Origin of the sequence: Maribacter aquimarinus (genome assembly GCF_047345505.1) — a bacterium.
Lineage (GTDB): Bacteria > Bacteroidota > Bacteroidia > Flavobacteriales > Flavobacteriaceae > Maribacter.
Genome location: NZ_JBLFEO010000033.1, coordinates 1 through 46,308, shown reverse-complemented (window position 1 = coordinate 46,308; position 46,308 = coordinate 1). Strand labels below are relative to the sequence as shown.

The window sequence follows — 46,308 nt, the reverse complement described above, 5'->3', positions numbered from 1 at the left end:
CAAAAACGTGCCCCGGGAACTCGTCAACTTCATCTATTACAAGATAAGCAAGGTGGTATCGATACTGCTGATGCCGGTAAGGATCAGATGGAAAATAGAAATTGCGGTGCCCGATCCGTTCCCCGGGCAACTGAATTTAAAGCTCAACTAAAAAACGGGGGATGGCTAACTTATTTCGGATATAGAATACGTTTCTAAACTGGTGGGAACACGCCGAACTTTGGACCTAACTAGTGAAAATTATACCAATTACTTGAAACACCGCCCAATTATACTTGATATCTTAGGATACCGTCCATTCAAAACATTCGAGCCTATCTTCAAAGAGGAAGCTGGAGCACTTGTCCGCAATGCCCTAAGGCCGAAAGATATTTTCCATTCCCTTTTGGATTTTCTGGAAGAACATCATAGTGAACGGCCGAAGTACTATGTCTTCGCAGAAGCAATAAGCGCTGCGCTTAACTCCTTTGAATCGGATCTTGTTGTAAAAACTGGAAAATTATTGACGGACGAACAAAAAGACCTGTTGGACGGTCTTATGTTGCTTCCATCGAACCCCGACGAAGTTAATCCGCAGAACCCATATTTAATTACCAAACTGAAAAAACAGGACCAGAGAATGGCTGTTAGTCACATTAGGGAAAGCCTAGAAGACTTTAAGATAATCAAAGAACTTCATAATGAACTAAAGGGAAGCATCGAGAACCTTGCTATTTCTAAGGAACTACTCAACTATTATGCCGTCTGGCTAATTAAGGCCGAGCATATACAATTCGATAGTATTAGTAGCAAACCATTAAAAAGGTTATATCTCATAGCTTTTATTGTATATCAATTCAGGTTGCGCCAAGACCTCTTTGTTGATACCTTTCTTCAATCTGTTCAAGGGTATCTGAACAAAACCGAGAAAATAGTATCCAAGGATTTTTTAAGTGGCGAAATGGTAGGGCCAAAAGCAGGCGGAAGGAATTTCTCAAAGCTCAGGAACATCATCTTTTCCTCCAAAGAAAGGATGATACAAGCCCAAGAAATCCTATACTCGGAAAGGTTGGCCGAAAATGAAAAAATCCAGCAGTTGATGGGAATAATACCGAACGGGGGAAAATCTTTTCAGGATGAACTCTTGGACGAATTGACAAAAATTGATTCGATCAATGTGAAAAGACTTAGAGAACATATGCTTTATGCCCAGCTTTCCAAAGGCTATAGAAAAATCCAGAACAAGGTAGGTGGTATCTTACAGGCTTTGGAATTCAATCCTTTAACATCCGATGATTCAATTATAGAGGCAATACTCGATTATAAGGGCAGAAATGGTAGGGTTAAGCCAAAATCCCCTATGGCTTTTGTTTCCGAGAAAGACCGCAAATGGGTCATTGCCGATTTGGAGGATGATCAAATGGGACTCTATAAGGTGTTTCTTTTCAAAGCGGTTTCCGACCATATAAAGGCCGGCTCACTCAACCTTGAACATTCCGACAAGTACAGGTCCATTGATGAATATCTTATACACCCCATGGTCTGGTCGGAAACAAGAAATGAAATTATTGAAAGGGCAAACCTATCGGATATTCAAGATTTCAATACTTTTTTAAAGTCCATCTCGGAGCGTCTGGATAGTCAATTTCAAAATGCCAATGAAAAGGCTGAAGAGAACAAAAATCTTAAAATCGGTCGAAATGGGAAACCAAAAGTCATTACTCCTAGAACAACAACGGATGAATCCGAAGGATGTGCTGCAATATTAGGAAAGGACTTATATGTGCCTCTAATCAAAATACTTTCCGATGTGAAGTACACCACGAAAATGTCAGACGCATTTACACATTATAGTAGAAAGACTTCAAAAAGAGGGATTTCGGATGATTTATTATTTGCCGCTCTAATGGGTCTTGGTTGTAATATAGGGGTGCGAAAAATGGGTAAGATTTCTAAAGGTATTGGTGCCGACAAGTTGGAATATGCCGTGAGATGGTACTTTAGCAAAGAAAATATAGAGGAGGCCAACCGACGTGTCCTATCCGTAACGGAGAGTTTGTCCCTCCCCAAAATTTTTCTAAGGGACAGCGACACTTTACATACTTCGAGCGATGGTCAAAAATTTGGGGTTTCAGTCCCATCGATGCATGCGAGGTATTCCTTTAAATATTTTGGGACAGGAAAAGGCGTATCCGCATATAGTTTTATCGATGAGAAGAGCAAGCTTTTTTATAATACGATAATAAGTACCTCGGAACGGGAAGCGGGGTATGTTCTGGACGGCCTGATGCATAATTCGGATATAGAGAGCGATATACACTCAACTGACACCCATGGGTATAGCGAGATTATATTTGGTATCTGTAATACCTTGGGAATTTTTTTCGCACCAAGAATCAAAAATTATAGTAACCAATTACTGTACACCTTTAGGACTAATCGAAGGAAACAGTATGAAAAAAAAGGGTATGTTCTCTTACCGTCAAAAGCAAAGCTTATAGACGATAAATTACTTGGCTCGCAATGGGATAATATATTGCGGCTCCTTTGTACGATTAAGCTAAGGGAATCAAAGGCCTCTGAAATATTGAAAAGGCTCAGTTCATATTCAAAACAGCACCCATTGTATAGGGCGTTGAAGGAGCTTGGGCGAATCTATAAAACCATATTTCTTCTAAGGTATCTTACCGAAACTTCTTTAAGGCAGGCTATAACGAAACAATTGAACAAGGTGGAATTGTCCCATGATTTTGCGAATGCTGTATTTTTTGCCCGGAATCAGGAGTTCAAGGTGGCCACTAAAGATGATCAACAAATTGCGTTATCTTGCAGACACTTGATACAAAATTCTATAATCCTTTGGAATTACCTATCAATCTCCGATAAATTGTCAAGGGTCAATGACAAATCAGAGTATGAAAACCTGCTAGATATAATAAGGAGTAGTTCCATTATGACTTGGCAGCATATAAATATGCTTGGCGAGTATGATTTTGCGATATCCAATAAAAAATCATCGTTTGACATGAAAAGAATTATGAAGTTCAAAGTTTAACCACAAATAGTTGAATTTCATATATTTACAGCTCCTAATCCGAATTTTGTCCCATTTTTGGTATAGAGCCTGTCCCGGGAGAAGTCTCTAAGGCCGTTGTGGGTCCAAAATGCCCTCTGGTGGCCTGCCGCTGTATTAAAGGTCACGAACACTGTTGTGGGATTTTGCTATTAACAACTGTTTCATAACTTTTCCGCCCTTGCGGAAATTCAGTTTTTCAATGGCTTAAAAATCCCCTAAATTTGTAGGGTTTTGTTGAAAACGACCCAAACGGATCTCTGGCAGTATTTGGAAACCACAAAAAAAACATCCGAAAAAGCGCTCTACGCGTATCAGAAGGAAGACCTAAAAAAGGTGTTCGCGTTCTTGGACAACAATCCGGGGAACCAAAATCTCTTGTACCAATTGCCCACGGGTGGTGGCAAAACGGTGGTGTTCAGTGAGATTGCCAAGCGCTACATTAAAAAGACCCAAAAAAAAGTGGTGGTGCTCACGCACCGTATAGAGCTGAGCCACCAGACCTCCAAAATGCTGCACGGTTTTGGCGTGAACAATAAGATCATAAACAGCGAGGTAAAGGAACTGGAGGATCAAGACGAGTTCATGTGCTTTGTGGCCATGGTGGAAACCTTGAACAATAGACTGCAGGAAGAAAAGGTGGCCATAAACAACATTGGGCTGGTCATCATAGACGAGGCCCACTACAACTCCTTTCGCAAGCTCTTCAAATATTTTGACGAGGCCACCATATTGGGGGTCACGGCCACTCCCTTGAGTTCCAACATAAAACTTCCCATGAAGGACAACTACAAACAGTTGATCGTTGGCGAGTCCATTTCGTCCCTGGTGAAGAACAAGTTTTTGGCCAAGGCCAACATGTACAGTTATGATGTGAGCCTGCAGACCCTGAAATTGGGCATTAACGGGGACTATACCGTGAAGTCCTCGGACGAGTTTTACGGCAACCACAGCATGCTGGGCAAATTGCTCACGGCCTACAACGACATTGCCAAGGGCACCAAGACCCTTATCTTCAACAACGGGATCAACACCTCCCGCTACGTTTACGAAACTTTTAAGAAGGCCGGTCTCAACATACGGCATTTGGACAACAAGAACACGGCCACGGAGCGCAGGGAGATATTGGACTGGTTCTCCAATACCCCGGATGCCATCCTTACCTCGGTGAGCATCCTTACCACAGGCTTCGATGAGCCCTCGGTGGAGACCATTATCCTAAACAGGGCCACACGCTCCCTGACCCTTTATTTTCAAATGATCGGAAGGGGCTCCAGGTACTTGCCCAACAAGGAAGAGTTCTCCGTGGTGGACATGGGCAACAACATTGCCCGTTTTGGCCTGTGGGACGCTCCGGTGGATTGGCAGGAAATCTTCCATTTCCCTGACTTTTATTTGGAGAACATCAAGAACGATGAGGAGATTGAAAAGGAGTTTGTGTACGAAATGCCGGCAGACCTACGGGCAAAATTTGCCAAGAGCAAGAACATAGATTTTGATATTAAGGCCGAGTACAAAAAGAGTTTTGCCAATGGCGAGAAATCCAAGTTGGTCCTGGAACGCAGCATAGAACAGCACGCTACCATCTGCGTGGAGAACGCAGAGGATGTCTTTGATGCCAGAATATTGGCCAAACAGCTCAAGGAAGAGATTTCCTATAGGGTAAAGCAGTATTCTTATTGCATCATGAACAACACCAAAAACTATAAGGAATGGCTGGAAGAGGACTATGAGCGCAAGCTTCGGAGCAGCATTTCCAGAAAATTTGCCCAGATGTTGTAAGGGCAAGAGCATCCCACCAACACACACTATGCCCGCGCCCTTGAAAAAACTGCTTGTCATAGGATACCACTGGCCCGAGCCCAACACCACTGCCGCCGGGCACCGGATGCTGCAATTGCTCCACGCCTTCAAGGAGCGCGATTTTGCCATTACCTTTGCCAGCACGGCACAGCGCACCCCGCACTCGGAAGACCTGGCCCAAGGCCTGGGCATAGTCCAAAGGGCCATTGTGTTGAACCACCCCAGTTTTGATGAATTTATTTGCGAGTTGGCGCCGGACGTGGTTCTTTTTGATCGTTTCATAACAGAGGAACAATTCGGGTGGCGGGTGGCCCAACAGCGCCCCAAGGCGCTTCGCATATTGAATACGGAAGATCTCCATTCTTTGCGGAAGTACCGGGAACATGCCCATGCCAAAGGTCTTGAAGCAACCGAGCGCGGATGGCTTGGGAGCGATATGGCCAAACGGGAGGTGGCCAGCATTTACCGTTGCGACCTTAGCCTGTTGGTCTCCACCTTTGAGCAGGAACTCTTGGAACGCCTGTGGCCGGGAATGGCCAACATCCTGTATCATTTGCCTTTTTTATTGGAGGCCCTTACCGACCAAACCACTGGAAACTGGAAAAAATGGGAAACGCGGCAGGATGTTATCTTTTTTGGAAACGGTAAGCATGCCCCCAACCTGGACGCCATAAAGTACTTGAAAAATGACATCTGGCCCAAGCTGCGCAAACGGCTTCCGGCAGCTTCCCTGCACATTTATGGAGCCTATCTGCCACAGCACATTTTGGAGATGCACCAACCGGCCACCCGGTTTTTGGTGCACGGCTGGGCGCCCGATCTGGCCAAGGTCCTGGGTGCGGCCCGGGTACATCTGGCCCCTTTGCGATTTGGTGCCGGCATCAAGGGCAAGCTTACGGAGGCCATGCGCTGTGGCACGCCCAGTGTCACCTCCAACATCGGGACAGAGGGCATGCACGGTAGCTTGCCCTGGTCGGGTGGCGTGGCGCAGGATACGGATGGTTTTGTGCAAAAAGCGACCGAGCTCTTCGAAAACAAAGCCCTTTGGCAACGGTGCCAACAAGGCGGCTTGGAAATTCTTAATGCCCTATACAACAGATCCCAGCTGCTACCGCCATTCTTTGATACCTTGGCCACCATGTTTGACCACCTGGAGCGGCATCGGGAGCAGAACGTGATTGGGCAGCTCTTGCAGCACCACAGCCTCCAGAGCACCAAATACCTCTCCAAATGGATCCAGGAGAAGGGGCGCCGTAAAGCGTCCGGTTCTGAAATGGGTCAAGAAAGATCCAAGTGACCGGTCCTTGGCGCAGAGATCAAAGCCATTTCCCGCAAGAAAATCCCCAGGGGTTCATGTTCAAGGATGGAAGCGCTGGCGCTGTAATATCTGTTTGAGATTGTTCTTTAGGTCCTCACCGGCATCATACACCATTTGTTCATTGGTGGGGAAGGGTACCCGTGCCAGCTGCAGCAAGGCCACAAGATCATTGTCCAGGGCCCGCTTATCGCCCTCGTAATTGGCATAACTGTGCTCAAACATAAACTCGCTGGTCAATGGGTATTGGTCCAATTGTTGTTGGCTCCTTAAATCCGTGAAGCTCACAATTCCGGTAACCTGCGCACTTTTGAATTGGGTAAATTGGTAGAAATCGCAACGAACGGTCTTAAAGCGATCGATCTTGATCTCATTGCCCAAACTGTCCTTGACAATGTTGCCGTTGGTGTCCCGGGCCAATTGGTACCCGTCCTTTATCTGGCGTTCCTTGCTCATTTGCCGCTCCCGTATCTGTTCGGGGGATATGGCGATATCATCAAAGGAGAGCGACATTAAGTAATCATAGTCCACATTGACCTTGTTGGTGTGGTAGGCCGTCCAGTGGTCATCAAGGCCATAGGTGCTCATGTTCAACAATTCGTCTTCCAACCGGGCGGGGATCACCTTATCGGTATTGTTCTGTATTTCGATCAACACATAACTGATGCCCTTGGCATGGGCTTGGGCCATGAGCTCGCGGGTGTTTTTAAAATTGGGGTGCAGCCCATCCAAATAGGTGAGGTCTTCGTAAGCGTTTCGGTAATCTGCCTTGCCACGGGCATTGGCCAGGGCCGCATTGGCATTGTCATAGAGGTAGTGCACCAAGTTGTCCTTGGCCGCCAAAAGGTCGTCATCATAGTTGTTGAACTGGAACCTGGCCTCACGGTTCTCATCGTTTATGTAGAGGGGCAGCAAGGAAGAGATCCGGTCTTGGAAACTGTTAAGGGAGGCAAGGCTTTGGTAGATCTTGTCAAAATGCGCCGGGTTGCCGTCCTTTTGCAAAAAAGCAATAGTTCCCAATTCCCGTTGGGTGTTCTTTTTAAAGGCAGATTCCAAGAGCACAATAAAGGGCTGGTTGCTTTTTTTGGTCTTGTTCTCGGCAATGTTCCGGATGGCCCTGTCCATGACGGCGCCATAGTTGCCGGTGTTCAGATCTTCCTGTGTACGCTTTACGCCACTACAGGCGGCCAGTATCACCAACGCACAAAAAAGGAACGCTTGTTTCATAATATACGAGTTTTTTGATCGGTTTTAGGGCCATCTCCTGAGTCCGTCGTGGCCATAGTCCTTATGGAACGGAAAAATAAGAGGAATAGTGTGCCGCCCTCTTAAAACATAGGGATGGCGCGGATTTCACTGGCACGGCCAAAGGGTTTTATACTCCGAGGCTTTCCTTGAAATTAAAATACAGTTTCTTATGAATGCCTGGCGGGCTTGCCCCAAGGTAGTTTCCTTTCAATGCTACCAGGCCACGCCCAATTGTTGATGACCGTTTGATAAAAAAAAGGGCGTGGGGCTTAAAAAATGGTATAAACCGCTTGCTATTTGTATTTTTGCAGCTCATTAAATCATTGAAATGCAACGAGACCATCGCATCTTTGAACTCATAGAGGAAGAACGCAATAGACAGTTGAACGGAATAGAGCTCATTGCCTCTGAAAACTTCACCAGCCCCCAGGTCATGGAGGCTTGTGGTTCCGTACTTACCAACAAGTATGCCGAGGGCTATCCCGGCAAGCGCTATTACGGCGGCTGTGAGGTGGTGGACAAGGTAGAGCAATTGGCCATAGACCGGGCCAAGGAACTCTTTGGTGCGGCCTATGCCAACGTACAGCCCCATTCGGGCTCCCAGGCCAATGCGTCCGTGTTCCACGCCTGTCTTAAACCGGGCGACACCATTTTAGGTTTCGATCTTAGCCATGGGGGGCATTTAACGCATGGCTCTCCCGTGAACTTTTCGGGAAGGCTTTATAATCCGGTATTCTACGGTGTGGAGCAGGACACTGGATTGTTGGATTATGACAAGATTCAGGAGATGGCCACCAAGGAACGGCCAAAGCTGATCATTGCCGGGGCTTCGGCCTATTCCCGTGATATGGACTTTGCCCGTTTCCGTGCCATTGCAGATAGTGTGGATGCACTTTTGCTGGCAGACATCTCGCACCCTTCCGGGCTTATTGCCAAGGGGCTGCTCAATGATCCCCTGCCGCACTGCCACATCGTTACCACCACCACCCACAAGACCTTGAGAGGCCCAAGGGGCGGACTCATTCTCATGGGTCAGGATTTTGAGAATCCTTTTGGCATCACCCTAAAAAATGGAAAATTGCGCAAGATGTCCGCCCTTTTGGACCTGGCGGTTTTTCCCGGGAACCAAGGTGGGCCTTTGGAGCATATCATTGCCGGAAAGGCCATTGCCTTTGGGGAGGCGCTTACCGATGACTTTGCCGTTTACATGCAAAATGTCAAGGACAACGCCGCTGCGATGGCCGCCGAATTGGTGAACAAAGGGTATCACATCATCTCGGGCGGCACGGACAACCACATGATGCTCATAGACCTGCGCAACAAGAACATTACGGGGAAGGACGCGGAAAAGGCCTTGGAAAAGGCAGATATTACCGCAAACAAAAACATGGTGCCTTTTGATGATAAGTCGCCCTTTGTTACCTCGGGCATCCGCTTTGGCACCGCCGCCATCACCACCCGCGGTCTCGGTACCGGTGACATGAAGGCCATAGTGGACTTCATCGATCGGATACTGACCAACCCTGAGGATGGCGAGGTGATTTCAAAAGTTAGGAAAGAGGTGCACGCAATGATGTCCACCAGGCCCATTTTTAAGGCCTAGCCCCAAATTAGGACAATTATGTTTAAGGAATAATTGACGGAAGTTTAAGTTTTGTCCGGTCAGAGGCAAAGGTCTATGTCCGCCACGGGAACAAATTTCCTTTCGGTAACGTCATATACCTGGGCTTCCAATTCAGATTCCAGATAAATTGCCCAGAACTTGTAGTAGTCCTCATCTACCTTCCCGTTTTGGTATGCCAAGTAGTCGGGGGTGTGGTTGTACGTCCTGTCCTGTAGGGTGTTCATATCCTCAAAAACGGGCACATGGATTTCAAAGGGGTTTTCCATAAAACCCTTGGTGAAGTAAATGAAATGCTTGGACAATTTGCCCAGGATATTGTTCAGTTCGTTTACAATACTGTGCTTGGAAAGTCTTTTAATGACAATGCGACTGTCATTCAAGATAAAATTCATCTCACTGATTACCAGTTCTTTGTTGTTTCTCTGGCCAAGCTTTCGGAAGGCCGTCTGAAAGGGCAGGGCGTCCTGGCAGGAGTGCCCCCAACGCTTGCCCTCAAAATGCTCCATCATGTCCGAGAGGCCAAAGGGACAGTTAATGTCTATGGTAAGGGTGGTTTCGCTCTCTTCCTTGGTATGTTGGTGCAGGGACACTTTACCAAAATAGTCGCGTTCAATGGCATTGATGAATTCCTTCAGAAATGAAAGGTTGTTGGTATCCGTCTCCAAACCACCCACCAAACGCTCCAATTTTCTATAATTTAAAGGCATACGTAATTTTTAATCTAAAGTAGTGGTTATTTGGGCAGCAGCGACCAAGGAAAACCTTAGAATATCCAAGGTTTTGGTGCTAAAATGCATTTAAACAGGGTTTATCACCAAAAAAGATGAAAAACTTTGGCCATCCCTGGGCATCTGAGCTCGGAACGGGCCCGGTTTTTACGCGATGTATTTGGTTCTTTGGCCCCACCATTTTTAAGCTCCCAAATTGGTTCTTCATATTTTACTATGATACACACCCCTAATCTTTGGGAAACCACATTCCCTATGGGGAAATCTACTTTTTATTGTTTAAACAAGCGTTACCTTCCCTCTGGCACCGCCAACTTTATAAGAACCCTCTCTTTTCTGCCTCGTGTATCAAGGCCAGGTCATTACCGTTTTTCACCCCAAACAATAGCTTGAGCTGTCGCTTTCTGGCTTCCACCGTGGAGTGCGACATGGAAATCTTTGGCGCAATGTCATTGGTCTTGACGCCCTTGGACAACAAAAACAACAGTTTTTCATCCTGGGCATCCAAGGTGATGTCCGTTCCCAGTTTTCGTCGCATGGCCGTCAAGGCGGCGGCCGTGTAGTAGGGGTCGTTGTTCATCACGGTATCCACCATGGTCCGGAGCGACAATTCGTCTATCTCGGATTTTACCATATACCCGTCTGGATTTACCTGTTTAAAAATGCTGTTGATACGGTAATTGTCACTAAAGGAGGACATGAACACCACTTTGGAAGTAGGCGTCTCTTTTCGCACTATGGCACCCAGCTCCATTCCCGTCTTGGCTTCTTCATCAGGGTCTTTGTCCAAACGAATGTCCAACAGCACAATGTCATAGGGGATGCCCTTGGCAGACATCTTTATTTTCTTGGCCGCCAGGTCAAAGTTCTTGGCCGTTTCCACCCGTACCCGGAAATTGGGGAAGTTGTGGTCTTCCAAAATGTACTTATATCCCGTGGTGGTCATCTCATGATCATCTACCGCCAATATCCGCACCACATTCATACAAAGTCAATAAATTTAAGTTAAAGGTAAAGGATGGGATGGTTTTAGGCCAAGATGATGGTTTCCGATAAGGGGATCAACACTTGGATCTGGGTACCGGCCTGTTCCCCGCTCTTTATCTCCCAGTTACCGCCCAGCTTCTTCACGCGCGAACCTATGTTCCGCAGGCCAATGCCCTTTTTCATCCGTTTGGTGTCAAATCCCTGGCCATCATCCTTAATGTCAACCATCAAGGTATCCTCTTGCCAGGCAAAGGTAAGAAAGAAATTAGAGCAGGCCGCATGTTTTATGGCATTTTGTAGGGATTCCTGTACAATTCTGTAAATGTTGATCTTAATTTCCCCCTTCAGTTCGTCCCATTCCAAATGCTCTTCGTACAAAAAATGGGTTTTCACGCTATGGTTGTCCTCCACGGACTTCAAATAAATGGCAATGGAATTGATGAAGTTGTTCATTTTGGTGTAGGCACTGTGGCTAAGCTCGTGCGATAGGGAACGGATTTCGTTTTCCACGTTCTTGAGCGCGCTTATGGCTTGCGCCCGTTCTTGTACCGCTCCGTTTCCATTGCTGTTGTTCAGTCCCGTGAGCACCATGCGGGCCCCCAACATTTTGCCCAGGATGCCGTCATGCAGCTCTTCCGATATGCGTTTCTGCTCCAGGCGTTTGGCCTCGTCCACCTTTTGTTTTTGGGACAGCATAAGGTTAAAGATTTCCTGGTTGTTGAGCTGCTGTTGTTCCTTGAACCGAAACTTTTGGTTCTTGATGCGTTGGCTGATCATCATGCTAATGGCGGCACCCAGGGAAATGAAGCCCACGGCCAGCCAGACCAATAACCGTTTCTCCTGTGCCAGCAGCTCGTTGTCTGCCTCCAACTGCTTGTTCTGGGCAATAAAATTGTCGGTTTCATAGCGTATGCGGGCAAACTTGTTCAGCAATTGGCGTTCGGTCCGTTGCAGGCTGTCGTTCAACTTTATGTACTGGGCCGCATATTCCGGGGCCTTGCGGCGATGGATTTGGGAGAGAAAGGCCAATACGTTCAACAAACCATAAAAATCACCGCCTTTTTTCGATAAATCCACCGCCATTTGCGATTGATGTATGGCCATACTGGTATCCTTTTGTATTAGGGCTAATTCGGACAAGGTGGAATGGGCTGATGCCAATGAAATGACGTTGCCAAGACTATCGTTGATTTTCACGGATTCCTCGATCATGGACAACACCTTGGCGGTGTCTCTCAGCTTAATCTTGCAATAGGCCAAATTGTTTAGGGCGATGCCGTAAAGTTCGGGATGGTTTTCTTTGATGTTGGGGTGTTGGGTAATCTCTTGGAAAAAGTTAATGGCCTTGGCATGATCTTTTTTCTGCCGATAGACCACCCCCATATTGTTGCTGTTCCGCAGCAGTTCCACGGTTTCCCCATCCAGCTTTTGCAGGTAGCCCCGGGCTCGTTCGTAATACCCAATGGCCCTATTGAATTGCCCCAGGTCCTTGGCCACGATGCCCAGACCATTGTAGCAGCGGTACAGGTGGCGGTACCCCTTTAGGGGTTCCAAGATCCTAATGGCGGCGAAGAGGTTGGCCTCGGAGCCCAGGTAGTCCTTGACCTTTTCCTGCCGGTTGGCCATCTGGATGAGCATCCGGGCCGAGAGCAGGGCCTCCCCTTGGGCCGAAAAGATGTTCTGGGCCTTGGAATAGAAGAGATAGGCACTGTCCTGTGCATGTGCCACAACGTGGTGGTCGCCCAAGTCCCAATAGCTATTGGCCAGGGCCAATGAATCCTTTAATTTCCGCGCCAAGTCCTGGGCGCCCCAGTTGGCCCTTCTGAACAGGTCGTTGCGCGCACCGCGGCTGAGCCGATAGGAAAGGGCACTTAGTTTTTGTAGGCGGATGCTGTCCGTTTTTAGGCCTTTGGCCAGCTCAAGTGCGCGTTCCAAATGGTCATAACGTTGGTGCTCGGAAACATGGCGTTGTTCGGCCAGGGCCATCCAATGGGTCACACTGTCCAAAGTGGGATCTCTGGTGGCGGCTCCGCCCCCAGGCTGGCCCTGTCCGGTGCCCAGGAAGGATACCAGCAAGGGGAACAAACAAACAGAAACAAGGACGTTTTTCACAAAGGGGGCAGGGGATTTCTTTCGTGGGGCCAAGATACAAAAAAGCCCCGAACCAAGGTTCGGGGCTTTTTTGTATCAGTGTTAAAAAAGTAGGGCTACGCGAGCCTGCCGTCCTTACCGCGCCGGAAATCCTCTGTTTGTGAGCAATTGCCACAGGCAATCAAGTTTTCCCAGTCGTTCAGGAAATCCACTTCTTGGGCGGCGTTGTTGATGGCGGTGGTGGCTAGGCCCAAGAGCATGATGGCCACGGCAATACTACTGACTACTTTTTTCATGGTATCTATATTTTATGGTTTACAAATAATGATACCACGAAGCTAAGGGCAGAGGGCCCTTGGGCGAAAAAAAGGGGAGGCAAGCAAGCAAACGGTAGGGATCTGTGAGAATTTGGCAAGCTTTTGGAAGAATTCTCAATTGAGGTGCAAAAGGGAACCCGCGGTCTTGAGTTCCTTGAGCTTTTGCAGCTTCTCCTTGTGGCTCCTGGAAAAGGGCAGGGGATCGCTCACGGATTTTAGGCCGCACATGGACCGCCCAAAATTGATCCGGGTAATGTAGTGGGTGTTCACGATATAACTTTGGTGAATGCGGATAAAGTTCTTGGGCAATTGCCCCTCAAAACTCTTGAGCGTCTTGTAGGCGTTTACCACCCGGCCGTCTTTCATGAAAAACTCCGTGGTGTTGTTGTCTGCCTTTAGGTACAGTATTTCCTTGGTGTCCAAATAATGGTAGTCCTTGTAGGATTTGAGACAGAGGGTCTCCACGGTCTCCGGTACCGGCACCGATTTCCGTATTTTGGAGATGCCCTTGCGGATGTCCAGCTCCTGGAAGGGGCGCAGCCAATAATCGAAAAATCCGTTTTTCAGGGCCTCATAAGCGTGCGCCTTGGTGGTGGAAACACCAATGATCTTGGGAAGGCCCACCAGGTACTGGTGCATTTCCAGCACCATTTTAAACAGTGCCTCGGTATCCGCGTCCAAATTCATGAACACCAATTGGGGCTCGTGTTTCAAAATGGCATTCAGCCCGTCGTTTACCGATCCGGTTTCTTGGGCACACCGTAGGCCCTGGTGCTCTTCCAAAAGGGTTTGCAAGGGCAGGGGTGTACCGGCATCGGTATTGATAATGACGTAGGAATACAACAAGGACACTAAAATTTATTCCAAGATACAACGCCCCTGATTTAGAATCACCTAGAAAAACCTTATAAAAACCAAGGAAACGCTGGTAAAATGACGTCAATGCCCCAAAAAGGTAGGGGTTTTCTCAATATTGAGCTACTTCTCTGAGACCAATATCATCTTTTTCCCATGAAAATGAAAAATCCGGTGCTACCACGAATGTTGTGGAAACGAAAATGTTATTGACCAGACTTGGGACCCTGGAACGTATTGCGTAAGACCAAAAATATGTTGGATTACCAAAGTCTCCATAATTTATGGAACTACAAATACAACATCCTAGGTCCTACGTCCTTCGATCCCAAGTCAAATGGTGAATCAAGGGTTTTTGATCTAAAAAAATATAATGGCAGAAGCAAAACTCCTTACCTACGGATTGCCGCTGCAAAGGGATGACGATGGCGCCCCGTAAAACCGTTCTGGTACTTGCATTTTACTCCTTTGGTCTGGCTTGATGGGCGCCAAGATCGGGTGCCAGGGTACGATCGCTTCCGGAACGGTCCAGGGGAACGGATTGTGCATAGGTCAAGGACCCCAGTCCAATGACGTCTGAAGCCACCCCCATCCGGAAGTCATTTTGTGCGGTGGAAAAGTAATCGGGCCGGGGATCAAAATGGATATTGTTAAACAAGGTGCCGTCATCAAAATTGAAGAGGCCGTTGCCCGCGAGCGCATCGTTGTCCCTTTGAACCCGTAGGGCGCAGTGCGAAAAATGGTGCTCAAAAGGGGCATTGCCCCACGTAAGCAAATTCAGTTCATTGGCATTGTTCCCGTCTATGATGCAATTCCGGAACCGGACCCGTAGCGGCCGTTCCAAAACCTCGGCTCCACTGGATCCCTGCCAAAAATTGGAGAGGCGCACTGCGGCATCGGTGCGGAAACCGCGGTTCCAAAAGTTGGCCATTGTGCAGTGCACAAAAAGGTAATTGCCCCCTAGGGAGCAGCGCAGGGAGGCATTTCCCGAATTCCCCAGCACCAGGTTCTCTGCCACCACGGAGGCGTTTAGCGCCCAGAGGTTATGTTTTGAGCTGTTGTAAATGGCGGTGTTTTTAAGGACCAGGTTGGGCTCGGGGGGTTGCTGTTCCCCTTCCACATAGAGGCCCACCGTGGCATTTTTAATGGTAAGGTGGTCCACGGTGTTGCCGCTACTGCCCTCCAAAAGGTACAGACCGCTCCATTGTCCGGGCTCGTCTTGGAAAGCCGGTTCCAGCCGGTCGCCTTCAAACACCACTTCGCCCTCCAATACCTCCGCGTCCTGGCTCAATTGTCCCCTAATGCTAATATTGGCGCCGTTGGCCACCACCAGTCCCGCATTCTTGTGAAAATGGACGCGGGCACCCCGTTCAATGATGAGGGTTTTCCCTGGGGGCACCAGGGCGTGCCCATAAATGACGTAGGGCTTTTCGTTGCCAAAAAAAAGATCTTGCTCCCCCAGGACAAAGCCTGGAAGGCGCCGCGTTTCCCGTTCCGGGCCAAGGGTAAGGTCTATCATTTCCTTTTCGCCATCGGCTTGGGTGGGCGGATACAGAAAAATAGCGTCCTGCACCAAGGTCACCAAGGGCACTTCCTGTAAAAACGGTCCCGTGTCGAACTGCAGCACATCCGTTTCCAAAAAGCGCGGTGCGTTGCCCGGGTTCTCCGTTGCCGTGGTCTCGATAAAGATAAAAAGGCTGTCCTTGGCATTGAGTACAACGTTGCGAAAGAGGTGGCCCGGAACCCCATCCACGTTGATGCGATACGCGCTCTGCGCCCCCTTTTGCAGTTGAATGATGGGAATGGAAACGGCATCCAGGGTGGTATTGTACACTTTTAACTGGTAGGTGGCACTGCCAATATTGCCAAATATGGTGTCCAAGAACACCGTGTCCCGTGAAAATGCCAGATGGCCGTTGCTGGGCGCGTACTCAAAGTCTTTACGGCAAGCCCCCAGGGCAAGGACAAGGAAAAAGACAAACACTATGTTGATCACATTACGGGACACGGCCAAAGCTTTGGGGCAGAACACTACGAAAAAATCTCCTGTACCTCTTTAGGGATACGTATGGGCTTCTGTGTATCTGCATTCAACAACACCCATTCAGTGGAAGAACGTACAAAAAGGGTATTTGTTTTGGCGTGATGGATGTGCACCACGCGGACGGAGATGGCCCCCCGGCTTTTTTCTATGTGGGTAACCAATCTCAGGGGGTCTCCCAAAACCGCTGCCGCCTTGTATTGAATATGGTGGGTCATGACCACCCAATGGGTGTTCTCCCGCAAGGCGGGGGGCGCGCACCGTAGCCAGTGTTCCTTGGAAATATCCTGGATCCACTGCACATAGCGCACATTGTTCACATGCTCCAGTTCGTCCAGGTCATCCTGGGCAACGATCAGTTCCTTGCTGTATGTCTTCATGGGCACCCGCAAAGGGCAGATTGATCCGAGGCTTGCCTCGAAATTAAAATTCAGTTTCTTATCAATGTCTCGTGGATTTGTCCCGAGGTGGTTTACTTATTTTTTCCGTAGGCGCACCTCAAACAATTTGTCCCATTCCTTTCCGGTGACAAAAAAGGTCTTTCGCCCAGGATGGTAGGCTATGCCGTTGAGCACGTTGTCCGTTTCGATCCAGTTGGGGGTCTTGGTCACCCACTCGCTGAGCCCACTGAAATTCACCACGGCCTCAATGGCGCCACTTTGGGCGTCTATGATCATGACGCTTGGTTTTTGGTACACATTCGCATAGAGTTTTCCGTTTACATATTCCAGTTCGTTGGCTTGGTTGAAAATGGAGGTGTTGGTCACGGTCTCTATGAACGTTTTTTCCGTTAAGGTCTCCGGGTCCAACAGCCAAATTCTTTCCGTTCCATCGCTCTTGTAGAGCACCTTGCCGTCATTGGCCAAGCCCCAACCTTCCTTGCTGGCGCCGTACTGGAAATTGTTTCGTTTTTCCAGGGTGCCCAGATCATAGACAAAACCCAAACCGCTGCGCCATGTGAGCTGGTAGATCTTGTTGTCCAGTATGGTGATGCCCTCGCCAAAGTATTGATCTGCCAGGTCTATCTGGGCATAGACCTCCCCGGTCCCAAAGTTGTACTTTCTCAAAAAAGAGCGGCCGTTCTTTCCCGTTCCCTCGTACAGGGTGTCCCCGTGAAATTCCAGTCCCTGGGTATAGGCGCGGTTGTCGTGCGGGAATTCGTTGACAATGTCGTAGGTGAAAATTTCCGGTGCGGCGTTGGAAAGGACCTTTATTTTTTTGGTCACCGTGGCCGTATCCCCTTCATAGGTAATGGTGGCCTTGAGGAGTTTGTTCCCCAGCTTGGTGGGCGATAGGGCAATGGCCCCATCGACCACGGGAAGCACCTTCCCGTCCATTCGGTATTCCACCTTTTCAATGTCCAGACCTTTGGCATTGTTTATGGAAACGCCCACTTGGTCGTTTTTGTTGAAAGCGGATTTGTTGGGGTCCAGGGTGATCTGGAACAGGGAGGAAGCCTTCTGATGGCCACTGCCGCATCCCGCAAGGGCGAGCATGGCTAGGCTCCAACATGCGTTTTTTATACTTCTCATGGTTTCGGTCACAGGTTTGTGATGAATTCACTTCCAATGCCCAAAAGTAAAAAAAGAGAACGGGCCCCATAAATTTTGGAGGAAAAAAGGAGGTACAAAGTTTTAAAAGATCGTATATTTGCATTCGGCAAGTCCTACACGACCAGCTCCTGTAGAATCCCCCAGGGTGGGAACGCAGCAAGGGTATACGGTCGTAGCGGTGCGATGTAGGTAGCTTGCCGTTTTTTTGTGCCCAAAAATGGGCGTTCTACCCGTCTCTTCCCAACCCAGGGCTTTGAAAGCAACACCTATTGCCTTAAATTGCACCCCTATGAAAGCAAAGGTAATTTTGATCACCGGAGGTTCTTCCGGCTTGGGCAAAGCCATGGGGCGGCTGCTCAGCCAAAAGGGGCACATCGTTTATGGAACCACCCGTAATTTGGCCAACCATCCCAATTTTTCAGATTTTACCTTGTTGGAAATGGATGTTAGAAATCCCCAAAGTGTGGTGGGGGCGGTAAACAAAATGGTGGAGGAAGCCGGCCGCGTGGATGTTCTGGTGAACAATGCCGGCGTGGGCATCACCGGACCCGTGGAAGAAACGCCGCACCAAGAGATGCTCAATGCGTTCGATACCAACTTCAACGGCCCCCTGCACCTGATCAAGGCCGTACTGCCGCACATGCGTAAACAGGGGGGCGGACTGGTCATAAACATTACCTCCATTGCCGGTTACATGGGCCTGCCCTTTCGGGGCATCTACTCTGCCACCAAGGGCGCCCTGGGCACCGTTACCGAGGCCCTGCGACTGGAGACCAAGGGATCGGGCATTGTGTTCACCACTTTGGCGCCCGGAGATTTTGCCACAAAAATAGCGGCCGGAAGGTACCACGCCCCTGCATCGGAGCAATCTCCCTACCATCCTGCTTACGGAAACATGCTAAAGGCCATAGATGCGCATGTGGACAGTGGGGGAGACCCGCTGGCCGTGGCCCAAAAAGTGGCGTACATCATACAGCGCAAGAACCCAAAGATACACTACACCGTGGGTGCGCCCTTACAACGGTTTTCCGTGGTGCTCAAGCGCCTCTTGCCGGGCAAACTCTTTGAGGCCATGTTGTTGAAACATTCCAAAGGATGAAATGAACACTCGTATTGAACTACCCCGATAAAATCAAGTCTTTTGTGATGGGCGCCTCGCCAGCAACTTGGTGATCGGGCGCAGGTAAGCGCTGTGATCGATTTTTTAGGGATTGGCAAGCGTAAACGTGTTGTTGAGATGTGGTCTGGGTCAGAAGGGATGGTAGATGTTGGCAAAGCCATTGACCACCAGGCCGTTGTTCACCACAATGCACTTGTTCATGGGCCACACCACGAGTTTCTCGGTAGTTTCCTTGTGGTTGGCGGCCCGGTACTGAGTGGTTTGGTCCATACCTTGCTCATTGAGAACGGCTTGCCACCTCCCGGGTTCGGTATTGAGGCAGATGCCAATGAACCTATGGTCTGGATGCTGCTGCCGCAACAGCCCTACCTGTTTAAAAAGTTCGCGGTAATGGTTCTTCTGCCCAGTGCTCCAAAAGTAATAAATGGCTTTGTGGTTCTTGGCCAGTGAAGCAATGGAAAGCGTGTCGCCGGAAGCGTCCACCAAGGCCACATCTGGCAAGGGATTGTTGGGCATGATGTTCTGGACGGCTTCGTACAGGCCATGGATTTCCTCGGCATGTTCATTGTTGTGGGAGACTTTTTCAAAAGCCGCGATGAACGCATCATTGTTCTCAGGAACATCGTGTTCCATTAAAAGATAGTTGATGGCCACATTTCTAAAAAGGTTGTCCCGGAGTTCCTTTTCCTTTACAAGGCTGTCTATGACGTGCAGCTTGTGTTTGTGAAAGTGCAGTTTGTTTCTAATGGCCTCGCCGTTACCACCGCAATCGGCCGCACAGCTCATGTAGGAGATGTTCCCAAAGTGCGATTTCATGAATTCATAGTAGGGCCTGAGGTACACCAAACGTTCGTTGTTGTAGTTTACGGTTTTTCTGTAGTCGTAAAAATCATTCGGCATTTTGTGCAGGGTGGATTCCTTTAATTTTCTCTTGTGCTCAAAGGGGTAAATTTCCTTGAACCGGTAAAAGGAGTAATCTATGCTGGACCTGAGCAATTCCTGGGCCTTCTCACTAAGGGGGGTTTCCACGAGCAGTTCGTTCAGGCTCTGGATCTTGTCCGATCTAAGGCGTTCCACTTCCCGCGAGAAATCCTCTGCCCCCAAATCGAAATGGGTGGTGTACATGGAGCGTTCCACCTCCTCATTGGCCAGAAAAAGCTCCAGAAGAAAATTGTTTACCTCCTCATTTTCACCGGAGAATACCAAGGATTCGTCAAAATCTGTGGTGTTGAGCCGTATTTGAAGGCTGTCTCCCTGTTCCAAAAAAACATACTGGTATTCCCTGGCGTGCTTAAAGTTGTACAGCCCATCTTCCAGGCTGTCCAGTTCAAAGGAGAAACGGTTCTGGCCATCGAGCATGGCAGAATCCAGAACGTGCCTGCCCTTTAGGAGCACTACATGATCGCTGGTGGGGTTTACGATTTCCCCGGCAAAACGCACGGAGCGGGACCCATCTTCCCGATTTGCACAGCCCAACAACAGACAGGACAATAAAAAAAGCTTACTTCCATTCATACGGACCAAGGCAGTGTATTGCAAATCCAAAAGTAGGCAACCCTGTACCCCAGTGCTGTTAATAGGTAGTTAAAAGTTGTGGGGGCCAAAGGTGCTTGGCTCCCATAGAGGGATGGGGCCGCTTTGCGCCGCATATGGCAAAAGGCGCCGCCGTATTGCTTTACGGGCCCTTTTCCTGGCCGCTCCCTGGCACGGACGCCTCGCTTTTCCCGGCCACTGCCGTTCCAGGAAAAGCGCTTTCCGCAGCAATTTGGTTTTTATCCTTGGATGTGTTGGTGGGTTTGTTCGTTTCGGGGGTTTATTTTAAGTATTTTTGCAGCGATTTTTAAACACCTATGTCATGTTGTCCGTATCCAATCTATCCGTCCAGTTCGGAAAAAGAGTCCTTTTTGATGAGGTAAATGTCACCTTTGCCCAAGGAAACTGTTATGGCATCATCGGTGCCAACGGTGCCGGCAAATCCACCTTTTTAAAGATCATTGCCGGCCAAATGGACCCCACTTCGGGACACGTGCACCTTGAGCCGGGAAAACGCATGTCCATTTTGGAACAAAACCATAACGCCCATGATGAACACACCGTTTTGGAAACCGTGGTCATGGGCAACAAGCCCCTTTACACCATTAAAAAGGAGATAGATGCGCTCTATGCCGATTATTCTGACGAGAATGCCGATCGGATAGGGGAGTTGCAGGTACAGTTTGAGGAAATGAACGGCTGGAACGCGGACAGTGATGCCGCCGCGCTGTTGTCCAACCTTGGTATTGACGAGGCCTTGCACCATACCCCTATGAAGGATATGGACAGTAAGCTCAAAGTGCGGGTCCTTTTGGCCCAAGCCCTATTTGGCAATCCGGACGTGCTCATCATGGACGAGCCCACCAATGACCTGGATTACGAGACCATTAACTGGCTGGAACATTTTTTGGCCGATTATGAGAACACCGTGATCGTTGTGTCCCATGACCGGCATTTCCTGGATACGGTATGTACCCATATTGGCGATATTGATTTTGGCAAGATCAACCTTTACTCCGGCAACTACACATTTTGGTACGAAAGCAGCCAGCTCGCGGCAAGGCAGCGGGCCCAACAGAACAAGAAGGCCGAAGAGAAGGCCAAGGAACTGCAAGAGTTCATTGCCCGTTTCAGCGCCAACGTGGCCAAGAGCAAGCAGGCCACATCCAGGAAGAAAATGTTGAACAAGCTTAAGGTAGATGACATTAAGCCCAGCAGCAGAAGGTACCCTGCCATTATCTTTGAGCGCGAACGTGAGGCCGGCGACCAAATCCTGAACATAGAAGGACTGGCGGCCAACACCGAAGATGGGGAAGTGCTCTTTAAAAACGTAAACATCAACTTGGCCAAGGGAGACAAGGTGGCCGTGATATCCAAGGACTCCCGGGCCACCACGGCCTTTTACGAAATCCTGAACGGCAACAGAAAGGCAGAAACGGGCCAATACCAATGGGGCGTTACCACGAACCAGTCTTATCTGCCGGCGGACAATGACCATTTTTTTAAGGAAAACATCAACTTGGTGGATTGGCTGCGCCAATGGGCCAAGACGGAGGAGGAGCGCGAAGAGGTCTTTTTGCGCGGATTTTTGGGAAAAATGTTGTTCAGTGGGGAAGAGGCGCTCAAAAAGTGCACGGTGCTCTCCGGCGGGGAGAAAGTGCGCTGCATGCTTAGCCGTATGATGATGCTACGGGCCAATGTGCTCATGTTGGATGAACCCACCAACCACTTGGACTTGGAGAGCATCACGGCATTCAACAACTCCCTCAAGAACTTCAAGGGAACGGTGTTGTTCACCACCCATGACCATGAATTTGCCCAGACCGTGGCCAACCGCATCATAGAGCTCACCCCAAGGGGAAGCATAGACCGCCACACCAGTTTTGATGAGTACATGTCCGATAAAGCACTTAAAGAACAGCGTTCCAAAATGTACGAAATGGCCGTTTAGGGCCATCGGGGCTCTAGATGGTGTTGAAAACAAAACAAAAAGCGCTGCCCCAATGGGCAGCGCTTTTTTGTTGCGCCATGGCGCCGTAGTGCACGGCAACCTCTTTAGGCATTAAAGTATTTGCTGTTCCAGATAACGGGATTAAAGTTCTTGCCCAGGGCAAACCCATAAAAGATCACCACGGCGGCAAGGCTCTTGAACATAAAAAAGAACAGCATTAAAAATTCTGCCGTGGAACTTTGCTTGCTAAAGAGCCCCTCTGGCACCATCAGGGTGGCCAGGTAGCTCAAAAGAACCACCACAATGCTCAGGTTGATGACACTCTTAAAGGGCCAAACCAAAATTTTACGAAAGGGATGTAGGTCATTGCCCCACTGGTGGATCAAATAGTAATATCCATTGCCCAAGGGCGCGAACAATAAAGGATCGTCCTTGTCTTCCAGCTTAAACAGTTTTGAGGGGGCCATTACCTTAAAACCGCCCAAGGTGGTATGGTGTTCTTTCTCCAGTGCCTTTATCTTGGAAATGGCCTCCTCGGGAATTTCGCCCTTAAAATATTTGGAATCCAGGAATCGCAAACGGTAGTCGATACAGGTGGATTTTATTTGATCCAGGTGATATATTCTGGAGGTGTCCAGGGCATCAAAATTAAACGCATTGCCGGTAATGTCGGATTTCCGGGCGATACGGTTCGCTATCGCGTCCCTTTTTTCACGCTCTTGGTTTAGGATCTGGTGCACCTCTTTGAGCACTTCCGCTTCCTGTAAGCCGTACCTGCTCCTAGCCCTCCCCAACTTCTTTTGAAGGTTTGTTTTCTCTAATTTCATTTTTCTTTTTTCAGCAATTCATTCAAATTTAAAGAAAATACGCTGCGCTAAAAATTCTGTTGAATCTTTTGAAATGTTAAATATGTGTTAAATAAAAAACAAAATAGAGAACCACTAAAAATTGTGGGGAATTGAATTGTATCTTACCGACGAAATATTGCATTTCATCGAGAACCCCAAGTTCCTAGTTAACCACTTATGAAAATGAAGAAATGGACAACCCCCATGTTCGTTGCACTCCTAATAGTGTGCGTATCCTGTTTTGGCCAAAATAGTGCCAACCATCCCAAGCCCCACCTCTATGCCGCGATGGCCGTGGCACCCCACCCCTCCATTTACCTAAACACGGCCATTTCGGTCCGGCACCAGTCCATGTCCCGGATGCTCGAAGGCTCAAAGTTGCAGGAAGTGTTGGGTTATGACGGGGAATTCACGGTCTTTGCACCGTCCAACAAGGCGTTGGATCGGCTGCCGAAAGAGGCCAAGGAGCGGTTGGAACAGCCGGAACACAAGCAGTACCTTCAAGCCATATTGGGAGGGCACATTGTGGCCGGCAGATTTACGGCCTCGAGTATATTAAGGGCACTTTCCCGGGGAAAGGGAAGGGCCTCTTTTACCACTTTGCAGGGAGCCAAAATAAGGGCCTATCTCAAAGGCTCGGACATTTACCTAACGGACGACTGGGGCAATACGGCCAAAATTATCACTGCGGATGCCGGCCAGTACAATGGAGTAATTCACGAAATAAACGGGGTGTTTCTTCCCCCAAGGCCTTGAATTACAATACTATGAATTCCATTTAATGGTGTGGCCCGCAAGGATTCCATTGGGTTTCGCCTCCCCTGGTGTTTGCCTGTTTCCATTCCCCAAGAATAAAAGGGTGCGCAGCTTTACGTGCCAAGGACATACCTTGCCGTGCGGCCAGGTCTTCACTGTTTGCCAAAAGGATCCCGGCAGCGTTTTGGTTCGGTGGGCCTATCTCAGTTGGGCCCCAAGTTCGCTTTCGTAGGTCTTCTGAATTTTGGACATGATACGGTCTATTTGTTTATCCGTTAGCGTGCCCTTTTGGTTTTGCAGGGTATAGGTAATGGCATACGACTTTTTCCCCTCGGGCAGGGTGTTGCCCCGGTACACGTCAAACAACTGCATCTGTTTCAGTAAACGCTTTTCTGATTTAAAAGCCAGGTCGTACAAGGTTTTATAGCTAATGTCCTCGTTGAGCAACAAGGCAAAGTCACGTTTTACCTCCGGATATTTGGGAATGTCCGTGTAAACAAAATGGCTCTCGGAAACCGCGGCCAAAAGCGTGTCCCAATGGAAAGCGGCAAAAAGGACTTCCTGTTTAATGTCAAAATGTTTGGCCAGCCCGGGGTGCACCACGCCCAATTCCACCAACGGTCTGTCCCTGTGCTTAAACTCCAGCCCTTCCGTATAATGGTCGCCCGATGGCCTGGGGTGTTCCCCGCAGTTTTGGATGCCCAACCTTTGCAGCACCGTGGCCACAATGGACTTGAGCTGAAAAAAGTTGGAGCGCTCTGCGGGAAGGTTCCAATTTGGCGCGTGGGCTTCCCCGCTGAGCAAAATGCTCAGATAGGACTTTTCCTGTCGTACACCATCCTTTTCACCGTAGGTCTTCCCAAATTCAAAAAGTTTAAGGTTAGGGTTTTGTCTGTTCATGTTATGTGCGGCCACCTCCAAAGCGCTGAAAACTGGAGTGCTGCGCAGCACGGCCAAATCGCCGCTCAGCGGGTTAAGCACCCTGACCGGAGCCATGTTCCCATTGCTCTGTTGCCAGGCCCCGTACTTTTCAGAAGACAGGCTGTTGGTCAATATTTCGTAGTAGCCTTTGGCCGCCAACAGGTTCCCCACAATGTCTTCCAGCCTATGGTTTTCCACGGGAGCGCTTGCGGCAATGGAGGCATTCAGCTTATTGCCGTGGGCTATGTTGTTGTACCCATATACCCTTAAGATCTCTTCAATGACATCGACCTGGCGCGTCACGTCAACCCGGTAAGAGGGCACCACCAGCCCCAGGCCTGCTTCCGTGACATTTTTCACTTTTATTTCCAAAGAGGTCAAGATGGATTTGATGGTGTCCCTTGGAATTTCCTCGCCAATGAGCTTCTTTATTTTTTTGAAGGCCAAAAAGACCTCAAAATCCTCTTTTTTCTTGAAATAGATATCCACAATGTCCGAGGTGATCTCCCCTCCGGCAATCTCCTTGATGAGCAATGCCGCGCGTTTTAGGCTATATTCCACCAAATTAATGTCTATGCCGCGCTCAAACCTAAAGGAGGCATCTGTGTTAAGCCCGTGCCTTTTGGCACTTTGGCGCACGGAGACAGGATCAAAATATGCGCTTTCCAAGAAGATTGCGGTGGTGTACTCGGTTACCCCGGAATGGATGCCGCCAAAGACCCCGGCAATGCACATGGGTTTCTCCGCATTGCAGATCATGAGATCGTCCTGGTGCAAGCTGCGCTCCACCCCGTCCAAGGTGGTGAACTTGGTGCCGGCCGGTAGGGTCTTCACGATCACCTTGCCCCCAACGATCTTGCTGGCATCAAAGGCATGCAGGGGCTGCCCCAATTCGTGCATCACATAGTTGGTGGCGTCCACAACGTTGTTTTTGGGCGTGATGCCAATGGCACGGAGCCGGTTCTTTAGCCAGTCCGGAGACGGTTGTATGATCAGGTTGCTAAGGGTAACCCCGCAATATCTGGGGGCAAGGGCGCTGTTGGCCACATCCACATCGATCTTCAGGGAACGGTTGTCCACGTTGAAATGGCTCGTGGAGGGGGTAATGAGCTCTTTATGTGTTTTCTGCTGCAGCAGGCCTGCCTTTAGGTCCCGCGCCACGCCAAAATGGCTCATGGCGTCTGCCCGGTTGGGAGTGAGGCCAATTTCAAACACTTCGTCCCGTTCCAGTTCAAACAGTTGGGAACAAGGGGTTCCTACGGGGATGGATGCATCCAGTACCATGATGCCATCGTGGCCGTCTCCCAGTCCCAGTTCATCTTCGGCACAGATCATGCCGTGGCTCTCCTCACCGCGTATCTTTCCTTTTTTAATGGTCCAGGCGTCACCGTCTTTGGTGTAGAGGGTGGTGCCCACCGTGGCCACCGGAACTTTCTGTCCTTTGGCCACATTGGGTGCGCCGCAGACAATTTGCAGGGGCTGGCCTTCCCCAATGTCCACTTGGGTCAATTTCAGTCGATCCGCATTGGGATGCTTTGCACACTCCAGCACATGGCCAACCACTACGCCCTTTAGACTGCCCTTTACCGATTCAAAGGGGGCAATGCCCTCTACCTCCAGACCCAGATCGGTTAACAGTTCGGCCGTTCGTTGCGCGTCCCAATCCATTTTTATAAACTGCTTGAGCCAGTTGTAGGAAATTTTCATGTGCCGGTTTTAAAGCCGGTAAAGATAAAACAATGCCCCAACACATTCAATAAACCCATGTTCCTTTTCCATAAATTTTTAAATCTCGATTATTCGTTGTTATTTCGGCCCAAACAAGTTTTCAGGATGCGCATTTTTTTCTTTCTTTTTCTCAGCTGTTTTCTATGTGCCTCCTGTGCACGGGAAGCTTCCAAAGCGCCGCTGAATGAAGGTATTTGGCAGGGACAGCTTACCCTGATGGAGGGCAGGCAATTGCCGTTTAACTTTAAGGTGCTCAATAACGACCAGGGCCGGCCCGTGATCGAAATTTACAATGCCGAGGAAGTGATTCTGGTGGAGGATGTGTGGGTGGAGAAGGACAGCATACGCCTGCAGCCCCCTGTTTTTGAAGGCTACATTGCCGGTAGGTTCACAGACAGTTCCATGGTGGGCACCTTTGTGAAGGAGAGCTTGGACCGTGAACTGCCCTTCAGGGCCACTTATGGCCAGGAAGAACGGTTTTCCGGGGCTGCGGTTGCCCGGCACCGGGTATCGGGCGTATGGGAAATGGACTTTGCCCAAGGCGGTCCGGATGCCTTTAAGGGCAAGGGCATCTTTAACCAGGACGGGAATGCCGTGACCGGCACCATACGCACCACCACGGGCGACTATCGGTTTCTGGATGGGGTCATGGACGGGGATTCCCTGCGCCTGTCCACCTTTGATGGTTCCCGGGCCTTTCTCTTTACCGCCAAGGCCACGGACAGTACCTTAAGGGGCCATTTCCATTCGGACAACCATTACAAACAACCCTTCTTTGCCACACGGAACCTTACCTACGAGTTGCCCAGTTCAGATTCCCTGACCTTTTTAAGGGAAGGCTATAAAGAGCTCTCGTTTAGGTTTCCCGATAGGGAGGGGAAACAGGTCTCCCTGAAGGATGAACGGTTCCGGGACAAAGTGGTCATTGTCCAGATCATGGGCACTTGGTGTCCCAATTGTTTGGACGAGACCCGGTTTTTGGTCGATTTTCTCAAGGAAAGCCCCAAGGAGGACCTGGCCATTGTGGGGTTGGCCTTTGAGTATTCCAAGACCGAGGAGAAGGCCTGGGCCAGCATTGATCGGTTGGTGGAAAGGGTAGGGGTGCCCTATCCCATTTTATTGGCCCAATTTGGAACTTCGGACAAGGAGAAGGCCCAGGAAAAATTGCCCATGCTCAACAGGGTCATTTCGTACCCCACCACCATCTATATTGATAAAAAGGGGGCCGTTAGGAAAATACACACCGGTTTCAATGGCCCGGCAACGGGGGTTAAATACGAGCAGTACAAAGAAGCGTTCCACACTTTTGTGGATAGTCTGCTCAAGGAGTGAGATCAGATAATGGTACTCTTTCCCAGGTCAATGTTCTTGTCGTTGATGTTGAAGTCGTCATTGAGTTCAATGATGTTGTCCGCAATGAAGTCCCCCACATAATTGGTGCCGTATTTACTGCTTCCCATAATGTCCGGGGTCACGATTTTTTTTGAGAAAGACTTTAAAACGGCGGCCACAACGGCCACGGATTCCTGTTTCAGTCCAAAATGTTCCAGGAGCATGGCCACGGAAAGGATGGAGGCCACCGGGTTGGCAATGTTCTTGTCCTTGGCCTCGGGATAGGAGCCGTGTATGGGCTCGAACATGGCATAATCGGTTCCAATGGATGCGGAGGGCAAAAGGCCAATGGAGCCGGCAATGACACTTCCCTGGTCAGAAAGGATATCACCGAACATATTGTCCGTAAGAATCACATCGAACTGTCCTGGATTCAGTATCATCTGAACTGCGGCATTGTCCACAAACATGCACTCCAATTGCACCTCGGGATAGCTTCGTGCTATTTGCAGTACCACCCTGCGCCAAAGCCTGGAGGTTTCCAAAACGTTGGCCTTGTCCACCAAGGTCAGTTTTTTTCGGCGCTTTTTGGCGGCCTTGAAGGCCAAATGGGCAATACGGCCGATTTCCTTTTCATTGTAGGAACAGGTGTCCGTTGCCGCGTTGTTTTCGGCATCCTTGGTTTTGGCGCCGTAGTAGATGCCGGCAGAGAGTTCGCGATAAATGACCAGGTCCGTATTTTTAACCAGGTTGCGGTCCAGGGGAGATTGTCTCACCAGGGCCGGAAATACCTTAACGGGCCTAATATTGGCAAAGAGCCCCAGTTCCTTTCTTAGCTTTAACAGCCCCTGTTCGGGCCACATTTCTGCTTCGGGGTCACTGTCAAACTCCGGGGATCCCAGGGCGCCAAAGAGGATGGCGTGGGAAGATTTGCAAAGGGCCAGGGTTTCGTCCGGTAAGGGGCTGCCCATTTGTTTCAGGGCCGTGGCCCCTATCAGGGCCTTTTTAAAGGAAAAGCTGTGGCCAAAGGTCTCTTCCACGGAGCGCAGGCATTTTATGGACTGGGCAATGACCTCTGGTCCAATGCCATCGCCCTCCAAAACGGTAATGTTCAAGTGCATGTTCTTCTATGTCAATTGACCTGGATGCCGCTGGCCTCCACGATCTCGTGGATGTGCTCATCGTTCACTTCCTTATGGGTATCGGCAAAATGGAGAAAGGAGTCGTACACGGCGTCCAATTGGGTCTTGGTAAGTTCGTAGCCCACAATCTTTGCCCGGTAGGCCAAGGCCGCCCTGCCACTTCGTGCCGTGAGGACTATGGAAGATTCCGTTACGCCCACATCGGCAGGGTCAATGATTTCATAGGTCTCCCTGTTTTTGATCACCCCGTCTTGGTGTATGCCAGAACTATGGGCAAAGGCATTGGCACCCACAATGGCCTTGTTGGGCTGTACCACCATTCCCATTTTGCTGGAGACCATTTTGCTGGTGTCAAAGAGCAATTTGCTGTTTATGGTGGTGTCCAGGTTCAAGGAGGGATGTTGGCGCATGATCATCACCACCTCTTCCAAGGACGTATTGCCGGCGCGTTCCCCTATGCCGTTTATGGTACATTCTATCTGTCTGGCCCCATTGATGGCGCCCGCAATGGAATTGGCGGTGGCCAGGCCCAGGTCATTGTGGCAGTGACAGGAGATCACGGCCTTGTCCACTCCCTTCACATGCTCTTTCAGATACTTTATTTTGGCCCCGTACTCTTCCGGGAGGCAGTAGCCCGTGGTGTCCGGAATGTTCAGCACGGTTGCCCCGGCGGCCACAACGGCCTCGCAGACCTTGGCCAAAAACTCATTTTCGGTTCTCCCGGCATCCTCGGCATAGAACTCCACATCTTCCACAAAGGTCTTGGCGTAGGAGACCGCGGCAACGGCACGCTCTATGATCGCGTCCCGGTTACTGTTGAACTTGTGTTTTATGTGCGACTCGGAGGTGCCTATGCCCGTGTGTATGCGGGGCTTTCTGGCGTGTTTCAGCGCCTCGGCCGCCACTTCGATATCTTTTTTAACCGCACGGGTAAGCCCGCAGACCGTGGCATTCTTGACCAATTTGGATATGGCCTCCACCGATTTGAAATCGCCCGGACTTGAAATGGGGAAGCCCGCTTCAATGATGTTCACCCCAAGTTGGTCCAAACGTTCTGCGATGACCAGTTTTTGTTCCCGGTCCAATTTACAGCCCGGAACCTGCTCGCCATCCCGTAGGGTCGTGTCAAAAATTTGTACTATATCTTTACTCATTATAATTGTGTAGTTTCGCTAGCATAACGAATATATGGCCAATAACACAGAATGTCCAATTTTTGTGATGTTTTTTACAACGTTAATGCACTTTTTACGGTGTTCAACACAATGATAACCAAACCTTTAAACGCTGCTTATTACGCTGACAAATGCGCATAAAGATGCTCTGTTCGTGCTCATAAAGTCCCTCTCCAAATCAGAGAAGCGCCAATTTAAGTTGTACGTGGGCCGGTTGGGCGTGAACACCGATGCCAAATTTCTGGCACTTTTCAACCATTTGGACAAGCTTAGGCACTATGATGAAAAAACCATTTTGAGCAGTGGTATCGTAAAAAAGGCCCAACTATCCAACCTTAAGGCGCACTTGTACAAGCAGATCTTGGTGAGCCTAAGGTTAAATCCGGTAAACCAGAACATTAGGGTGCAGATCAGGGAACAGCTGGATTTTGCCACCATTCTTTACCAAAAGGGTCTTTACAGGCAGAGCTTAAAGATATTGGACAAGGCCAAGTCCGTGGCCATGGACAACGAGGAAAAGAACATTGCCTATGAGATCGTGGAACTGGAAAAAATCATAGAGACCCAATACATAACCCGCAGCATAGGCGACCGCGCCAATGAACTTGCCGTACAGGCCAAGGAGCTCTCTGGCCAGAACGTGATGACCAGCAAGCTCTCCAACCTGTCCCTACAGTTGTACGGAATGATGTTAAAGGTGGGCTATGTGCGCAGCGATGCGGATTACCGGAGGGTAAAGGAGTATTTTGATGGGCACCTGCCAAAATACGATCTGGAGACCCTGGGATTCAGGGAAAAGCTATGGCTCTACAAGGCGCATCTCTGGTACAGTTTTTTAACCCAGGACTTTCTGTCATGCTACCGCTATGCCAGAAAATGGGTGGACCTTTTTGAGGACAACAAGGAAATGATCTACCTCAACCCCGTTTTTTATCTAAAGGGAAACCACTATTTGCTGGAGTCTTTGTTCTATGTGAAATACAGTTCCCAGTTCAAGGAGACGCTGGACACACTGGAGGCGGTGCTGAATGAGAAGGAATTTCCAAAGAACGACAACATTGCCTCCCTGGCCTTTCTTTACCTCAACGCCAATAAGCTGAACCTTCATTTTTTGGAGGGCACTTTTGAGAAGGGACTGTATTTGGTGCGCATTGTGGAATACGGCATCAACAAACACAAGGACCGCATAGACCAGCATCACGTCATGGTGCTGTACTACAAGATCGCCTGCCTTTATTTTGGCGTGGGAGACAACAAGGCGTGCATTGGCTACCTCAAGAAAATCATTGACAACAGAAAGCTTAAAATGCGCGAAGACCTGATGTGCTTTGCAAGGGTACTCAGTCTGGTGGCGCACTATGAGGCCGGGATGGACTACCATCTGGAAGTGCAGCTCAAGAGCACCTATAAATTTCTGTTGAAAATGAACGACATGCACGCGGTCCAGAAGGAAATGATCAAGTTCCTTAGAAATCTGGGGGGAATTTATCCGCATGAACTGCGCGCTGCCTTCCAGGACCTGCACACCGAGCTCAAGAAATATGAGGACCATCCCTACGAGAAGCGTGCCTTTTTATATCTGGACATCATTTCCTGGCTGGAAAGCCATTTGCAGAACAAGCCCGTTTCCCAGATCATCCGGGAAAAGGCGCTCACCTTAACCCGATGATACCCCATGCGTCTTAAAAACCCACACCTGGCCCATATTCTGGAGATCAATATTGCCATGGTCTTTATTGGCACCTCTGGAGCACTTGGGCGGTATGTAGAGCTGCCCGTGCCCATAATTATTGGGTCACGGGCCATTTTGGCCGTTGTTATCCTGTATGTTTTCTGTAGATGGATGGGCATTTCCCTGGCCGTAAAGCGCGAACATTATCCCGTGATGTTCATGAGTGGCGTGCTCATGGGGGGGCACTGGGTCACTTATTTTTATGCCTTGCAGTGGAGCAGTGTGGCCATAGGGATGCTCTCCATGTTCACCTACCCCGTGGTCACCGCATTCTTGGAACCCATCCTGTTAAAGACCACTTTTCAAAAAATCCACCTGCTTTTGGGGGCCTTGGTGCTGGCGGGCATTTATTTTTTGAGTCCTGATTTTGATCTTCAGGATTCCAACACCCTGGCCATAGGCATCGGGGTGCTGTCTGCCTTTTGTTATTCCCTTCGGAACCTTTTAATGAAGACCAAGGTGGCAGCGTACCACGGATCTGCCATTATGGTGTACCAGACCGCGATTGTGGCCATACTCCTGTTTCCGGCCCTTTTTTATGTGGATTTTGATCGGGTGCTTGGGCAATGGAAGGGGATATTGGCCCTTGCCGTGCTCACCACGGCCATAGGGCACAGCCTGTTTTTAATGACCTTTAAGCACTTTAGCATTACCACGGTGAGCATTATAAGCAGCGTACAGCCCGTGTACGGCATTCTAATAGGGTTCCTCTTTCTTAACGAGATACCGGAATGGTCCACGGTCTTTGGCGGCACCCTCATTTTGGGCGCTGTGGTCATTGAGAGCGTGCGCACACAAAAATGAGCACGGCACCTGGTTCAGGGCTCCTTGGGCGGTGCCCCTGTCCCGGGGGCAAACTGCCCCAATAAGTGGCTTCCCAAATCTTGAAACTTTTCCTTTTGGGCCATTTCCCGAACCTTTACCGGGTCAAAATCGCCATTGAAGTAGAGAAACGACCCGGTCTGGCTATTGTTGTTGTACACCAAGATTTCCTTTACCGTGTTCTTTTTCTCTCGTATGGAGACCACATTTCTTTTTAGGTCGTCATTTTTACGAAATACCTCAATGAATGAATTTCCCGTAATGCCGTTCATTTGATTGTTCAGGAAACGGCTTCTAGTTGGCGTTGCACTGGGAAACTGCATGTAGCGCAAATCTTTGGTGCTGCCCACCAGGGATTTCATTTCGGGCGAAATGCCACTGACCAAACTGAGCATGAACTGGGGCACCCTAATGGCGGTGACCTGATCGTCGTTCTTGTGCCTGTCGTAAAAATTGTCAATGGAATTGTACGTGCCGCACCCGCTGCAGAACAAAAGCAATACAAAGGAAGTGATGGAGATTCTCATGGTCCGGTGTTTAGTGGGCATAAATGTAACAAAATTAAACACAAGCATCCCAGATGGCCTCTTTTGGGGGTGCGGCAAGCACGCTTATCGGTTCCTTTTTTACGGGATGCACAAACTGCAGGCTGCGGGCGTGAAGGTGTATGCTGCCATTGGCATTGCTGCGCGGGGCCCCGTATTTAAGGTCGCCCTTTATGGTGCAGCCAATGGCCGCCAACTGCGATCTGATCTGGTGGTGCCTCCCCGTCTTCAAATCCACTTCCAGCAGGGCATAGCGCTCCAGCCTTTTTAAGAGCCTGTAGTTCAAAATGGCCTTTTTGGCATTGGGCACCTCATTCTTGTGGGCATGGGATTTGTTCTGCTTGGGGTTGCGCTTTAGCCAGTGCACCAAAGTGCCCTCGGTGGGATCCGGTACTTGGGCCACCACGGCCCAATAGGTCTTCTTGGCCTCTTTGTTGGCAAACAGCTTGTTGAGCCTGGGCAGGGCCTTGGAGGTCTTGGCAAAAAGCACAATGCCGGAGGTGGGTCTGTCCAAGCGGTGCACCACGCCCAAATACACATTGCCGGGCTTATGGTATTTTTCCTTCAAATAGGTCTTTACAATATCGCTCAAGGGAGGGTCGCCGGTTTTGTCGCCCTGCACAATATCTCCCGGTCTTTTATTTACAATGATCAGGTGATTGTCCTCATAAAGGACCTGCAGGTTGTTGGCGTTGCTGTGTTTTTTTAGGGACAAATCCGGTAGCTTTATGGTTTCCAATGCTTTTGGCCGCTCTTCTTGGCAGGGACATTTAGGGTGCAAAATGTTGTTATGGCACGGGCTTTCCGGCTTTTTTCCGCTCTTTTACATAGTGTCCAATGAAAAGCAGGAGCAGGCCCACGGTCAAGGAGACATCGGCCATGTTGAAAATGCCGCTCCTGAACATTCCCAGCCGTATCTGGAAAAAATCCGTGACCGAACCATGGGCGATCCGGTCCATAAGATTTCCAATGCCGCCGCCCAGGGCAAAGGCAAAGGCAACGGCCAAAAGGCCCTTTCCCCTGTTTTTCAGGAAAACCAAATAGATCAATAGCAACAGTACGGCCAAAGGTATTACCTGTAGCAGGATCAACTTTGGAATTTTGGGCAAGTGGGCGCCAAACCCCAACATGGCGCCGGTGTTCTCCACATGGGTCAGGATGAGTTGGCCCGAGAACAACTCAATCTGTTCCATTTTGGTCACGTTTTGCCTTACCGCTTCCTTGGTGATTTGGTCGCACCCCAGATTTAACAATACCAAAACCAGGACGTAAAACCTGTTCATGCCGTGTCTTTTAAAGAGGCCTCAATACTGTTCGTCCTCATTGGGAAAATCCCGGTCTTTTACATCCTTCACATAGTTGGAAATGGCCTTGCCCATCTCTTCATAGAGGTTCATGTACCTTCTAAGAAAACGGGGGTTGAACTCGTGGGTCATGCCCAATAGGTCATGGATCACCAAGACCTGTCCATCGGCATCCTTCCCGCCGCCAATGCCAATGGTGGGTATGGTAAGGCTTTCGGAAACGGTCTTGGTGAGTTGGGCGGGTATTTTCTCCAATACCAAGCCAAAACAGCCCAGTTTTTCCAGCATGAGGGCATCTTCCTTGAGTTTCTGGACTTCCTCCTCCGCTTTGGCACGGACGGTGTAGGTCCCGAATTTGTAGATCGATTGTGGGGTGAGGCCCAGGTGGCCCATAACGGGAATGCCCGCGGCCAAAATGCGCTTTACCGACTCCTTGATCTCCGCACCTCCCTCTACCTTCACGGCATGGGCACCACTTTCCTTCATGATCCTGATGGCGGACCGTAGCGCTTCCTTGGGGTCGCTCTGGTAGCTTCCAAAAGGAAGGTCTACCACGACCAGGGCACGCTGTACGGCACGGATCACCGAAGATGCATGATAGATCATCTGATCCAGCGTAATGGGCAGGGTGGTCTCGTGGCCGGCCATGACGTTACTGGCGGAATCCCCCACCAAAATGACATCCACATTGGCGGCATCCACAATTTTGGCCATGGAATAGTCGTAAGCCGTGAGCATGGAGATCTTTTCCCCATGCTTCTTCATGTCCACCAGGGACTTCACGGTTACGCGTTTGTACTCTTTTTTCGCTACGGACATTTAAATTTTGTTTATTTTGAGCTAAAAATAAGGAGTTTTGCCGAGAATGGCCGGTGCGTGCCGCAATCCTTTTTTGGGGTGGTAAAAAAAGCTGCCGTATGTGTCCTTTTAGTCTGGCCCAGCCCGGGAACAGCTCCTTTTACCACCTGATGCCAACTGAAATCGAAGAGGTGTGCCCACCCTTAAGACACCATCAACGATAAGGTGGGCCGTATGGTGCTTGCCCGGTATGTTCCGGGAAAAACGAGTAAAAATGAACAGATGAAATATCTTTTGACCGTTTTTTTTCTTTGCCTTGTCCTGACCTTAGGGGCCCAGACACCCCAAGATTCCGTAAAACAGGCCGTGCTGTCCTTTTTTGGGGCCTTTCATGACCGTGATGCCCAAGGCATGCGGCAGTGGCTGCACAAGGATGCCATTTTAAGGCGTACCGCCCCCAATGCACAAAAGGTGCACCAATTGAAAAAACAGTCTTTCGAGGACCTTATAAATGGCATCGTGGCCATCCCGGACTCCACCCAGTTCGAAGAAAGGCTATTGGATTTCAAAATTGAGACAGATGGCCCCCTGGCGCATGTCTGGACCCCCTATGCCTTTTACCTTCAGGGAAAATTCCACCACGGTGGGGCAAATTCCATTCAGTTGTTCAAGGAAGGGGATAGATGGCAAATAATCTATCTGGTGGATTCCAGGACGCTGGAGGGAGGCCATAAAAATGATGACCCTTAGGCGGGGGTCATAGCCCCCTTAGTTGCCCCAAGCCCTGCTGGATGTTTTCCCCGGACCGGGAAAATCCTTGGGCACCGCTTGGGTCACCTTCCCGGTCGCGGCCCATTCGGCACCGCGCTGCAGGGTGGTCATGAAGCCCACACATTCCATGGAATAGTCAAAATGCCCCAGGGTGGTATGGAATATGCGACCCTTGCCGTAATTTACGGTCATCAGCATGGGCACATGCTGTCCCAGACCCTTGACATTGGGATCCCAAGGCGGGGCGTTCTTTTCCACATCGGCATAGGCGGTGGCCAAAATGGTGGCGTTTTCAAAGGGGCCGCGCATGCGCTCATAAAGCTCGTCCTGGGTGTGGAGCCAGACGTTGGGCAAGCCCTTCATGATCGGATGGTCCGGTTCCCGGGTGGTCAATTCGTACTCGTATTCCGGCCCGTGCGAACCGCAGACGCCGGCACTGCTGTCGCGCACCACTTCACCCTGGTCGTTGTAGTACACATAGGGTCCTGCAGTTTCGTCCCGGCCGCCCCAAGCGCCCAATCCGATCATGCGGTTGTATTCCGGCCAATCTCCCCATGCATTGTTGGCGGCGTGCACCACCACCAAACTTCCACCATTGCGCATATAGGTTTCAAAATGGGCCCTGGTTCCTACCGGCCAAGGGGCGGCTTCAAAACCCAGGTTGGACACGATCAGGTCGTAGGCTTCAAAGTCAATCGAAAAATCGGATGTTTTTATGGGGTCATGGGAGATGGCCTGGTTGCCCTGCCCCACGGGGTAATCCGTTATGAACTGGGTATATCCCTCGGGCCTTTTCTCCTTGTACTTAATGCCCAGCCATATGGAATCCATCCGCCTTACCTCCACCTGGAAAAGTCCGGTCTGCTCCAGGTAGTCTTTCATCATCATCGTGGTCTTTGGCCATACATAATGGTTGTTTTGCCCGTCCAAGATCAGGGTTTTGATCAAGTTCGGGGGCTGTACATCCGCGGCCTGCTTCACGGTATTCCCTTTTTTTCCATCACCACAAGATAAAATGCCCAGGAAGAGAAGCATCCCCACGGCGCGCACATACTTTTTAAACATCATACAGGCGTTGTTACTGATTGCCCGTTAAAAGTAGCACATGTTGTAAACAACCACAAATGACCAGCCTTATGTCCTTTAAACGATCAACTGTCCTTTCGAGGGATTGAAAAGATGAGGGCGTGGTGTATTTTAATGCCAAAGGCCCTGTAAAGCAAACTGAAATTCCCTTTTCCCTTGCGGGCATAAAATGGCCTACTTAAATTAGCCTTGTAAAATCAAACAACATATTATGGAGCTATTGGGCATTGGATCGCGAATTGATCACAGCGAACACGGAAAAGGGGTGGTAACCAACCTTTCTTCCAAACACTATTGGGTCACCTTTGTGGACAAGGGGCTGGAAACCATCCCCATTGACGATGATTTTCAAGTCATGGAGCGATTGGAGAACGAGGTGGACAGTGTTAGTTTTTTTGATGTGGAAAGTTCGTTGACCAAAATTTTGGAAAAATGGAGCGATACCCACGAGAAGGTGGCCCTGGCAGACAAATGGCGCAGGGGAAAACTGATTTTGGAACCGGGTGATGGTACCGCCAACAAGGAAATGCCCATTGACACATTTTTTCACAAAATTGTAATGGTGCGCGATCGCCTGCGGGTCATGGAACAAAAAATAAACAGCAGCAAACATTTGGACGACCAGGAGAAAATAGACCTCCAGCAATACATAACCCGCATTTATGGCAGTCTTACCTCCTTCAACGTGCTTTTTAAGAGCAAGTCCGATCACTTTGTGGGCGAGCGAAGCACCAAGTAGCAGATTCTGGACTAGGGCAGGAAGGTCTTCCGCTCCCGTTCCAGGAACTGTTGGAGCAGGGTGGGCGTATTGCCGGTGATGTCCGTGTAGCTTCGGCTGATCCTGGGAACCTTCTGAAACCGGGGCAACAGGTGGAGCATGGTCATAACCAAGATCATCATGGTGGGAAGCCCTTCCTTTTTTTTCAACCAAAAAAATGTTAGGGGGTTCACGTTCCTGTACCGTACCTGGTAGGGGAGCGTTTGGCGCATGACATCTGTAACCGATTGGAAATCCAGGAGCTCATTTACCGTAATATCGTACGCCCTTCCCTGGTGTTCTTGAAACCGGCACAGCACGTGAGCGGCCACTTCGCCAATGTTGGCCACGTCCACCCAATTGAATTTTGCTTTTCCGGCCGGTAAAGAAATGGTCTTTGTTTTGATGATGCCGGGAAGTAGGGTAGTGGTAAGGTTCTGCATAAAATAACCGGGCCTTAAAAAGACAAAGGGAATTTCCCGGGCCCTGATCAAGGCCTCAATGTTATGGTGCGGAATAAAACGGTGTTCCTCTGCACCCTGCACGGACAGGAACACCACCCCGGTGCCGGGTTTTTCCGAAAGGGCCCTTAGCAAGGGGCCAAACACTTTGTTTACCGAAGCTATGTGGGGCGGTCGGAGCAAAAAAACGGTATCCACGTTGGCCAGGGCTTCCTTAAAGGTGGCGGCATCCTCAAAATTGAACACGGCATATTGCAAGGCCCTGTTGTGGGGCCAGTGTTTTTTGGCTTTTGCTACGTCCCGTACCCCGGCCGTGATGCTATGGTTGCCCGGCAATTTTTCGAGATAACGAATAACTTCCCGTCCCACATTGCCGGTGGCCCCGGTAACCAGTATGTTTTGCATGGCGCTGCGTTAATGTTCCCTGCCCAGGGCAGAAAAACAAGTGATGAACAGTATGGCGGCCCCAATGGAATCAGGTGGGCATCAGTCTTCGCCCAGTTCGGTGATTTTTTGTTCATAGAGTTTCTTGCTCTCTACCACGGCCACGTTCAATTCTTGCATAATGCCGTCCACACGGCCTTCAATGCTCTTCATTTGATCGTTTATGTTGTCAAAGGAATTTAGGGCAGCGGCCACTTCAAGGGCTTTTACCACCTCTACCGCATCCCCGTGCAACACCCTGAGCTTTTCTATGGCCTTGGAGGTGTTGGCCAGCGTGGCGTTGTACTTGGTCCTGGCCTTTTCTATGGCGCTGTTCAGGGTTTTTTTACTGGCCTCGTCACTGAGGCTGTTGGTTTGGGTCTCCATGGCATTGAAGAGGTTGGCCGCGTGTTCCTTCAAGTCCTCGTATTCCTTGTTCAGGTTCTTGACCCGTCGGTCCACTTTCTCCCAGTCGCCATAGACCTTGGCAAATTCCTTGTCCTCGTTCTTGGTGTCTTCCAAGGCCGCCTTGAGGGCGTTCAAGGTCTCCAGGCCTTTGTTCACGTTTTTATTGGCGGTCTCTTTTTTCCGTTCAAATGAAGAAACAGTGCTTTTGAACTTGTCCTTTAGGCGAATGAGGTCTTCCGGGCTTTTGTCTTTCCAACAAGAAACAAACATAAGGGAAACCAGGGCAAGGGTGGTCATTTTTTTCAACATAAGGTCAGTGTTTTTTATAGTTGGACAAAAGTAACCATTTCCGTGAAATACGGGTAAAAGTGGTCGCTTGGAATGCTGTTTGCCTCCTTTTGGGCCACAAACCCTGGGGCAAAAGGGCACTTTTCACGGCGACGACCTTGTTGGCCGGGCCTTTGCGGCTTTGGGCTACCCGTTGCCGGTGGGCAAGGAGCGCACTTTTTACACCATAGGGCCTTGGGGCAGCTTCCACTTTCTGGAACGGGCCTCCCAGGACAAGGGCACACCGGCATGTTGAGGCACTGACAAGGGAACGGTGTGTTTCTGTTTGTGGGATAAAAAGCCCCTTGCAACCAAAAGGAAGGTGGGTCATCCCACCTTTTTCTCGCTCAAATACTTCCAATAGCGCTTGGGCACGTGCTGCTGATGTAGTTTTTTGTTGATGCGGGCCTTGATGTGGGTGCTTTTAAAATACTGTCGCCAAAGTTCTTGATAGTCGTGCTCCACATCTGCCAGCGTGCCATTTCTTTTGATGCGGTTGCTAAAATCCTCTTGCAGGTCCAAACCAATGATTTCCACACTGGAGCGGTTGTAATACAATCCATAGTTCCGTGCAGCATCATAAATGATCCATTCCTGATCCGCAAAGCGGGAGCGAAAATGTTTTGATAGGAGCGGGAGCACATCATAATCGGGTTCAATTTGGGCAAAATAGATGTTGTCCTTGGTGAGCTGAAATCGGACAAAAGCTTCCATTCTATGCTTTTCCCGACTCACTTTTTGAGACCATTGCCTAATTTTTAAAATAGCATCGTCTCCCAGGTCTGCGGTGCGGTCCGCTGTGCTCCCCATCACCTTTCTGATATATCGGTAGAGTAGGGGCTCCATTCCCGTCTGTTCGCTGAGGAAGGCAAAATAGATGTTTTTAATGGCCTCGCTGCTTTTGGCTTGGATACCGCTCCATACCCGCTTGGCAATTTCTATATTGGTGAACACGGTCTCCGTTTCCGTGAACAGTCCCCTTTGTACATTGCGGCCCGCCTGAATGTCTGCATGCACCAATTTTTGTTCATATCCCACAAAGACCGCGGTTAAAAAGCCATTGAAGCTACCATCGTACACCAGCGTCTTGGTGCCATGTTCCCCTGAAAATAACGTATTGGCGGCTTCCATAGATTGAATCATATCCATAACAGTGTTTTTTAGAAATAAAACCTTTGAATTCTTACTTTTTGAATCTTTGCATACTTTTTGACCCTGCTCCTCCATCTTATGACCCTATATCCCGCATTTAAAAAAGCGGTTCTGCTTTTTTCCATAAAGGGATGTGGTTGCTGGGCTTGGATCCGGTTCATGATCATTGTTTTAGTTAAAGAGGGATAATTGGCTTCCGTACAGTGGGGCGAACTTGCTATTGGTCTTTTGTAAAATCATTCCTTTGATCTGTTCGGCCTGGAGGTCCCTTCGTTCCCACTGTTTGGAATTGGCCAAAAGGAAATATTTGGCCCTGTTGAGGGCCACACCCATCTTCTGCAAGTGGTCCCAGTTCAATTTGCGAAACCTCCTGGCTTTTACAATTTTGTTCATGCTGCGCATTCCAATGCCCGGTACCCGGGCCAGCAGCCCCTTCCCGGCCCGGTTCACATCCACGGGGAACAGGTGCAGGTTGCGCAGCGCCCATCCCAATTTGGGATCTACCGTAATGTCCAGGTTGGGATGGTCTTCGTTGAGCAGTTCGTTTACCTCAAAACCATAGAAGCGCAACAGCCAATCCGTTTGGTACAGCCTGTTTTCCCGCAATACCGGTACGGGCGCACCCAGCGCCGGCAAACGGTCATCTTCCGCCACGGGCACATATCCGGAATAATAAACCCGTTTCATCTGGTATTTTTTATAAAAATGGGAGGCAGTGTACATGATGTCCTTGTCCGTTTCTCCCGTGGCCCCCACGATCATCTGTGTGCTTTGGCCGGCAGGGGCATATTGGGCCACATGACGCAACACCTTCTTTTCCGATCGGTAACGCACAATTTCATTCCGTACCTTCCTCATGGGCCTTAAAAAATCTTCGTGCTTTTTGTCCGGGGCCAATAGCTTTAGCCCGGAAATGGTGGGAATCTCTATGTTCACGGACAGGCGATCGGCATACCGTCCGGCTTGGTACATAAGGGCATCGCTGGCCCCGGGAATGGATTTTAAGTGTATGTATCCGTTGAAACGTTCTTCCGTTCGCAATTTCTTGACCACGGCAATAAGCCGTTCCATGGTATGGTCCGGACTTTTAAAAATGCCAGAACTCAGAAAGAGCCCCTCAATGTAGTTCCTCCGGTAGAAATGGACGGTCAGGTCCACCACCTCCTGAATTTTAAAGGCGGCCCTGGGAATGTCATTGCTCTTTCGGGTAACACAATAGGCGCAATCAAAAATACAGTGGTTGGTGAGCAGTATCTTTAAAAGGGAAATGCACCGGCCATCTTCCGTGTAGCTATGGCAAATGCCCATGCCCTTGCTGTTGCCCAAGCCGTGGTTATGATTGTTCCTTCTGCTGCCACTGCTGGAGCAGGACACATCATATTTGGCTGCGTCTGCCAGAATTTCCAATTTTTGTTTCATCCGATCAAAATCCATAACTCCCGTATCGTAAGGAATCCAAAAATATGGAAATATTCCCAATTATGGAAATAATCCAAATTATTTTTTGGATATACTCCATAATGTGTATCTTTAGGGCATGGAAAATGAAGTTACGTTAAAACGGTTTTTGGAGATACGGAGGGAATTGGGGCATACCCAGGCGGAATTTGCCGCCCTTTTGGGCGTATCCAATACCACGGCAGACATTGAGCGTGGGCGCACCAAGTTATCGGGCAAGGTCATTACCGAGCTTTTGAAGCAGTTCAAGGTAAATCCGCTCTGGCTGTTTGGCGAGAGTGAGCAGAAATATTTGGAAACCTCCCATACCAGTGTCATTCCCAAGGTGGTCACCGTGGACGCTTCCGACAATGAAAATATGGTGCTGGTGAACGCCAAGGCCGCGGCCGGCTACCCACAGAACATTTCGGACACCAGTTGGTACCGCCAGTTACCGGCCTTTGATTTGCCCATACCCGAATTCAGAAACGCCACCTACCGCGGTTTCCAGGTGGAGGGAGACAGCATGCTGCCCAATCTGCACCCGGGGGAATGGGTATTGGCAAGGGCCATTGAACATATAGACCACGTGAGTCCCAATAAAATGTACGTGGTGGTGCTACAGGACTCGGTCATGGTGAAGAAAATTGAGAAACGGCCCAACTCCAACAACATTACCCTGGTCTCCTTGAACGAAACCTACCCGCCGTACAACATAAAACCCTTTCAAATACAGGAAATTTGGGAAGTGGGCAGCAAGATCACCTTTAATGTGGATGCCACCACGGATTCCGGTCTGTTGCGACAGTTGCAGGCCTCCATGGAAGAGCTCAAGAACCAACTGCAGCACGTTAAAAAGGTATAGTCAATCCAGTTTCTTAATGTACAGTCCACTGTTCTTCAGGGCAAACCCCAAGCTCTTGTAGAGCGAAATGGCCGCGGTCCTATGGTGGCCACTGAACAACAGCACGTCATTGAGCTTACATTCCCGTGCGCGCTCCAAGAGCAGTAGCATCAGTTTCTTTCCAATGCCCTGGCCCCGTTGGTCTTGGGAGACCACCACATCCTCGATCATGCCCTTATGTCCGGAAACGACCTTGTAACGGGCCATCATGGCAAGGCCCACGAGTTGGCCCTGGTGCAAACAGATGGCCACGTCAATGGCATTGGATGGTTCCATGACCTCTTCCAAGGTCAGTTGTCTCAATTCGGCATTGAGCTGCAGGTACAGTCGTTGCAACTGGGACTGCAGTTCTGGGGTAATGGCTTCGGGGGTCAACAATTTTATTTCCATAATAGGCGACTTTTTGTTTCAGGGGAAGCGGCGATGGTGGGGCCTGTTGGCGGTTTGGGCAGCGGGCTCCGCGCTATTCGTTGTACCCCCTTACATCTCCCATGGACAGGGTCACGGGCCCCAGTTGGTGGGTCTTAGGCAAAAAGGCCCCGCTCTCCATCACGGCCCAATCGTCCCAGGTGGCCTCGATACCACCAATGGGGATGATGTCCACCCACATTTTAAAGCTCTTGGGGAATCCGTTGGGCTGCAGCATCCAAAGGTAGGAATCGCCCGGGGTAGTGCCGCCCTTGGTATAGGTCACCAGGAGTCCGTCCGTACCATCGGGCAGGGGAACAACACTGCGTTGTACCCCATCGTCAAACACTTTGTAAGGGGCCACCAGCCAAAAGGAATCATTGTTAAAATAGGCCACGGCCTGTTCAATGATGGGCTTGCTCTCCATATCCATCATCCGTTCGCCTCCTTTTTTGGCCACACTCGAAGCGGTGGAAATCAAATCCAGTTCCACCAGGTAATCGTCCCAGGACACCTCCACGGTGCGTTTTTCCTTGTCCCATTTGTAGTGGTGCGCCCCTCCTTGAAAGGACCATTCCAGGTAGCGGGTGTCCTTAAATTTTTGGTGGTTCAGGGAGTTGAGCATTTTTTGGGCGAGCGCATCGGCATCCGGGCCCAAGCGGCCCTCGGGCAGTTTTTCGTTGTAAACGGCATACAGGACCACAAAACCGATGATGAGCAAGCCCAGGAGGATGCCAAAGCCTTTAATGATTTTCCGTAGCATAATGGTATGGTTTAAACAGCAAAAATAAGCATCAGACCCTTACCCAAAGCGCTTTAAAAGCGGAATATGTGCCCCGTTCCCTTGGGCTTGTCCCCAGGGTTCCGCCACGAGCCGGGCACCCGAGTTGCCGGGGCGTGGTCCCAGAAGTGCCAAGGATGGTTAAAACCCCACGGCGGCATCGTCCCCGCGCCTGTCTGCCCCACCTTCCAGCCTCCCATCGGGCAGCACCCTAATGGCATCTACCTTGCCCATGATCGGGGTACGGTCCTCATTGATGATATAGCCCTTGGCCCGCACTTGGTCCTTTAGCTCCCCGGAAAAGCCCTGGGGCTCAAAAATGACCTGGTCCGGTAGCCATTGGTGGTGAAAGCGGGGCGCGTCCACGGCCTCTTGCATGCTCATGTTGAACTCACGGGCATTGAGAATGGTCTGGGCCACGGCGGTGATAATGGTAGATCCCCCGGGCGTGCCCACCACCAGCCAAAGATGGCCATCGCGTTCCACTATGGTGGGCGTCATGCTGCTGAGCATGCGCTTTTCCGGAGCAATGCTGTTGGCCTCGGCCCCAATGAGCCCAAACATGTTGGGCACCCCGGCCTTGGCACTGAAATCGTCCATTTCATTGTTCAGGAAAAAACCCAGTTCATCGGAAAAAAGCTTGGACCCATAGGCCCCGTTCAAGGTGGTGGTGGCCGATACGGCGTTTCCCTGGGCATCCACAATGGAGTAGTGGGTGGTTTCCATGGATTCCACAATCTCCACGGCACCGTGGGACACCTCTTCGGATGGCGTGGCCCGGTCAAAGCTAAAATCCTCCATTCTTGCCTGCAGGTAATCCCGGCTGAGCAGCACATCCAACGGAATATCCACAAAATCTGGGTCGCCCAGGTAATAATTGCGGTCGGCATAGGCCCTTCGGCTGGCCTCCGTAAAGAGCTGTATGGTCTTTGGGCTGTTGTGGCCAAATTCGGAGACGGGGTGGGGCTCCATCATTTTAAAGATCTGGTTCATGGTGACCCCACCGCTGCTGGGCGGACTCATGGAAACAATGCGCAGGTCCCTGTAGGTAAAGATGATCGGTTGCCGCCAGACCGCTTGGTAGCGCTCCAAGTCCTCAAGGGTCACATAGCCGCCCTTTTCCTGGATAAAGTTGGCCAGGGTCCGTGCGGTCTCGCCCTTGTAAAAACCGTCCCTGCCTTCCTTGGCTATGCGCCTAAGGGTTTGGGCCAGATTGGGGTACTTAATGGTGTCCCCCTCTTTGAAGGCGGCGGCGAATTTGGTGCTGTCGCCGTTTACCTTGATAAAGGTTTCCCTTTGGGCAGCCAAGCTCCTCGCTTGTTTGGCGGTGACCACCACGCCCGTTTCGGCCAGGGCAATGACCGGCGCCATAATGGTTTCCAACGGCAGGGAGCCAAATTTCTCATGCACCTCAATGATGCCCGCCACCGTTCCGGGCACCCCAACGGCCGTTGCCCCCAAGGTGCTTTTCCCTGGAATTACGTTGCCCAGGGAATCCAGATACATGTCCCGGTGTGCGGCCAAGGGCGCTTTTTCCCGGTAATCCAGGCCGCCCACATCGCCATTCGCCTTTCGGTACACCATAAAACCGCCGCCACCCAGGTTTCCGGCAAAGGGGAAGGCCACCACCAGGGCCATTTCGGTGGCCACCATGGCATCAAAGGCATTGCCCCCCTGTTTCATAATGGCCGCGCCAATGGCGGCCGCCTCGCTGCGGGCCGCCACCACCATGGCCTTTTCCGTTACCAGCCCCGTGGGTTTCGCCGGAGCCGGGGACATTTTACATTGAACAAGGGTCTGCACAAGGGCTAAGACCAAAAAGGAACGTTTAATCATACCGTTAATCCGTAACTTGAAAAGAGAATTCAAAGGGCACCTGGGAGGTGGCCACGTTGGTGAACACGCTTACATCGTTCACCAGTTCGTCATTATAGGGAGAGCTAAAGAAATAACTAACCATCCCCCGAAAAAAAGATGGATAGTTTATGAAAGCCTTGGTTTTATTGATGTTCCGGGAGGTTCTAAAATAGGAAAACTGTTTTAAAAGTGGTAAATTGTAATAGCAAAAACGA

At 49.9% G+C, this 46,308-nt stretch carries 41 protein-coding genes and 1 other RNA gene; 15 read left to right on the top strand and 27 right to left on the bottom strand.

Annotated elements, in window-relative coordinates:
* Nucleotides 1–172: 172 nt before the first annotated feature.
* The 3 genes from ACKWCC_RS17320 (at nt 173) to ACKWCC_RS17310 (ending at nt 6,152) form a co-directional block, all read left to right on the top strand.
* A complete protein-coding gene (locus ACKWCC_RS17320; protein WP_413997229.1) occupies nt 173–3,034 on the top strand; it encodes a Tn3 family transposase in 2,862 nt (953 codons plus the stop codon).
* A gap of 255 nt (nt 3,035–3,289) precedes the next feature.
* Nucleotides 3,290–4,834, top strand: coding sequence for a DEAD/DEAH box helicase (locus ACKWCC_RS17315; RefSeq protein ID WP_413997226.1), 1,545 nt, complete (start codon nt 3,290–3,292; stop codon nt 4,832–4,834).
* A 40-nt stretch (nt 4,835–4,874) separates the two neighbouring features.
* Complete coding sequence (locus ACKWCC_RS17310) at nt 4,875–6,152, top strand: glycosyltransferase (protein ID WP_413997225.1); 1,278 nt, start codon at nt 4,875–4,877, stop codon at nt 6,150–6,152.
* Nucleotides 6,153–6,212: 60 nt separating this feature from the next.
* On the opposite strand, the gene ACKWCC_RS17305 is transcribed toward ACKWCC_RS17310, so the two are convergent.
* The gene (locus ACKWCC_RS17305) at nt 6,213–7,397 is read right to left on the bottom strand and encodes a hypothetical protein (protein WP_413997224.1); all 1,185 of its coding nucleotides are present in this window, start codon (nt 7,395–7,397) and stop codon (nt 6,213–6,215) included.
* A gap of 349 nt (nt 7,398–7,746) precedes the next feature.
* Here ACKWCC_RS17305 and glyA point away from each other — a divergent pair, with 349 nt between their 5' ends.
* Nucleotides 7,747–9,021, top strand: a complete 1,275-nt coding sequence (gene glyA / locus ACKWCC_RS17300) for a serine hydroxymethyltransferase (protein WP_413997223.1) — start codon at nt 7,747–7,749, stop codon at nt 9,019–9,021.
* A gap of 59 nt (nt 9,022–9,080) precedes the next feature.
* Here glyA and ACKWCC_RS17295 read toward each other — a convergent pair whose 3' ends face one another.
* From ACKWCC_RS17295 to ACKWCC_RS17260, 8 genes are all read right to left on the bottom strand, one after another.
* A complete protein-coding gene (locus ACKWCC_RS17295) occupies nt 9,081–9,749 on the bottom strand; it encodes a hypothetical protein (RefSeq protein ID WP_413997222.1) in 669 nt (222 codons plus the stop codon).
* 337 nt (nt 9,750–10,086) lie between these two features.
* Nucleotides 10,087–10,755, bottom strand: coding sequence for a DNA-binding response regulator (locus tag ACKWCC_RS17290; protein WP_413997221.1), 669 nt, complete (start codon nt 10,753–10,755; stop codon nt 10,087–10,089).
* A gap of 44 nt (nt 10,756–10,799) precedes the next feature.
* Nucleotides 10,800–12,869 carry an ATP-binding protein gene (locus ACKWCC_RS17285; protein WP_413997220.1) on the bottom strand — a complete coding sequence of 690 codons (2,070 nt, stop codon included), beginning with the start codon at nt 12,867–12,869 and terminating at the stop codon, nt 10,800–10,802.
* A gap of 95 nt (nt 12,870–12,964) precedes the next feature.
* Nucleotides 12,965–13,144 carry a hypothetical protein gene (locus ACKWCC_RS17280; RefSeq protein WP_413997219.1) on the bottom strand — a complete coding sequence of 60 codons (180 nt, stop codon included), beginning with the start codon at nt 13,142–13,144 and terminating at the stop codon, nt 12,965–12,967.
* A gap of 135 nt (nt 13,145–13,279) precedes the next feature.
* Nucleotides 13,280–14,017: a LytR/AlgR family response regulator transcription factor gene (locus ACKWCC_RS17275; protein WP_413997218.1), complete on the bottom strand. Its 738-nt coding sequence runs from the start codon at nt 14,015–14,017 to the stop codon at nt 13,280–13,282.
* A gap of 463 nt (nt 14,018–14,480) precedes the next feature.
* Nucleotides 14,481–16,028, bottom strand: coding sequence for a right-handed parallel beta-helix repeat-containing protein (locus ACKWCC_RS17270; protein WP_413997217.1), 1,548 nt, complete (start codon nt 16,026–16,028; stop codon nt 14,481–14,483).
* A gap of 23 nt (nt 16,029–16,051) precedes the next feature.
* On the bottom strand, nt 16,052–16,441 hold the full coding sequence (locus tag ACKWCC_RS17265; protein WP_413997216.1) for an acyl-CoA thioesterase: 390 nt from the start codon (nt 16,439–16,441) through the stop codon (nt 16,052–16,054).
* A 96-nt stretch (nt 16,442–16,537) separates the two neighbouring features.
* On the bottom strand, nt 16,538–17,593 hold the full coding sequence (locus ACKWCC_RS17260; RefSeq protein ID WP_413997215.1) for a glutaminyl-peptide cyclotransferase: 1,056 nt from the start codon (nt 17,591–17,593) through the stop codon (nt 16,538–16,540).
* Between the two features lie 125 nt (nt 17,594–17,718).
* Here ACKWCC_RS17260 and ffs point away from each other — a divergent pair.
* An RNA gene (gene ffs, locus ACKWCC_RS17255) (signal recognition particle sRNA small type) lies at nt 17,719–17,817 on the top strand.
* Between the two features lie 86 nt (nt 17,818–17,903).
* On the top strand, nt 17,904–18,713 hold the full coding sequence (locus ACKWCC_RS17250; RefSeq protein WP_413997214.1) for an SDR family oxidoreductase: 810 nt from the start codon (nt 17,904–17,906) through the stop codon (nt 18,711–18,713).
* Between the two features lie 150 nt (nt 18,714–18,863).
* On the opposite strand, the gene ACKWCC_RS17245 is transcribed toward ACKWCC_RS17250, so the two are convergent.
* A complete protein-coding gene (locus ACKWCC_RS17245) occupies nt 18,864–20,249 on the bottom strand; it encodes a DUF4369 domain-containing protein (RefSeq protein ID WP_413997213.1) in 1,386 nt (461 codons plus the stop codon).
* A gap of 340 nt (nt 20,250–20,589) precedes the next feature.
* Here ACKWCC_RS17245 and ACKWCC_RS17240 point away from each other — a divergent pair, with 340 nt between their 5' ends.
* A complete protein-coding gene (locus tag ACKWCC_RS17240) occupies nt 20,590–22,218 on the top strand; it encodes an ABC-F family ATP-binding cassette domain-containing protein (RefSeq protein WP_413997212.1) in 1,629 nt (542 codons plus the stop codon).
* A gap of 104 nt (nt 22,219–22,322) precedes the next feature.
* Here the strand turns inward: ACKWCC_RS17240 and ACKWCC_RS17235 are convergent, their stop codons facing one another.
* A complete protein-coding gene (locus ACKWCC_RS17235; RefSeq protein ID WP_413997211.1) occupies nt 22,323–23,045 on the bottom strand; it encodes a hypothetical protein in 723 nt (240 codons plus the stop codon).
* A gap of 204 nt (nt 23,046–23,249) precedes the next feature.
* On the opposite strand from ACKWCC_RS17235, the gene ACKWCC_RS17230 reads away from it, so the two are divergent.
* On the top strand, nt 23,250–23,822 hold the full coding sequence (locus ACKWCC_RS17230) for a fasciclin domain-containing protein (RefSeq protein ID WP_413997210.1): 573 nt from the start codon (nt 23,250–23,252) through the stop codon (nt 23,820–23,822).
* A 198-nt stretch (nt 23,823–24,020) separates the two neighbouring features.
* Here ACKWCC_RS17230 and pheT read toward each other — a convergent pair whose 3' ends face one another.
* Entirely contained in the window at nt 24,021–26,450 is a 2,430-nt protein-coding gene (gene pheT, locus ACKWCC_RS17225; RefSeq protein ID WP_413997209.1) for a phenylalanine--tRNA ligase subunit beta, read from the bottom strand.
* A 126-nt stretch (nt 26,451–26,576) separates the two neighbouring features.
* Here pheT and ACKWCC_RS17220 point away from each other — a divergent pair, with 126 nt between their 5' ends.
* Nucleotides 26,577–27,803: a TlpA disulfide reductase family protein gene (locus tag ACKWCC_RS17220; RefSeq protein ID WP_413997208.1), complete on the top strand. Its 1,227-nt coding sequence runs from the start codon at nt 26,577–26,579 to the stop codon at nt 27,801–27,803.
* Nucleotides 27,804–27,805: 2 nt separating this feature from the next.
* On the opposite strand, the gene leuB is transcribed toward ACKWCC_RS17220, so the two are convergent.
* Nucleotides 27,806–28,924: a 3-isopropylmalate dehydrogenase gene (leuB, locus tag ACKWCC_RS17215; protein WP_413997207.1), complete on the bottom strand. Its 1,119-nt coding sequence runs from the start codon at nt 28,922–28,924 to the stop codon at nt 27,806–27,808.
* 11 nt (nt 28,925–28,935) lie between these two features.
* Nucleotides 28,936–30,099: a 2-isopropylmalate synthase gene (locus tag ACKWCC_RS17210; protein WP_413997206.1), complete on the bottom strand. Its 1,164-nt coding sequence runs from the start codon at nt 30,097–30,099 to the stop codon at nt 28,936–28,938.
* Nucleotides 30,100–30,244: 145 nt separating this feature from the next.
* Between ACKWCC_RS17210 and ACKWCC_RS17205 the strand changes: the two genes are divergently transcribed.
* Both ACKWCC_RS17205 and ACKWCC_RS17200 read left to right on the top strand, forming a co-directional pair.
* A complete protein-coding gene (locus tag ACKWCC_RS17205; RefSeq protein ID WP_413997228.1) occupies nt 30,245–31,789 on the top strand; it encodes a hypothetical protein in 1,545 nt (514 codons plus the stop codon).
* Between the two features lie 6 nt (nt 31,790–31,795).
* On the top strand, nt 31,796–32,656 hold the full coding sequence (locus tag ACKWCC_RS17200) for a DMT family transporter (RefSeq protein ID WP_413997205.1): 861 nt from the start codon (nt 31,796–31,798) through the stop codon (nt 32,654–32,656).
* A gap of 14 nt (nt 32,657–32,670) precedes the next feature.
* Here the strand turns inward: ACKWCC_RS17200 and ACKWCC_RS17195 are convergent, their stop codons facing one another.
* From ACKWCC_RS17195 to panB, 4 genes are all read right to left on the bottom strand, one after another.
* Nucleotides 32,671–33,201, bottom strand: a complete 531-nt coding sequence (locus ACKWCC_RS17195; protein WP_413997204.1) for a DUF4252 domain-containing protein — start codon at nt 33,199–33,201, stop codon at nt 32,671–32,673.
* A 34-nt stretch (nt 33,202–33,235) separates the two neighbouring features.
* On the bottom strand, nt 33,236–33,934 hold the full coding sequence (locus tag ACKWCC_RS17190) for an RluA family pseudouridine synthase (protein WP_413997203.1): 699 nt from the start codon (nt 33,932–33,934) through the stop codon (nt 33,236–33,238).
* 73 nt (nt 33,935–34,007) lie between these two features.
* Complete coding sequence (lspA, locus tag ACKWCC_RS17185) at nt 34,008–34,502, bottom strand: signal peptidase II (RefSeq protein WP_413997202.1); 495 nt, start codon at nt 34,500–34,502, stop codon at nt 34,008–34,010.
* Nucleotides 34,503–34,523: 21 nt separating this feature from the next.
* On the bottom strand, nt 34,524–35,342 hold the full coding sequence (panB, locus tag ACKWCC_RS17180; RefSeq protein ID WP_413997201.1) for a 3-methyl-2-oxobutanoate hydroxymethyltransferase: 819 nt from the start codon (nt 35,340–35,342) through the stop codon (nt 34,524–34,526).
* 261 nt (nt 35,343–35,603) lie between these two features.
* Between panB and ACKWCC_RS17175 the strand changes: the two genes are divergently transcribed.
* The gene (locus ACKWCC_RS17175; RefSeq protein WP_413997200.1) at nt 35,604–36,071 is read left to right on the top strand and encodes a nuclear transport factor 2 family protein; all 468 of its coding nucleotides are present in this window, start codon (nt 35,604–35,606) and stop codon (nt 36,069–36,071) included.
* Between the two features lie 18 nt (nt 36,072–36,089).
* On the opposite strand, the gene ACKWCC_RS17170 is transcribed toward ACKWCC_RS17175, so the two are convergent.
* Complete coding sequence (locus ACKWCC_RS17170; protein WP_413997199.1) at nt 36,090–37,160, bottom strand: ThuA domain-containing protein; 1,071 nt, start codon at nt 37,158–37,160, stop codon at nt 36,090–36,092.
* A 229-nt stretch (nt 37,161–37,389) separates the two neighbouring features.
* On the opposite strand from ACKWCC_RS17170, the gene ACKWCC_RS17165 reads away from it, so the two are divergent.
* Nucleotides 37,390–37,917, top strand: coding sequence for a hypothetical protein (locus ACKWCC_RS17165; protein WP_413997198.1), 528 nt, complete (start codon nt 37,390–37,392; stop codon nt 37,915–37,917).
* An 11-nt stretch (nt 37,918–37,928) separates the two neighbouring features.
* Here the strand turns inward: ACKWCC_RS17165 and ACKWCC_RS17160 are convergent, their stop codons facing one another.
* The gene (locus ACKWCC_RS17160; RefSeq protein ID WP_413997197.1) at nt 37,929–38,801 is read right to left on the bottom strand and encodes an NmrA family NAD(P)-binding protein; all 873 of its coding nucleotides are present in this window, start codon (nt 38,799–38,801) and stop codon (nt 37,929–37,931) included.
* A gap of 81 nt (nt 38,802–38,882) precedes the next feature.
* Entirely contained in the window at nt 38,883–39,536 is a 654-nt protein-coding gene (locus ACKWCC_RS17155) for a hypothetical protein (protein ID WP_413997196.1), read from the bottom strand.
* A gap of 67 nt (nt 39,537–39,603) precedes the next feature.
* Here ACKWCC_RS17155 and ACKWCC_RS17150 point away from each other — a divergent pair, with 67 nt between their 5' ends.
* On the top strand, nt 39,604–39,810 hold the full coding sequence (locus ACKWCC_RS17150; RefSeq protein ID WP_413997195.1) for a hypothetical protein: 207 nt from the start codon (nt 39,604–39,606) through the stop codon (nt 39,808–39,810).
* Nucleotides 39,811–39,881: 71 nt separating this feature from the next.
* Here the strand turns inward: ACKWCC_RS17150 and ACKWCC_RS17145 are convergent, their stop codons facing one another.
* Complete coding sequence (locus ACKWCC_RS17145; protein ID WP_413997227.1) at nt 39,882–40,697, bottom strand: TIGR03915 family putative DNA repair protein; 816 nt, start codon at nt 40,695–40,697, stop codon at nt 39,882–39,884.
* Nucleotides 40,698–40,877: 180 nt separating this feature from the next.
* Nucleotides 40,878–42,140 (bottom strand): putative DNA modification/repair radical SAM protein, encoded by a 1,263-nt coding sequence (locus tag ACKWCC_RS17140; RefSeq protein WP_413997194.1) that lies wholly within the window; start codon nt 42,138–42,140, stop codon nt 40,878–40,880.
* 103 nt (nt 42,141–42,243) lie between these two features.
* Between ACKWCC_RS17140 and ACKWCC_RS17135 the strand changes: the two genes are divergently transcribed.
* Nucleotides 42,244–43,008 carry an XRE family transcriptional regulator gene (locus ACKWCC_RS17135; protein WP_413997193.1) on the top strand — a complete coding sequence of 255 codons (765 nt, stop codon included), beginning with the start codon at nt 42,244–42,246 and terminating at the stop codon, nt 43,006–43,008.
* On the opposite strand, the gene ACKWCC_RS17130 is transcribed toward ACKWCC_RS17135, so the two are convergent.
* The 4 genes from ACKWCC_RS17130 to ACKWCC_RS17115 form a co-directional block, all read right to left on the bottom strand.
* Nucleotides 43,009–43,437, bottom strand: a complete 429-nt coding sequence (locus tag ACKWCC_RS17130) for a GNAT family N-acetyltransferase (protein ID WP_413997192.1) — start codon at nt 43,435–43,437, stop codon at nt 43,009–43,011.
* Nucleotides 43,438–43,510: 73 nt separating this feature from the next.
* Nucleotides 43,511–44,218 (bottom strand): hypothetical protein, encoded by a 708-nt coding sequence (locus ACKWCC_RS17125; protein ID WP_413997191.1) that lies wholly within the window; start codon nt 44,216–44,218, stop codon nt 43,511–43,513.
* 159 nt (nt 44,219–44,377) lie between these two features.
* Entirely contained in the window at nt 44,378–46,072 is a 1,695-nt protein-coding gene (gene ggt, locus ACKWCC_RS17120; protein ID WP_413997190.1) for a gamma-glutamyltransferase, read from the bottom strand.
* 4 nt (nt 46,073–46,076) lie between these two features.
* On the bottom strand, nt 46,077–46,308 hold a 232-nt coding region (locus ACKWCC_RS17115; protein WP_413997189.1), incomplete at its 5' end, for a hypothetical protein.

Bases quoted from the DNA above. Each gene is read 5' to 3' on its own strand.
- ACKWCC_RS17305 (WP_413997224.1), bottom strand. From the start codon at position 7,397: ATGAAACAAGCGTTCCTTTTTTGTGCGTTGGTGATACTGGCCGCCTGT.
- glyA (WP_413997223.1), top strand. From the start codon at position 7,747: ATGCAACGAGACCATCGCATCTTTGAACTCATAGAGGAAGAACGCAAT.
- ACKWCC_RS17295 (WP_413997222.1), bottom strand. From the start codon at position 9,749: ATGCCTTTAAATTATAGAAAATTGGAGCGTTTGGTGGGTGGTTTGGAG.
- ACKWCC_RS17290 (WP_413997221.1), bottom strand. From the start codon at position 10,755: ATGAATGTGGTGCGGATATTGGCGGTAGATGATCATGAGATGACCACC.
- ACKWCC_RS17280 (WP_413997219.1), bottom strand. From the start codon at position 13,144: ATGAAAAAAGTAGTCAGTAGTATTGCCGTGGCCATCATGCTCTTGGGC.
- ACKWCC_RS17265 (WP_413997216.1), bottom strand. From the start codon at position 16,441: ATGAAGACATACAGCAAGGAACTGATCGTTGCCCAGGATGACCTGGAC.
- ACKWCC_RS17260 (WP_413997215.1), bottom strand. From the start codon at position 17,593: ATGAGAAGTATAAAAAACGCATGTTGGAGCCTAGCCATGCTCGCCCTT.
- ACKWCC_RS17250 (WP_413997214.1), top strand. From the start codon at position 17,904: ATGAAAGCAAAGGTAATTTTGATCACCGGAGGTTCTTCCGGCTTGGGC.
- ACKWCC_RS17245 (WP_413997213.1), bottom strand. From the start codon at position 20,249: ATGAATGGAAGTAAGCTTTTTTTATTGTCCTGTCTGTTGTTGGGCTGT.
- ACKWCC_RS17240 (WP_413997212.1), top strand. From the start codon at position 20,590: ATGTTGTCCGTATCCAATCTATCCGTCCAGTTCGGAAAAAGAGTCCTT.
- ACKWCC_RS17235 (WP_413997211.1), bottom strand. From the start codon at position 23,045: ATGAAATTAGAGAAAACAAACCTTCAAAAGAAGTTGGGGAGGGCTAGG.
- ACKWCC_RS17230 (WP_413997210.1), top strand. From the start codon at position 23,250: ATGAAGAAATGGACAACCCCCATGTTCGTTGCACTCCTAATAGTGTGC.
- pheT (WP_413997209.1), bottom strand. From the start codon at position 26,450: ATGAAAATTTCCTACAACTGGCTCAAGCAGTTTATAAAAATGGATTGG.
- ACKWCC_RS17220 (WP_413997208.1), top strand. From the start codon at position 26,577: ATGCGCATTTTTTTCTTTCTTTTTCTCAGCTGTTTTCTATGTGCCTCC.
- leuB (WP_413997207.1), bottom strand. From the start codon at position 28,924: ATGCACTTGAACATTACCGTTTTGGAGGGCGATGGCATTGGACCAGAG.
- ACKWCC_RS17210 (WP_413997206.1), bottom strand. From the start codon at position 30,099: ATGAGTAAAGATATAGTACAAATTTTTGACACGACCCTACGGGATGGC.
- ACKWCC_RS17200 (WP_413997205.1), top strand. From the start codon at position 31,796: ATGCGTCTTAAAAACCCACACCTGGCCCATATTCTGGAGATCAATATT.
- ACKWCC_RS17195 (WP_413997204.1), bottom strand. From the start codon at position 33,201: ATGAGAATCTCCATCACTTCCTTTGTATTGCTTTTGTTCTGCAGCGGG.
- lspA (WP_413997202.1), bottom strand. From the start codon at position 34,502: ATGAACAGGTTTTACGTCCTGGTTTTGGTATTGTTAAATCTGGGGTGC.
- panB (WP_413997201.1), bottom strand. From the start codon at position 35,342: ATGTCCGTAGCGAAAAAAGAGTACAAACGCGTAACCGTGAAGTCCCTG.
- ACKWCC_RS17175 (WP_413997200.1), top strand. From the start codon at position 35,604: ATGAAATATCTTTTGACCGTTTTTTTTCTTTGCCTTGTCCTGACCTTA.
- ACKWCC_RS17170 (WP_413997199.1), bottom strand. From the start codon at position 37,160: ATGATGTTTAAAAAGTATGTGCGCGCCGTGGGGATGCTTCTCTTCCTG.
- ACKWCC_RS17165 (WP_413997198.1), top strand. From the start codon at position 37,390: ATGGAGCTATTGGGCATTGGATCGCGAATTGATCACAGCGAACACGGA.
- ACKWCC_RS17160 (WP_413997197.1), bottom strand. From the start codon at position 38,801: ATGCAAAACATACTGGTTACCGGGGCCACCGGCAATGTGGGACGGGAA.
- ACKWCC_RS17155 (WP_413997196.1), bottom strand. From the start codon at position 39,536: ATGTTGAAAAAAATGACCACCCTTGCCCTGGTTTCCCTTATGTTTGTT.
- ACKWCC_RS17145 (WP_413997227.1), bottom strand. From the start codon at position 40,697: ATGATTCAATCTATGGAAGCCGCCAATACGTTATTTTCAGGGGAACAT.
- ACKWCC_RS17140 (WP_413997194.1), bottom strand. From the start codon at position 42,140: ATGGATTTTGATCGGATGAAACAAAAATTGGAAATTCTGGCAGACGCA.
- ACKWCC_RS17135 (WP_413997193.1), top strand. From the start codon at position 42,244: ATGGAAAATGAAGTTACGTTAAAACGGTTTTTGGAGATACGGAGGGAA.
- ACKWCC_RS17130 (WP_413997192.1), bottom strand. From the start codon at position 43,437: ATGGAAATAAAATTGTTGACCCCCGAAGCCATTACCCCAGAACTGCAG.
- ACKWCC_RS17125 (WP_413997191.1), bottom strand. From the start codon at position 44,218: ATGCTACGGAAAATCATTAAAGGCTTTGGCATCCTCCTGGGCTTGCTC.
- ggt (WP_413997190.1), bottom strand. From the start codon at position 46,072: ATGATTAAACGTTCCTTTTTGGTCTTAGCCCTTGTGCAGACCCTTGTT.